This is a genomic window from Pantoea sp. (genome assembly GCF_039594315.1).
In the GTDB taxonomy this organism is placed as follows: domain Bacteria; phylum Pseudomonadota; class Gammaproteobacteria; order Enterobacterales; family Enterobacteriaceae; genus Pantoea.
Window position 1 is genome coordinate 1 of record NZ_JBCNNP010000034.1, and the last position, 44,831, is coordinate 44,831.

At 51.9% G+C, this 44,831-nt stretch carries 46 protein-coding genes and 1 pseudogene; 36 read left to right on the top strand and 11 right to left on the bottom strand.

Features of this window, described 5'->3' with window-relative positions:
* Window positions 1-453 (bottom strand): annotated as a pseudogene (locus ABDW13_RS16760) (flagellin FliC); the annotation flags it as partial.
* A 317-nt stretch (window positions 454-770) separates the two neighbouring features.
* Between ABDW13_RS16760 and fliD the strand changes: the two are divergent.
* From fliD to ABDW13_RS16775, 3 genes are read left to right on the top strand one after another with little or no spacing between them, the layout of a single operon-like run.
* Window positions 771-2,282 (top strand): flagellar filament capping protein FliD, encoded by a 1,512-nt coding sequence (gene fliD / locus ABDW13_RS16765; protein WP_343553685.1) that lies wholly within the window; start codon window positions 771-773, stop codon window positions 2,280-2,282.
* A 44-nt stretch (window positions 2,283-2,326) separates the two neighbouring features.
* Window positions 2,327-2,734, top strand: a complete 408-nt coding sequence (gene fliS, locus ABDW13_RS16770; protein ID WP_343553686.1) for a flagellar export chaperone FliS — start codon at window positions 2,327-2,329, stop codon at window positions 2,732-2,734.
* The gene (locus tag ABDW13_RS16775; protein ID WP_343553687.1) at window positions 2,727-3,020 is read left to right on the top strand and encodes a flagellar protein FliT; all 294 of its coding nucleotides are present in this window, start codon (window positions 2,727-2,729) and stop codon (window positions 3,018-3,020) included. Before fliS ends, ABDW13_RS16775 begins: the two co-directional genes overlap by 8 nt.
* Window positions 3,021-3,152: 132 nt before the next feature.
* Here the strand turns inward: ABDW13_RS16775 and flgN are convergent, their stop codons facing one another.
* The 3 genes from flgN to flgA all read right to left on the bottom strand — a co-directional run bounded on the left by flgN (window position 3,153) and on the right by flgA (window position 4,680).
* Window positions 3,153-3,596, bottom strand: coding sequence for a flagellar export chaperone FlgN (gene flgN, locus ABDW13_RS16780; protein ID WP_343553689.1), 444 nt, complete (start codon window positions 3,594-3,596; stop codon window positions 3,153-3,155).
* A gap of 20 nt (window positions 3,597-3,616) precedes the next feature.
* Window positions 3,617-3,901 carry a flagellar biosynthesis anti-sigma factor FlgM gene (flgM, locus tag ABDW13_RS16785; RefSeq protein ID WP_343553690.1) on the bottom strand — a complete coding sequence of 95 codons (285 nt, stop codon included), beginning with the start codon at window positions 3,899-3,901 and terminating at the stop codon, window positions 3,617-3,619.
* A 77-nt stretch (window positions 3,902-3,978) separates the two neighbouring features.
* On the bottom strand, window positions 3,979-4,680 hold the full coding sequence (gene flgA / locus ABDW13_RS16790; RefSeq protein WP_343553691.1) for a flagellar basal body P-ring formation chaperone FlgA: 702 nt from the start codon (window positions 4,678-4,680) through the stop codon (window positions 3,979-3,981).
* Window positions 4,681-4,938: 258 nt separating this feature from the next.
* On the opposite strand from flgA, the gene flgB reads away from it, so the two are divergent.
* The 21 genes from flgB (at window position 4,939) to ABDW13_RS16895 (ending at window position 24,638) form a co-directional block, all read left to right on the top strand.
* Window positions 4,939-5,352, top strand: a complete 414-nt coding sequence (flgB, locus tag ABDW13_RS16795; protein ID WP_343553692.1) for a flagellar basal body rod protein FlgB — start codon at window positions 4,939-4,941, stop codon at window positions 5,350-5,352.
* 6 nt (window positions 5,353-5,358) lie between these two features.
* Window positions 5,359-5,763, top strand: coding sequence for a flagellar basal body rod protein FlgC (gene flgC, locus ABDW13_RS16800; protein WP_343553693.1), 405 nt, complete (start codon window positions 5,359-5,361; stop codon window positions 5,761-5,763).
* A gap of 12 nt (window positions 5,764-5,775) precedes the next feature.
* On the top strand, window positions 5,776-6,468 hold the full coding sequence (locus tag ABDW13_RS16805; RefSeq protein ID WP_343553694.1) for a flagellar hook capping FlgD N-terminal domain-containing protein: 693 nt from the start codon (window positions 5,776-5,778) through the stop codon (window positions 6,466-6,468).
* A gap of 28 nt (window positions 6,469-6,496) precedes the next feature.
* Window positions 6,497-7,720 (top strand): flagellar hook protein FlgE, encoded by a 1,224-nt coding sequence (gene flgE / locus ABDW13_RS16810; RefSeq protein WP_343553695.1) that lies wholly within the window; start codon window positions 6,497-6,499, stop codon window positions 7,718-7,720.
* Window positions 7,721-7,730: 10 nt separating this feature from the next.
* Complete coding sequence (locus tag ABDW13_RS16815; RefSeq protein WP_343553696.1) at window positions 7,731-8,468, top strand: flagellar basal body rod protein FlgF; 738 nt, start codon at window positions 7,731-7,733, stop codon at window positions 8,466-8,468.
* A gap of 22 nt (window positions 8,469-8,490) precedes the next feature.
* A complete protein-coding gene (flgG, locus tag ABDW13_RS16820; RefSeq protein ID WP_343553697.1) occupies window positions 8,491-9,273 on the top strand; it encodes a flagellar basal-body rod protein FlgG in 783 nt (260 codons plus the stop codon).
* A gap of 126 nt (window positions 9,274-9,399) precedes the next feature.
* Entirely contained in the window at window positions 9,400-10,047 is a 648-nt protein-coding gene (locus tag ABDW13_RS16825) for a flagellar basal body L-ring protein FlgH (protein ID WP_343553698.1), read from the top strand.
* Window positions 10,048-10,054: 7 nt separating this feature from the next.
* Window positions 10,055-11,176 carry a flagellar basal body P-ring protein FlgI gene (locus tag ABDW13_RS16830; RefSeq protein WP_343553699.1) on the top strand — a complete coding sequence of 374 codons (1,122 nt, stop codon included), beginning with the start codon at window positions 10,055-10,057 and terminating at the stop codon, window positions 11,174-11,176.
* Window positions 11,176-12,102, top strand: a complete 927-nt coding sequence (flgJ, locus tag ABDW13_RS16835; protein ID WP_343553701.1) for a flagellar assembly peptidoglycan hydrolase FlgJ — start codon at window positions 11,176-11,178, stop codon at window positions 12,100-12,102. Before ABDW13_RS16830 ends, flgJ begins: the two co-directional genes overlap by 1 nt.
* A 109-nt stretch (window positions 12,103-12,211) precedes the next feature.
* Entirely contained in the window at window positions 12,212-13,849 is a 1,638-nt protein-coding gene (gene flgK, locus ABDW13_RS16840) for a flagellar hook-associated protein FlgK (RefSeq protein ID WP_343553702.1), read from the top strand.
* A gap of 11 nt (window positions 13,850-13,860) precedes the next feature.
* The gene (gene flgL, locus ABDW13_RS16845) at window positions 13,861-14,754 is read left to right on the top strand and encodes a flagellar hook-associated protein FlgL (protein ID WP_343553703.1); all 894 of its coding nucleotides are present in this window, start codon (window positions 13,861-13,863) and stop codon (window positions 14,752-14,754) included.
* A 91-nt stretch (window positions 14,755-14,845) separates the two neighbouring features.
* Window positions 14,846-16,486 carry a methyl-accepting chemotaxis protein gene (locus ABDW13_RS16850; protein WP_343553704.1) on the top strand — a complete coding sequence of 547 codons (1,641 nt, stop codon included), beginning with the start codon at window positions 14,846-14,848 and terminating at the stop codon, window positions 16,484-16,486.
* 156 nt (window positions 16,487-16,642) lie between these two features.
* Window positions 16,643-17,368, top strand: coding sequence for an RNA polymerase sigma factor FliA (locus ABDW13_RS16855; protein ID WP_343553705.1), 726 nt, complete (start codon window positions 16,643-16,645; stop codon window positions 17,366-17,368).
* Between the two features lie 355 nt (window positions 17,369-17,723).
* Window positions 17,724-18,083 carry a flagellar transcriptional regulator FlhD gene (gene flhD / locus ABDW13_RS16860; RefSeq protein ID WP_343553706.1) on the top strand — a complete coding sequence of 120 codons (360 nt, stop codon included), beginning with the start codon at window positions 17,724-17,726 and terminating at the stop codon, window positions 18,081-18,083.
* On the top strand, window positions 18,076-18,657 hold the full coding sequence (flhC, locus tag ABDW13_RS16865; protein WP_343553707.1) for a flagellar transcriptional regulator FlhC: 582 nt from the start codon (window positions 18,076-18,078) through the stop codon (window positions 18,655-18,657). Before flhD ends, flhC begins: the two co-directional genes overlap by 8 nt.
* A gap of 85 nt (window positions 18,658-18,742) precedes the next feature.
* Window positions 18,743-19,639 carry a flagellar motor stator protein MotA gene (gene motA, locus ABDW13_RS16870; protein WP_343553708.1) on the top strand — a complete coding sequence of 299 codons (897 nt, stop codon included), beginning with the start codon at window positions 18,743-18,745 and terminating at the stop codon, window positions 19,637-19,639.
* On the top strand, window positions 19,636-20,538 hold the full coding sequence (motB, locus tag ABDW13_RS16875) for a flagellar motor protein MotB (RefSeq protein ID WP_343553709.1): 903 nt from the start codon (window positions 19,636-19,638) through the stop codon (window positions 20,536-20,538). Before motA ends, motB begins: the two co-directional genes overlap by 4 nt.
* A complete protein-coding gene (gene cheA / locus ABDW13_RS16880) occupies window positions 20,525-22,465 on the top strand; it encodes a chemotaxis protein CheA (RefSeq protein WP_343553710.1) in 1,941 nt (646 codons plus the stop codon). The genes motB and cheA overlap by 14 nt, the downstream gene beginning before the upstream one ends.
* A gap of 19 nt (window positions 22,466-22,484) precedes the next feature.
* Window positions 22,485-22,991 (top strand): chemotaxis protein CheW, encoded by a 507-nt coding sequence (locus ABDW13_RS16885; protein ID WP_343553711.1) that lies wholly within the window; start codon window positions 22,485-22,487, stop codon window positions 22,989-22,991.
* A 30-nt stretch (window positions 22,992-23,021) separates the two neighbouring features.
* A complete protein-coding gene (fliB, locus tag ABDW13_RS16890) occupies window positions 23,022-24,215 on the top strand; it encodes a flagellin lysine-N-methylase (RefSeq protein ID WP_343553712.1) in 1,194 nt (397 codons plus the stop codon).
* A gap of 93 nt (window positions 24,216-24,308) precedes the next feature.
* Window positions 24,309-24,638 (top strand): DUF1493 family protein, encoded by a 330-nt coding sequence (locus ABDW13_RS16895; protein WP_343553713.1) that lies wholly within the window; start codon window positions 24,309-24,311, stop codon window positions 24,636-24,638.
* A 9-nt stretch (window positions 24,639-24,647) separates the two neighbouring features.
* Here the strand turns inward: ABDW13_RS16895 and ABDW13_RS16900 are convergent, their stop codons facing one another.
* A complete protein-coding gene (locus ABDW13_RS16900; protein ID WP_343553714.1) occupies window positions 24,648-25,427 on the bottom strand; it encodes an NAD(P)H-dependent oxidoreductase in 780 nt (259 codons plus the stop codon).
* A gap of 91 nt (window positions 25,428-25,518) precedes the next feature.
* On the opposite strand from ABDW13_RS16900, the gene ABDW13_RS16905 reads away from it, so the two are divergent.
* Window positions 25,519-26,409, top strand: coding sequence for a LysR family transcriptional regulator (locus ABDW13_RS16905; protein WP_343553715.1), 891 nt, complete (start codon window positions 25,519-25,521; stop codon window positions 26,407-26,409).
* A gap of 86 nt (window positions 26,410-26,495) precedes the next feature.
* Window positions 26,496-27,545 (top strand): DUF1176 domain-containing protein, encoded by a 1,050-nt coding sequence (locus tag ABDW13_RS16910; protein ID WP_343553716.1) that lies wholly within the window; start codon window positions 26,496-26,498, stop codon window positions 27,543-27,545.
* A gap of 31 nt (window positions 27,546-27,576) precedes the next feature.
* On the opposite strand, the gene ABDW13_RS16915 is transcribed toward ABDW13_RS16910, so the two are convergent.
* On the bottom strand, window positions 27,577-28,254 hold the full coding sequence (locus ABDW13_RS16915; protein WP_343553717.1) for a YecA family protein: 678 nt from the start codon (window positions 28,252-28,254) through the stop codon (window positions 27,577-27,579).
* A 215-nt stretch (window positions 28,255-28,469) separates the two neighbouring features.
* Here ABDW13_RS16915 and ABDW13_RS16920 point away from each other — a divergent pair, with 215 nt between their 5' ends.
* From ABDW13_RS16920 to ABDW13_RS16940, 5 genes are all read left to right on the top strand, one after another.
* Window positions 28,470-29,486 carry an isopenicillin N synthase family oxygenase gene (locus ABDW13_RS16920; RefSeq protein WP_343553718.1) on the top strand — a complete coding sequence of 339 codons (1,017 nt, stop codon included), beginning with the start codon at window positions 28,470-28,472 and terminating at the stop codon, window positions 29,484-29,486.
* A 17-nt stretch (window positions 29,487-29,503) separates the two neighbouring features.
* Window positions 29,504-30,286 carry a MetQ/NlpA family ABC transporter substrate-binding protein gene (locus tag ABDW13_RS16925; protein WP_343553719.1) on the top strand — a complete coding sequence of 261 codons (783 nt, stop codon included), beginning with the start codon at window positions 29,504-29,506 and terminating at the stop codon, window positions 30,284-30,286.
* A gap of 115 nt (window positions 30,287-30,401) precedes the next feature.
* Entirely contained in the window at window positions 30,402-31,622 is a 1,221-nt protein-coding gene (locus ABDW13_RS16930; RefSeq protein WP_343553720.1) for a serine hydrolase domain-containing protein, read from the top strand.
* A gap of 156 nt (window positions 31,623-31,778) precedes the next feature.
* A complete protein-coding gene (locus ABDW13_RS16935; protein ID WP_343553721.1) occupies window positions 31,779-32,291 on the top strand; it encodes an RcnB family protein in 513 nt (170 codons plus the stop codon).
* A gap of 35 nt (window positions 32,292-32,326) precedes the next feature.
* Window positions 32,327-33,034 (top strand): GNAT family protein, encoded by a 708-nt coding sequence (locus tag ABDW13_RS16940; protein WP_343553722.1) that lies wholly within the window; start codon window positions 32,327-32,329, stop codon window positions 33,032-33,034.
* Window positions 33,035-33,066: 32 nt separating this feature from the next.
* Here the strand turns inward: ABDW13_RS16940 and ABDW13_RS16945 are convergent, their stop codons facing one another.
* From ABDW13_RS16945 to ABDW13_RS16955, 3 genes are all read right to left on the bottom strand, one after another.
* A complete protein-coding gene (locus ABDW13_RS16945; protein WP_343553723.1) occupies window positions 33,067-33,579 on the bottom strand; it encodes a hypothetical protein in 513 nt (170 codons plus the stop codon).
* Window positions 33,580-33,769: 190 nt separating this feature from the next.
* Window positions 33,770-36,061 carry a phosphatidylglycerol--membrane-oligosaccharide glycerophosphotransferase gene (opgB, locus tag ABDW13_RS16950; protein ID WP_343553724.1) on the bottom strand — a complete coding sequence of 764 codons (2,292 nt, stop codon included), beginning with the start codon at window positions 36,059-36,061 and terminating at the stop codon, window positions 33,770-33,772.
* Between the two features lie 215 nt (window positions 36,062-36,276).
* Window positions 36,277-36,666, bottom strand: a complete 390-nt coding sequence (locus ABDW13_RS16955) for a tautomerase family protein (protein WP_343553725.1) — start codon at window positions 36,664-36,666, stop codon at window positions 36,277-36,279.
* 120 nt (window positions 36,667-36,786) lie between these two features.
* Here ABDW13_RS16955 and ABDW13_RS16960 point away from each other — a divergent pair, with 120 nt between their 5' ends.
* Complete coding sequence (locus ABDW13_RS16960; protein WP_343553728.1) at window positions 36,787-37,710, top strand: LysR family transcriptional regulator; 924 nt, start codon at window positions 36,787-36,789, stop codon at window positions 37,708-37,710.
* Here ABDW13_RS16960 and ABDW13_RS16965 read toward each other — a convergent pair.
* A complete protein-coding gene (locus tag ABDW13_RS16965) occupies window positions 37,684-38,697 on the bottom strand; it encodes a capsular polysaccharide synthesis protein (RefSeq protein WP_343553729.1) in 1,014 nt (337 codons plus the stop codon). The two genes, ABDW13_RS16960 and ABDW13_RS16965, sit on opposite strands and share 27 nt — an antisense overlap.
* 413 nt (window positions 38,698-39,110) lie before the next feature.
* Between ABDW13_RS16965 and ABDW13_RS16970 the strand changes: the two genes are divergently transcribed.
* Window positions 39,111-40,070, top strand: a complete 960-nt coding sequence (locus ABDW13_RS16970) for a WD40 repeat domain-containing protein (protein WP_343553731.1) — start codon at window positions 39,111-39,113, stop codon at window positions 40,068-40,070.
* On the opposite strand, the gene ABDW13_RS16975 is transcribed toward ABDW13_RS16970, so the two are convergent.
* The gene (locus tag ABDW13_RS16975; RefSeq protein WP_343553732.1) at window positions 40,067-40,621 is read right to left on the bottom strand and encodes a histidine phosphatase family protein; all 555 of its coding nucleotides are present in this window, start codon (window positions 40,619-40,621) and stop codon (window positions 40,067-40,069) included. The two genes, ABDW13_RS16970 and ABDW13_RS16975, sit on opposite strands and share 4 nt — an antisense overlap.
* A 585-nt stretch (window positions 40,622-41,206) precedes the next feature.
* Here ABDW13_RS16975 and ABDW13_RS16980 point away from each other — a divergent pair.
* The 3 genes from ABDW13_RS16980 (at window position 41,207) to ABDW13_RS16990 (ending at window position 44,694) form a co-directional block, all read left to right on the top strand.
* Complete coding sequence (locus ABDW13_RS16980; protein WP_343553733.1) at window positions 41,207-42,601, top strand: MFS transporter; 1,395 nt, start codon at window positions 41,207-41,209, stop codon at window positions 42,599-42,601.
* Window positions 42,602-42,675: 74 nt separating this feature from the next.
* The gene (locus ABDW13_RS16985; protein ID WP_343553734.1) at window positions 42,676-43,698 is read left to right on the top strand and encodes a LacI family DNA-binding transcriptional regulator; all 1,023 of its coding nucleotides are present in this window, start codon (window positions 42,676-42,678) and stop codon (window positions 43,696-43,698) included.
* Window positions 43,699-43,710: 12 nt separating this feature from the next.
* Window positions 43,711-44,694, top strand: coding sequence for a nucleoside hydrolase (locus ABDW13_RS16990; RefSeq protein WP_343553735.1), 984 nt, complete (start codon window positions 43,711-43,713; stop codon window positions 44,692-44,694).
* Window positions 44,695-44,831 lie beyond the last annotated feature (137 nt).

Genomic DNA, 44,831 nt, shown 5'->3' on the forward strand with positions numbered 1-44,831 from the left:
GTCGCCGATCTGAATGGTCAGCTTGTCGCGTGAACCGTCCAGCATGTTAACGCCGTTGAAGTTGGTGGTTTCAGAGATACGTTTGATCTCGTCCAGACGGGCAGTGATCTCTTTCTGGATTGACGCGCGGTCGTCAGAAGAGTTAGTGCCGTTTTTCGCCTGAACCGTCAGCTCACGGATACGCTGCAAGTTTTCAGTCACTTCACCCAGCGCGCCTTCAGTGGTTTGCGCCATGGAGATACCGTCGTTGGCGTTACGGCCAGCCTGAGTCAGGCCACGGATAGAAGAGGTGAAGCGGTTTGAGATAGCCAGACCAGCCGCATCATCTTTCGCGCTGTTGATACGCATACCTGAAGAGAGACGCTCAATAGCAGTGCCCAGAGAGGTCTGAGATTTGTTCAGGTTGTTCTGAGCCATCAGGCTCAGTGCGTTGGTATTGATAACTTGGGCCATAATCGATTTCCTTTTAGCGAATGAACGCTGCCAAGCGTGGCAGCATAAATATGCGTGAATTGTTGCGCATACCCTATTCATCGGAGCCGAAGAAAATCACTGAAATAAATTTTTGGATAAAATTAAAAACAATGAATTGTCGTCAATGATGACGCTATTTATCGCCATAGCATTAATTAATTAACCAATAAGCGCACGTCTGTGTATTCCACTCGCTTAGATATTGTTGCTCTATAAGTAAAAAATTAAACTTAACGCCCAATACACCGATGGGAGTCAGTGTAACCCTCACTTATTCACTTAAAGGAATATGCATCATGGCAACGCCTATTTCAGGACTCGGTGGTTCTGGGCTTGATATTCCTGCTCTGTTAGAGCAGATGAAAGGCGCGGAGAGCAAAAAGCTCAATCCGTATCTCCTCAAACAAAGCAATTTCAATGGCCAGGTTTCATCCTGGGGCAAGATTTCCAGCTCGCTCGATTCGCTGAAAACCAATTTGGGTAAATTGCAGGATGAGGGTTTCAACGGCGTAAGCGTCGGCGATAACAAATCCTTCAAAGCCACGGCCGGTAACGGCGCCATCCCCAACAGTTATTCGGTGATTGTTGAGCAGTTAGCCAAATCGCACAAAATCGGCACTCCTGCGCAAGCCAGTAACAGCGATCAGTTGGGCGACAATGCGGCCACTCGTACCCTGAGCATCACCATTGGTGACGGTAAAACCATGGACGTGGAGCTGAAAGATGACGAAACCTCGCTGACGCAAATTGCCAAGAAGATTAATGCGAAAAACGGTGATGTCAGCGCGTCAGTCATGCCAGCAGAAAACGGTGAATTCCAACTGGTGGTGACCTCGAAGAAAACCGGTACTGACGGTGAAATCAAAATGGAAGTCACCGGTGATAGTAAGCTGGCTGATGTGCTGGATTACGATCCAAAAAATGCCAACATCCCCGGAGATCCCAGCTTCAACGATAAACGCGCTGCGCAAATCAATGCGGCACAGAACGCCATTCTGACCATCGACGGTGCCAAGGTTGAACGCAGCTCTAACACCATCACCGATGCGATTGAAGGCATTACCTTTGAGCTGCGTGAAATTTCCGAAAAAGATGACAATGGGGATTTGAAAGCAGAAACGCTGGCCGTCACCGCGGACACTTCCAAGGTTAAGAGCCTGATTGAAGATTTTGTCAAAATGTACAACAACTTCCTCAGCGCCGCAGGCACCGCCAGCGCCTATAAGGAGCCGGTGAAAGGTTCCAGCGGTGATCTGGCGCAGCCGAATCCGGGAAATGGTGCGCTGTTTGGTGATGGTACGTTGCGCCGCCTCACCAGCCTGGTGAAATCCACCACTATGGGAAGTTTTGGTGAAGCCGGTGACGTGTTCCAAACTCTCGGCAGCCTGGGCATTACCGTTAAATTTGATGGCAATACCGGTGACGATCGCACCGGGACGCTGGGCAGCTTATCGATTGATAATAAAAAACTCGATGCGGCGCTGAAAAATAACCCGAAGGAAGTGGAAGCGCTGTTCCTTGGCAAAGAGGGTAAACCTGGCATTAAAGACGGTTTGGAAGACGTGTTTAAAAGCTATTTGGGTGATAGCGAAAAAACACCCAAAACCGAAGGTGCCATTGCAACGGCGATTAAAGGTCTGAAGGAGCAGGAAACGCGCGTGGCGAAACAGATCACGCGGATGGAACAGCGCATTGAAGACAGCCTGAAGCGCAGCGAAAAAGAGTTTTTGCGTCTCGATAAAGCGATGACCGAAATGAACAGCATGAGTCAGCAGTTGCAAGCCGCATTGCTCGGCATCATGGGATAACAACCACTTATCCGGGCAGTTTATCTGCCCGGCAGGATGTAATGATGTATACCAATAAAGGCAAAAATGCCTACTCCGCCGTTTCTCTCGACAGCCAAATTGCCGGTGCCACGCCGCATCAATTAATTACCATGCTATTTGATGGTGCCATCAACGCGATGCGCCGCGCGGAAATCTATTTCCAGCAGGGCAATATTGCCCGTCGCGGCGAGATGATCTCACGCGCCATTAATATCATTGATAATGGCCTGCGCGCGGGTCTCAATCATGACATTGGCGGACAGATCCCAGCCGATCTTGAACGTTTGTACGAATATGTATCGCGCAATTTGCTGGAAGCCAATATGAATAAATCGGGAGAAAAACTGCCGCAACTGATCAGTTTGATGGCCGATATGGCAGAAACATGGAAAGCCATTGATCCGCAAAATCGTCAGGTGAAACATGTCTGAGGAGGCTATTGAGCAACTGCTGGCATTTAACCAGCAGTTATTGATGCTGGCGCAGAGTGAAAACTGGGATGAGTTTGTCGCCGGTGTTGAACACTATACCAACGAGTTGAAACAGCTGCGTGCGCAGGATGTTAGCCAACTCAATTGCATTGATGCCTTGCAACAATTATTCGCTCAGGATGCAATTTTACGCCAGTGCATTCAAACTCGCCTTAATTCCCTCAGCGCTGAAATGACCGCTATGCGCAAATCTCGCCACTCATCTCAGGCCTACAACGCCGTTTAACTTTTTAATTCCAGCACTGATTATTATGTAGGGTCGCCATTTATGGTGACCTGATTTTTTAACTTATTCAAAGCAAAAAAACTCGCCTATAAAGGCGAGCAAGTAGAACAACGAACGAAATAAAATGACAGGTTAAATGCTGATGTTGTATTTGCGACCGGTTGGCAGCTGGCTGGATTCACCGGTTGCACCATACAACGTATTGGTATTACCTACATGATCGACCACTTTCTGCATATGTTGATTTTTTTGCATATGGCTATGCAGCAGTGTTTCAACTTTTTGATTCAGCGCTTTGGTATTTCGTACTCTTTCGGTCACTTGCTGCCAGCAAGTAAATAACTTTATTTGTCCCTGATAAGGTGCATCAATTTCGGACAATTGTTCCTGCTGGCGACGCATTTCATCGTAATACTGGATCGCCGAGAGTAGCTGACTTTTATTATCTGTCAGCACTTGCAGCGAAACTGGATTAATTTGCGCACGGTTAAGCTGATTAACCTCTTCAATCATGATCGCCTCTAGTTCATCCAGAGACGTTTTCATCTGCGCCAGTATTGGGTACAACTTATCCATAACCTTAAAACATCCCGCTATTAATGAGACTCAAACATATCCTGCACTAACGCCCGAGCAATTTTGGTCGGCTCAAGCGGCAGTTCGCCCGCTGCTAATGCGGCACGCATCTCGGCCACTCGCGCATAATCGACATCACGGCTGTCGTCGTTCTGAATCTTTTTGGTCAGCGTGCTGAGCGTGACCGAGCTCTTACTGTCAGACTGGCTTTCTTGTGCCTGGCTCTCTTTTGCCGTGGTTCGCGCGCGCAAATCCTGGCTGGTTACTGGACCAATAGGCTGAGTCGGTTGGGTGCTGTCAATCATCATATTCCTCGGCATTCATATCATTTCGCTCTCGCGTATACTTCACTCATCGGTGCTCGACGAAATAACTAAAATTTTTATCGTAAAAAGATCATCACCTGCCCATCAGCATCCACTTTACCCAGTATTGTCTGACCGTTACGTGTCTGCACTTTCAGTGTGCCATCTACCGCAGCGTTATTGAGCGCTTTGCCTTGCGAGCGAATACGGAAGCCATCGCCGACGGTGACCAGATCCACCGTTTGCCCGGCATGCAGTTGCCATTGCTGCCGCAATTGATTTTGTAGCAACGGTTTACCCGCCACGACAGCGCGCGTCAGGCGCTGACCAACAATCGCATCGGCATTAAAAACCAGACCAGTCGGTTGTCCGTCCAGATTGCCGCTAATGGCTTCGATATCGCTGCGTTGTAGCACCGCGCCACTCGGCAAATTTTGCCGCGCCACCCACCAGCGGCCTTGGGCACTGATGCGAATCGGCAAATAATGTTTGCGCTTGCCGCATAGCGCGATGGCAGTGCGTTTGCCGGTTATGCGGCTATCATTGCCTGCCAGACTCAGTTCCGGGTTATCGCAAACGGCAGCAAGCTGGGCTGGCGTTGCCAGTAACTCAGCGGTGCGAACAATTTCTTCATTTCCCGCGAATGAACGTGTCAGTAAAGCATCGAGTCTGACTTGCAGGCGTTGATCCGCTGACGTTGCCGCCGGTACGCTGGCCAGCAATGGCGCGGAATAACACGCTAGCATGAAGAGTGGGAAAGTAAAAAATGGGTGCCTCATCTTGTTGCCTTATTTAAAACCCGATAAAGTGGCGCTCGCTATTTCTCGTGGTTAAATTATAAACGCCTTTCAATCTATTTTAATGAGGTAAATGGCAACACTTTTGTCGCCATTAAAGCCAATTAAAACTCCTTGTAATTAATTCATTTTCTAAATTCGCTAAAAGCGCTTATTTCTGTCGGCTCTTCGCAGTGTGATATTTCACCACTGCTGTCTACACTAACGCAGTTAAAATAAAGCCAGACAGGAGTTAGCGCAGTGGTCAATAAACTTGATGACGCATTTCGCTTTCAACAGCAAGCGTTAGGTCTACTCTCACGCCGTCAGGATGTGTTGGCATCAAATATTGCGAATGCCGATACGCCAGGATATCAGGCGCGAGATATTGATTTTTCACAGCAGTTAAAGCAAGCCATGGATAATTCATCGATGGCGAAACAATCAGTCTCACTGTCATTAACCTCTAATAAGCACATCGAAGGAAAATCGATGCCATTTGACGATGCGCAGTTGCTATATCGCGTGCCAGACCAGCCTAGTGCGGATGGTAATACCGTCGATATGGATCGTGAGCGCATCAATTTCGCGGATAACGCCGTGAAATATCAGTCAGGGCTGACTTTCCTCGGTGCGGATATTAAGAAAATGATGACGGTGTTGAGTCAGGGGTAATACGAAATGTCGCTATTCAGCGTATTTGATATTTCAGGATCGGCCATGGCGGCTCAAGCCCAGCGCCTTAATGTCAGCGCCAGCAACATGGCGAATGCCGACAGCGCCGTTGGGCCAGATGGCCAACCGTATCGCGCACGTCAGGTGGTGTTCTCAGTTGATCCTGCGGCGGGCCATGACATTGGTGGCGTGAAGGTCAGTGAAGTGGTGGAGAGCACCGAGCCGGATCGTCTGGTGTATGAGCCTGGCAATCCACTGGCGGATGAGCAGGGCTATGTGCGCATGCCGAACGTCAATGTGGTGCACGAGATGGTCAACACCATTTCCGCTTCCCGCAGCTATCAGGCCAACGTGGAAGTGATGAACTCCGCTAAGACCCTGATGCTGAAAACCTTAACTCTGGGTCAGTAAGGATTTATCACCATGGTTGCAGCAGTTAACAACAACAGCGGATCGGACAATTACGGCAATGGCAACAGCGCCGCCGATCTCACTGACAGCTTTATGAAGCTGTTGGTGGCGCAAATGCAGAATCAGGATCCCACCAATCCGATGGACAACAACCAGCTGACAGCACAGCTGGCGCAGTTCAACACCGCGGCGGGCGTGGAGAAACTCAACAGCACCGTCACCGGCGTGCAGGCGATGATGGCGCAACTTGGCAGCATGAGCGCCTCATCGTGGGTCGGTCGCAGCGTGCTGATCGAGGGCGATCCAAAAGTCACCTTCAACAGCGGCATTGGCATTCAGCAAGAAGGCGCAGAAGGCGCAGAGAAGTTCAGCTTTGTGCTGGATGGCGATGCTGACACCGTCACCGTGACGTTCACCGATGCTGACGGTTCCGCCTACACCGCTGAACTGAAGAACGTTAAGTCTGGGGTGAAGACTTATAGCCTCGATGATCTGGAGAACTTCCAGCCTCAGCCTGGACCCGCGCCAGATACCGAATACACCCTGAGCTTCAAAGCCAAAAATGCCGAAGGTGAAAGCCCGGAAGCAATTGGTTTGATGCAGGAAGTGGTGCAAGGCGTAACCATGACGCCAAACGGTGCGGTGCTGCATCTGCTGAACCACGAGCCTATTTCGATGGGCGAAGTGGTTGTGATTCAAAAGTAACTTCTTACCTCTATTTTGGAATTTTATTATGAGTTTTTCTCAAGGTCTCAGCGGCCTCAACGCGGCAGCCAAAGCGCTGGACGTGGTGGGCAACAACATTGCTAACTCACAAACCTACGGTTTTAAAAGTGGTTCAATTGCCTTTGCCGATATCTTTGCCGGTTCTGTCGGCTTGGGTGTGCAGGTGGCGGGCGTCACTCAGAATTTCAACGATGGGGGCTTAAGCTTCACCGGTCGTAACCTGGATATCGGTATTCAGGGTAAAGGGTTCTTCCGCATGCAGAATGAAGGCGGCGGCGTTTATTACGGACGTAACGGCCAATTCGATCTGGATGCCACTGGCAACATCATTAACAAAACCAACGGATTATTCCTGACCGGCTATCAGGCCACCGGTACACCGCCAACCATCCAGCCTGGCGCGCCAGTCGGGCCGATCCAGATCCCAACCGGCGATATGCCGCCAGCGGCATCAACCGCCGGTTCATTGACCGGCAACCTGAAAGCCGATGATACCAACATCATCACCGCACCTTTCGACCACGAAGATGCTGAAACCTATAACTACACCAGCCAGGTTGAAGCGTTCGATAGTCTCGGCAATAAGCACACCGTCAAGCTCTACTTCGTGCAGACCAGCGCCGGTGATTGGACCGCTTATGCGCGCAACGAAACGTCACCTGAGCTGGATCCCACAGGCATTGAAGTGCCGCCAACGCCTTTCCCGCTAACCTTTAATGCCGACGGCACGCTCAACATGGCGAATGCCAAGATCAACGTCAAAGGCGAATCATTCAATGGCGCTACACCATTGGATCTCGATCTGGATCTCTCTGCGATCACTAAATACAGCGGTGATAGCACCATGAAACTGAAAGAGATTGATGGCCAGGCGCCGGGCAAATATCAGACCTTTATCGTCGGTGACAGCGGTGAAGTCGTCGCGACTTACAGTAACGGTAAGCGTCAAACTGTGGCTCAAATTGTGCTGGCCGATTTCGCCAATAGCGGTGGTCTGGAAGCGCAGGGCAATAACCTGTGGGGCGAAACGCCGCAATCAGGCCAGCCATTCCTCGGTACATCGGGTTCCGGCAGCTTCGGTACGGTCAACGGCAGTTCACTCGAAGCTTCTAACGTCGATATGGGCCAGGAGATGGTCAACATGATCGTCTATCAGCGCAACTATCAGTCGAACTCGCAAACCATCAAAACCCAGTCTGAGCTACTCCAGACGTTGGTTAACCTGCGTTAAGGATAGCTAAATGGATCGCGCAATATACACCGCCCTTAGCGGCGCCAGCGCTTCAATGAACCGCCAGGCGGTGACCGCGAATAACCTGGCTAACAGCTCAACTGCCGGTTTCCGCTCGCAATTGGCGGCCTTCCGCTCGGTACCGATTCAGGGCGAAACCCTGCAAACGCGTGCGCTGGTGGCGGAGTCCACTCCGTTCCATGACAACACCATGGGGCCGATTACCCACACCGGCCGCAGTCTCGATGTGGCACTGCCACAGAACGGCTGGCTGGCGGTAGCGATGCCCGACGGCAGCGAAGGGTACACCCGCAACGGCACCATCGAAGTCGACAGCGAAGGCGCCTTGAGCGTGGGTGGAAAACCGCTGATGGGCGATGGCGCGCCATTAGCTGTGCCGCCGCAATCCAACGTCACCATTGCCGCTGACGGCACCATTTCTGCGTTAGGCGCGGGTGACGATCCCACCGCCGTGGTGCCGGTTGGCCGTTTGAAGATGGTCAACGCCGATATGGCCGATTTGCTGCACGGCGATGACGGTTTGTTCCGCGCCGCCGGCGGTAATGCATTGGCACAAGACTACGCACTGCGTCTCAGCCCGGAAGCACTGGAAGGCAGCAACGTCAGCCCGGTGAAAGCCATGACCGAGATGATCGCCAACTCCCGCGGCTTCGAGATGAACATGAAGGTGATCCGCAGCGCCGACGAGAATGCCCAGAAGGCCAACCAGTTACTGAGCGTGGGCTAACCGCCCACCGAGGAGTCTTACGATGATCCGTTCTTTATGGATTGCAAAAACCGGTCTGGAAGCACAGCAGACCAATATGGATGTGATTTCCAACAACCTGGCCAACGTCAATACCAATGGCTTTAAACGGCAGCGTGCGGTGTTCCAGGATCTGTTGTACCAAACCATGCGTCAGCCCGGCGCACAGGCATCGGAACAAACCACCTTGCCCAGCGGTTTGCAGCTGGGTACCGGCGTACGTCCGGTCTCAACGCAGCGTATCCACACCCAAGGTGGCTACAACGAAACTGGTAACGAAACCGATGTGGCGATTGAAGGCAAAGGCTTTTTCCAGGTGCAGATGCCAGATGGCAGCACCGCCTATACGCGTGATGGCCATTTCGACAAAAACGAAAATGGTCAGCTGGTGAATGCGGAAGGCCATCCGATCCAGCCAGGCATCGTGATCCCGCCGGATGCGAAGAACTTGCAGATCAGCAACGACGGTATCGTCAGCGTGACCATCGCCGGTCAGGCGCAACCGCAGCAGATTGGTCAGTTGACGCTGGCCAGCTTCGTCAATGAAGCCGGTCTGGAGAGCGTCGGTGGCAACTTGTACCGCGAAACTCAATCGTCGGGTGCACCGAACGAGCTGAATCCGGGCATGGAAGATGCTGGCACGCTGAAACAGAAATACGTGGAAACCTCTAACGTCAACGTGGCGGAAGAGTTGGTCACCATGATTCAGGTGCAGCGCGCTTACGAGATCAACAGTAAAGCGGTATCGGCTTCTGACCAGATGCTGCAACGCCTCTCGCAGCTGTAATTTCCGTTCTCTGCGGGCGCAGCCAGTTGGCGGCGCTCGCAGACCGTTAACGACATCGATATGAAACCATTTTTAACTCTCTCGCCAGCGGCTACTTTGCGCGTCCTGTTGTGCACAGGCGCACTGATGATCAGCGGTTGTGCGCACATTTTGCAGAAGCCCCTGGTCGAAGGGCCTACTTCGGCAGCACCATTACCGATGGCACCGGTCGGCACCAGCGGCTCACTGTTTATGTCGGGCCAGGCGATGAACTACGGCTATCAGCCGATGTTTGAGGATCGTCGTCCGCGCAATGTTGGCGATACGCTGACCATCCTGTTGCAGGAGAACGTGAGCGCCAGCAAGAGCTCCTCCGCCAGTGCTAACCGTAATGGATCGGCTGGAATGGGGCTGATCGCGGTACCGACCAAAATGAACAGTTGGTTAGGTGACGGCAAAGCAGACTTTGATGCTGAAGGCAAAAACGACTTCTCCGGCAAAGGCGGCGCGGCGGCGCGCAATACCTTCACCGGCACCATCACCGTCACCGTCAATGAGGTGATGCCTAACGGCAACCTGCGCGTGGTGGGTGAAAAGCAGATCGCGATTAATCAGGGCACCGAGTTCATTCGTTTCTCTGGCGTGGTCAATCCGCGCACCATCAGCGGCAGCAATACCGTGCCTTCCACGCAAGTGGCTGATGCGCGCATTGAGTACGTCGGCAATGGCTACATCAACGAAGCGCAGACTATGGGCTGGTTGCAGCGTCTGTTCCTGAATCTTTCTCCTTTCTGATACTGCGATGAATAAACAATTCCTTCTCTTTATTATCAGCATCGCGCTCTACGGCATGATGCTGAGTATGCCGAAACTGGCGCACGCCGAACGTATTCGTGATTTGGCGACGGTGCAGGGCGTGCGCTCTAACGCCTTGATGGGCTACGGCTTGATCGTCGGTTTGGATGGCACCGGCGACCAAACCATGCAGGCGCCGTTCACCGGACAAAGCGTCAACAACATGCTGTCGCAGCTCGGTATTGCCGTGCCGCCTGGCACGAATATGCAGTTGAAAAACATCGCTGCGGTGATGGTAACGGCGGAATTGCCACCGTTTGCCCGCTCTGGCGACAAGCTCGATATTGTGGTGTCGTCGCTGGGTAACGCTAAAAGTCTACGTGGCGGCACGCTGTTGATGACGCCACTGAAAGCCGCAGATAACCAAATCTACGCCATGGCGCAAGGTAACATCCTGATCTCCGGAGCTGGCGCGCAAGCCGGTGGCAGCCGCGTACAGGTTAATCAACTGAACGGCGGCCGCATCAGTGGTGGCGCGACGGTTGAGCGTGAAGTACCGAATGATTTCGCCAGCCAAAACGTGGTGCGTTTGCAGCTCAACGAATCCGATTTCTCGCTAGCGCAGTTGATCAGCGATGAGATCAACCGTCGTTACAACGGTGGCGCGGCAATCCCGGAAGACGCGCGCACTGTGCGTTTGTTTGCGCCTGCCGATGGCCCCTCGCGCGTGCGTTTTCTTGCCAATATCCAGGACATTCCAGTGCGCGTAAACGTGCAGGATGCCAAGGTAATCGTCAATTCACGTTCTGGTTCGGTGGTGATGAATCGCCATGTCTCGCTGGATAGCTGCGCGGTGGCGCACGGCTCGCTAACGGTGGAAGTGACGCAAAACAACGTGGTCAGCCAGCCAGATACGCCGTTTGGCGGCGGCCAAACCGTGGTGACACCGCAAACCGATATTTCGGTACGCGATCAGGGCGGATCATTGCAGAGCGTGCGCAGCAGTACCGATCTCAACAACGTGGTACGCGCACTGAACAATCTTGGCGCAACGCCTAACGAGTTAATGTCGATTCTGCAAGCGATGAAAAACGCCGGCTGCCTGCGCGCTAAGCTGGAGATTAACTAATGGAGAAATTCGATAAGTACGATCGTCCGGCGTTCGACATGCGTTCGCTGGACACGCTCAAACGCGAGGCGGGGCGCGCCTCGCCGGATGCGCTAAAAGCGGCGGCGAAGCAGATGGAAGGCATCTTCGTGCAAATGATGATGAAGAGCATGCGCGATGCAACCATCAAAGATGATTTGATGCATAGCCAATCGTCAGAAATGTTCACCGCGATGCACGATCAGCAAGTAGCGCAAAATATTGCCGGGAGTAATCAGCTCGGCTTTGCCGATCTTATCGTACGCCAGTTGGGTGGCGAGAGTGAAGGCAGCCAGGTCGGTGCGCCGGGTCGCGGCCCGATGTCGCTGGTGGGGGAAACCGCCAATATTCGCGCCAGTGGCCCGCTGCGTTTACCAGCACCGCTGTCGTTCGGGCAAGCAACTGAAGGTGCGCATCCGTTTATCACCCGGCTGCTGCGCCCGGCACAGCAAGCGGCGCAGCAAAGCGGGGTGCATCCGCATTTGATTCTGGCGCAGGCTGCACTGGAATCAGGTTGGGGCAAACGCGAGATTCCCGCCGCCGATGGCTCGCCGAGTCACAACCTGTTTGGTATCAAAGCCACCGGTGACTGGCAGGGCAAAACCACCGAAATCACCACCACCGAATATATCGACGGCGTGAAGCGCAAGGTCAAAGCCGCGTTCCGCGTCTACGAATCCTATGAACATGCGCTGTCGGATTACGCCAAATTGTTGACGAAAAACCCGCGCTACAACCGCGTGGTGGAATCGGCCACGCCAGAGCAAGGCGCGAAAGCGTTACAAGCGGGTGGTTACGCTACCGATCCGGCTTACGCACAAAAGCTCATCACCATCATTCAAAAAGTGAAAGGCAATATTCAGCAAGGCGTTTCTGCCTATCAAAGCGATATTTCGAAATTATTTTAGAAAGTCGTTTTAGAGAATTTTGTAATCACCGATGAAATAAATAGAACAATGTGAATTTTAATTTTGGCGCCAGCGCCAAATTACCGATAACGGAACCTGTTAGACGCTTATGAATAACCTCTTTAATTTAGCGCGCAGTGGTTTGAGCACCGCCCAGTCGGCCCTGAGTGTGGTCGGCAGTAACTTAACCAACGGCATGTCGCCAAATTACAGCCGTCGCGACATTCTGATTGGCGAGTCCGGTGGTTTGGCTACCGCACAAGGCTTCTATGGCTACGGCGCCAAAGTAAATGGTGTACAACGTGCTTATGATGCCTTCGCGAATTCACAATTGCGCGGCTCGGTTTCTAACTGGGCAGCGCTGAACGGTCGGCACGAGCAGTTGACCGACATCGATAACATGCTGGGTGATGAATCCGATAACGTCTCGGTTTCGCTGAATAATCTGTTCAAAGCCATGGCAACACTGAGTGAAAACGCTTCTGATGGCCCGTCGCGATCGGCGGTATTCAGTTCGCTTGGCGTATTAACGCAGCGCTTTAATGAAAGCGGTAAGCGCCTGAGCGGTTTGGAAAAAAGCACCAATACTCATATCGAGCAAAGCGCCAAAGATATCAATAGTTACACTGAGCAATTAGCGGAGGTGAACAAACAGCTGGAGCGCATCCAGGCACAAAACGGCACGCCGCCGGCGGATCTACTGGATCAGCGTGATGCTTTGCTGGAAAACCTCAGTGAACAGATTGGCATTGATGTCACGGAAAACCGTGTTACCGGCCGAGTGGATATCACGCTGGCTGATGGTCGTCCGCTGGTCTCTGGTGAAACCGCCCACAAACTGTCAACTGCCCCTTCCGAGAGCGATCCCAATAAAATCGTGGTGTCGTATGTCGGCAGCGATGGCAAAGCCACACCAATTAATGAAAGCAGCATTACCAAAGGCCGTCTGGCGGGATTGTTCAAATTCCGCAATGAAGACCTGGACGTGGCACGAAATGAGCTGAACCAGATTGCGTTCCAGATGGCCAGCCGCATGAATGAACAGCATCAGGCTGGTTTCGATCTGGATGGCAATCCAGGCGATCCACTGTTCTCTTTACCGGCGATGAAAGCGATTACTAACAGCAACAACACCGGCAATGGGCGTCTGGATAACATTCGCGTGTTGGATTACAAAGCGGTGAATGCTGAGGATTACAACATCAGCTTTGATGGCACCAATTGGAACGTGACCGGCGCGGATGGCCGCACGGTACCTGCCACCGCTTCCGGCGGTGTACTGACCTTCGATGGCGTTGAAATTGATTTGCCCCCGGTCGGCGTCAATGCTGGCGATAAATTCAGCTTTAACCCGCTGGCGGGGATGGCAGAAGGGATTGGCCGCGCACTGAGTAACGCCAGCAAATTTGCCGCATCCGACAGCGCCACTGGCGGTAGCTCGAATAACAACAACCTGGAAGCGATGTTAAAAATCCAGGATGAGAAGCTGATTGGCGGAAATACCCTAACTAGCGCCTATACCAAACTGGTGGGCACGATTGGTGCTAATGCACGCGCAGTGCAATCCGGTTTGAAATCGGCGGAGATTGATCTCAGCACTAAATATGACACCAAGCAGTCACTGAGCGGGGTGGATATGAATGAAGAGACGGTCAACATGAATATGTTCCTGCAGTATTACCAGGCGAATGCCCAAATCCTGCAAACTGCCACCACGCTGTTTGATACTTTGCTGACGATTAAATAAAGGAATAGATAATGCGGTTAAGTACGCTTTATATGTTTAAACAAAGCGCCGAGAGCATGTCGAAGCGCGTGAATGATAATAACGATATTTACATGAAGTTATCTGCTGGAAAATCTTTGTTGCGAGCTTCAGATGATCCACAAGGTGCAACGGATGCGGTGAAATATCAGGATGCGATTGCCAAGCTTGAGTTGTACAGCAATGTTCGTGCAGGAACGCGCGGCGCAATGCAGCATGAAGACCATATTCTGAGTTCAGTAGGCAATTTGCTGACCACATCGTTAACCGAAAAAATTGTCGCGGCCAAAAGCGACACCTATTCCGATGAAGATCGCAATGCGCTGGGTAAAGAGATTGAAGGCATCCGCGCCAATTTGCTCGATTTAGCTAACTCACGTGATAGCAATGGCCGTTATATTTTCTCCGGTTTCCATACGGATACGCCTGCATTTGATGCAACGGGGAATTATCAGGGCGGAGCAGAAGCCCGTAAGCAAACGGTAGCAGACAGCACCGAAATGACCGTCAGTCACTTAGGTGATGCTGTGTTTGGCGATATCTTCGGTAAATTGGACGATGCGGTTGCAGAACTCAGCAAATCGCCTATCGATCAAATCGCACTCGAAGCGGCGCTCAGTGAGGCCAGTAAAGCCGTTAGCGCGGGTATCGAGCGTTTGGGTAAAACCCAAGCCGAATTGGGCACCAATATGCAGCAATTGGACTCGCTGGATTTAACCGCTGATAACCTGATCAACGAAAATATTGTTAAAGTGCAAAATGCCATTGGTTCAGATTACGGCACCATGACATCGCTAATCATGGATTCGAAAATGTCGGAATTTGCGCTGAATGCCTCGATGCTGGTATTCCAATCAATGCAAAAAATGAATCTATTTAATAAATAAAAAATAATTACACTATTTCCTCGTACCCTTACTCATTACTAACCAGGTCTTTCCTGTTGCCATTATTGGTTGGCAGGAAAGAAAAAATATTATGCTTAAAAAAATTAAAATATACAGTGCTATCAATATAATTATTGTTTTATTCGCCTCGATTTTATTTGCTGCCGTCATTTTCTCACTTTATGACTCACACGCAAATAATGATAATTTCAAACGTCTGGTTATCTCTGCGGATAATAATATCCGCGTACGTGATGCCGCGTATGACATCAGTACGGCCATCGCCAACACCAACGGACTGATGATGAACGGTGCCAGAGGTGGACGTCAGCCGCAAGAAGTACTGAAAGTCACACGTGATATCCTGGAAGAAGGGCACGTGAGCATGGATGAATTCATGGCCACTCCGTTCAATTCCGCAGAAGAGCGTAAAGCCGGTGCAGAAGTGAATGCGGCATTTGACGCGGTCTATACCATGGTATTGAACAAGTTAGATCACGTTAATGACATTGACAGTTATAACGGTTCACTTGAAAAAGAGATGGCGTTGAGTACCACGCTGCGCGAAAAAATCGCCCGCTACAATGACGTCACTTCGCAACAGGCACAGGACTATATTAAAGAGGCGGAATCGAACTATCAGTTCATGATTGCGGCGGGATCATTGGTTGCCATCCTGACGCTCATCATGGTGATTGCCACCCGACTTTGGTTAGGTCGAACCTTTGTGCAACGCATGAAGATGACGATGGAGATGTTGAAGCGCGTTGCCGCCGGTGATCTCAGCCATAACGTCACGGTGGGTAAAGCCAATGAGATTGGTGAAATGCTGCAAGAGCTGGAAAACATGCGCTCTTCATTGACTGACACCATCTACGGTATTCGCGACAGCGTGCAGCATATTCACTCCAACGCGCAGCAAATTGCCCACGGTAACAACGATCTCTCTTCGCGCACCGAAGAGCAGGCCGCAGCGTTACAGCAGACCGCCGCCAGTATGGAGCAAATCAAAACCACGGTGCGTCAGAATGCTGACAATGCGCATACCGCTCGCCAGTTAGCGGAAGGGGCAAGCAACAATGCACGTCATGGTGGCGAGGCGATGCAGAATCTGGAGCAAATCATGGCGCAGATCACGCTTAGCTCGCGCCAGATCGCTGATATCAACGGCGTGATTGATAGCATCGCCAATCAGACTAACATTTTAGCGCTTAACGCTGCGGTCGAAGCCGCGCGAGCCGGTGAACAAGGACGTGGCTTTGCCGTGGTTGCTGAAGAAGTACGTAATCTGGCGAAACGTAGTGCTGACGCGGCGAAAGAGATCAATCAGCTGATTAACACCTGTGTGAGCAACATGGATACCGGCTCGCGTCAGGTCAATCAAGCCAGCACTGTGATGCAAGAGATTGTCAGTTCGGTGGGCCACGTTACCCAGATCATGGGGGAAATCACCTCGGCGTCCGATGAACAAAGCGCCGGCATCAACCAGATTTCGCAAGCTGTGAATGAAATGGACTTAGTCACACAGCAAAATGCGGCGATGGTTGAAGAAGCGGCACAGGCGGCGGTTGAGCTTGAAGCACAATCTGATTCGCTGGAAAAACGCGTGGCGCAGTTTGTACTGGGTAAAGACGTTGCAGTGAAAAATACCCCAGCATTAGCCAAAGTTAGCGCTTCGCGTAATCATAACGCCTCTGCTGAAAAAGATAATGCTCAGTGGGAAACATTTTAAGCATTGAATTACTCGCAACATTGTCGCTAATTACCACGATAGGGAATTCAATAAAATAAAGTAGTGGATTAGGCATTTTTATACGGGCTTATTGCACTATATGAATTCCCGCTTTCACCGGATAATTCTCATTGAGAATATGAGGTGAATAGGATCGTGGACGGTATATACACAGCCGAAGGGCTTGAAGATAAAACAGCGTTATGGTCGAAATACCATCATCTGGTTCGTCAGGAAGCGCTGCGATTACAAAAGCGCTTACCCGCCAGCGTTGAACTGGATGATTTAATTCAGGCTGGAGCGATGGGATTTCTTGGGGCAATTGAGACGTTCGATCCAAAAAAAGGGGTTACGCTCAGTGCCTGGATTATTCAACGTGTGCGTTGGTCTTTACTGGATGAATTACGTGAGCGGGATTGGGTGCCACGGCGAGTAAGAACACATTCACGTGAAATCGCTGAAATCATAAAAAATATTGAGCAGAAAAAAGGAGGGGAAGCGACAGAAGCAGAAATCGCCGAACACATGGGCGTTTCGCTGAAGGAGTTTCAGCAGATGCTGGCAGATAATAATAGCAGCCAAATGTACTCAATGGATGAGCTGCAAGAGAACTTTGCCGATCTGTGGGAAAACACCAGTGACGAGACTGAATCACTGAATCCGCTACATGATTCAATTCAACAGGATCTGATTGGTAAAATTGCTGAGCACATTACTGTAATACCCGAGCGAGAGCAGCGAATATTACAGTTCTACTATCAGCATGATCTCAATATGAAAGAGATAGCGTTGATTTTAGGCATTACTGAAACACGGGTTAGTCAATTACACAGTTTAGCAATAAAAAGATTACGCAGCAGGATGGAATCCACTGCAAAGTAACTACAAACTAGTAACATTAACATTGTTAATAGGTCTTTAAGTTGTTTTTAAGTTAATAAAATGACAATTAAGAACGTTTAATAATGTGCTTTTTTCAATAAAAACATATGGTTGGTGTCTTGTTGTGGAATGGGGGATGTTCTGACGGATTGTTAGGATTATTCCGAATGGCTATTATTTGCTCCGTTTCCCGATACAGGCCGAGTCTTGGTTCAAATAGATTTGATGACACATATTCATTCTTGTTCACATGAGATTGAAATCATCACTAAGACGCGAGTTTGTATTGTTCCGGTAATGTTTCATTACCCTTTTAGACTTATCTATTTTATTGATGAAGGTTGAGGTGTTATCAGTGTCAAACTTTGACGAGTATCTACAGCACATTCATGACATTAACTTGTCCTATCTGCTTCTGGCTCAGCAGCTTATTCGACAGGACAAATTTGCCGCCGGATTCCGCCTGGGATTATCAGAAGGAACGATTGATAACTTGAAGGAGTTATCGTTACCACAATTAATGAAATTGGCTTCAACTAATCAACTCATTTGTCGTTTACGTGTTGATGATGAAGTGGTGATCGAGAATTTAACCAAAGACTCACGCATCGAAGCATTACAGCAAATTCACACGGGGATTATTTTGTCGACTAATCTGCTTAATTCCCTTGAAGAAGTCCCTGTTGTCGAAGAACAAGGTGGCTGGAATGTGTGATAATAAAAGTTTGTTGGAAGAAATTCATGATGTGAATATCGCCATGGGATTAATTTCCCTCGGTGCGCGCATGCAGGTTCTGGAATCAGAAACGTCGTTAAGTCGTCGTCGTTTATTACGTTTGTATAAAGAGTTACGCGGTTGTCCACCACCTAAAGGGATGCTGCCGTTTTCCGAGGATTGGTTTATGTCCTGGGAGCAAAACATTCACTCTTCGATGTTCTATAACATCTATCTCTATTTAAAGAGTGCCGAGCAAGGGCGTTCGATTGAGACGCTGATTAAGACTTACCGTTTATATCTGGAACAGTGCTGCTCTAATGCCGATGACAAACCCGTATTAGGATTGACTCGTGCATGGACATTATTGCGTTTCATTGATTGCGGCATTATTTCACGCAAAGCCTGCAGCGTTTGTCAGGGCGGCTTTGTGGTTACCACCGAGTTTATTAAAAATCCGTTTACCTGCAGTTTGTGCAGTCCGCCTTCGCGTGCTTTTAAGAAATCACAAGTGAGTGGCAATGGACGCATAAATCCATTTGCTACGCCAAATCTGATGGCGGTGACAGCCTGATCCAATGACAGGAACAGTGCACAAGATGGCAGGACGCCGATTCTGCAACTCACAGCATCGGCATTGAAATCTAAAAGGAGCGTTTGTGTTAGTTATCATTGGCTATCTTGTTGTTATTGGAACAGTTTTCGGTGGCTTTGTTATATCGGGTGGCAATCTGGCGGCGCTGTTTCAGCCGGTTGAACTACTGATTATCGGCGGCGCTGGCGTTGGGGCTTTCCTTGTCGGCAACAATGCTAAGGCGCTGAAAGCCACCGGCAAGGCGGTGCTTAAACTGTTTGCCGGCAGTCGCTATAACAAAGCGGTGTATATGGACCTGATGGCATTGCTGTTTTTGTTGCTGTCCAAGAGCCGTGTGCAGGGCTTGATGTCACTGGAAAGAGATATTGAAGAGCCGCAGGCAAGTGAAATTTTCAGCGCCTATCCTCGCTTGATGAATGACCCGATGATCCGCAATTTTGTGCTGGATTACTTCCGTCTCATGATTGGCGGCAGCATGAATTCGCATGAAATTGAAGCGCTGATGGATGAAGAGATCGAAACCTGTGAAGAGGAGATGGAAGTGCCGGCGCACAGCCTCAATACTTTAGGTGATGGCTTCCCGGCCTTTGGCATCGTGGCGGCGGTAATGGGCGTGGTGAACGCCTTAGCCGCAGCCGATCGTCCTGCTGCTGAACTCGGCATGCTGATTGCTCATGCTTTGGTGGGAACTTTCCTCGGTATCCTGATTGCTTACGGTTTTGTCCTGCCATTGGCACCGTTGTTACGACAGAAAAGTAGCGATCAGGTGAAGATGTTGCAGTGCATCAAAGTTACGCTGCTCTCTAGCCTCAATGGCTATGCGCCTCAGATTGCCGTGGAATTTGGTCGTAAAACCATTTTCGTCAGCGAGCGCCCATCGTTTGAAGAGTTGGAAAATCACGTTCGTGAAGTGAAATCCAATGCCAGCTTGAAAAACAGTGCTTCGGATGCGGCTGCATGAAAAACGCCACACCCATCATCGTTCGCAAGCGCAAAAAGAAAAAGCACGAGCATCATGGCGGTACATGGAAGATCGCTTATGCCGATTTCATGACCGCCATGATGGCGTTCTTCCTGGTGATGTGGCTGTTGTCGCAGTCCACGGATATGGAGCGCGAGCTAGTGGCTGATTATTTCCGCACGCCATTGAATCAGGCGCTATCACAGGGCAATAAAAACAGCCTCAGCGACAGCGTTATTCCTGGCGGGGGCGATGACATCATCAAGCAGCAAGGCGAAGTGTTTAAAAGCCGCATTGATGCGCAAAGACGGCAAAAAATGCTCGAAAGTTTGCAGAGGGCGAAACAGAAACTGCAGCAGATGATTGAGACCGACCCACGTCTGAACAATTTCAAATCCAACATCCTGCTGACGCTAACCAACGATGGGCTGCTGATTCAAATCACCGATTCACAGCAGCGCCCGATGTTCAAAATGGGTAGCGAAAGTCCTGAACCTTATATGTACGGCATTTTGCAGGCACTGGTGCCATTGCTTAAAGAGCTGCCCAACAAAATCAGCCTGACCGGGCATACCGATTCGCTGCCTTATTCTGGCGGTGATGGCGGTTACAGCAACTGGGAACTCTCCGCTGGGCGCGCCAATGCGGTTCGTCGCGTGTTGGTCAATGCCGGGCTGGAAGATAGCCGCTTCCTGCGCGTGATTGGTACTGGCAGCCGTATGCCGCTGGAGGAAACTAATGCCGATGATCCCCGTAATCGCCGCATTAGCATTTTAGTGCTCAGCCAGCTCAAAGAGCATCAAATCCTGCAGGAAAACAGGATGGAGCGCCAGCCAATTGCGCTGACGCCGGAGATGTCGCAACGACCAGTTCAGGGGTACACCGATGGACATGAATGATTTTTCGCAAATCTTTTTTAGCGAAGCGGAAGAGCTGCTTACTGAGATGGAGCAGCAACTGTTGCAGTTGGATGTTGCAGCGCCGGACATCGAACAACTCAACGCGATTTTTCGTGCCGCACACTCACTGAAAGGTGGCGCCGGAACCTTTGGTTTTACCGCATTGCAAGAGACCACGCATTTACTGGAGAACTTGCTGGATGAGGCCCGCAGCGGCGCGCGCGTACTGACTCAACCAATTATTCAACTCTTTCTGCAAGGGAAGGACATTATGCAAGCGCAGTTGGAAGCTTATCAGGCTTCGCAGGAACCTGATGAGGCAAGTTTCCGTTATATCTGTGAGGCATTGCGTGAAATCGCATTGCTGGAGCAAGCGCCCATTGCTCCGATTGAAATTGAAACTCCGCCTGTCGCCTCTGGCACGGATAACACTCAACTGCACATCACGCTGAGTAGTGTTGATGCGGCGGCGCAAACACTGTTGCAGGAAGAGTTACAGCACCTCGGCGAAATTCAGAGCATCGAGAATGCCAGCAGCAGCATGAAAGTCATGTTGGCAACCAGCGCATCAGCGGAAGACATCAGCGCGGTACTCTGTTTTGTACTGGATGAATCGCAGATTGCGATCGAGGCAGCGGCAAAGGCCGTTGTGGCTGAACCTGCTGTAGCAGAAGTGGTAAAAGAAGTGCCGCCTGAAACGCCAAAAGCCGCAGCACCTGTCGCCGCACCGCGTGCGGCAAATCAGGAATCAGGCAGCATTCGCGTTGCGGTCAGCAAAGTCGATCAGATTATTAACCAGGTAGGCGAACTGATTATTACCCAAGCGATGTTGTCGCAGTTGACGCAGGCGCTGGACGGCGCGGGCCACGATATGTTGCTCAACTGCGTAGCGCAGATGGAACGTAATACGCGCGAGCTGCAAGAGTCGGTGATGTCGATTCGTATGATGCCAATGGATTATGTGTTTAGCCGTTTCCCACGCTTAGTGCACGACCTCGGTTCACGTCTAAATAAAAAAATCGAGCTAACGCTTAAAGGCGGTTCAGCTGAACTGGATAAGAGCCTGATCGAACGCATCATCGATCCCCTGACGCATTTAGTGCGCAACAGCCTTGATCACGGCATCGAACCCGCTGATGTACGCGTTGCCAACGGCAAATCGGCGGTGGGTAATTTAATTCTCTCTGCCGAACATCATGGCGGCAATATCGTAATTGAAGTGATCGATGACGGTGCGGGTCTGAATCGCAAAAGAATCCTCGCCAAAGCGCGATCCCAAGGTATGAACGTTAGCGACACGCTGAGTGATGATGAAGTGTGGATGCTGATTTTCGCCGCCGGTTTCTCCACCGCTGAAAGCGTGACAGATGTGTCTGGTCGCGGCGTCGGTATGGATGTGGTGCGACGCAATATTATGGCGATGGGGGGGCACGTCGAGGTGTTGTCGAAGCAGGGCAAAGGCACCACGGTGCGCATTATTCTGCCACTGACGTTGGCGATCCTCGACGGCATGCTGGTGAAAGCCGCTGACGAAATTTATGTGCTGCCGCTCGGCGCGGTCATGGAATCGTTACTACCGCAAGAAGAGATGCTTTATCGTTTCGTCGACGATGAGCGTTTACTACAAGTGCGTGGCGAATACCTGCCGATGGTGTTGCTACGTCAACGCTTTGCGATTGAGGGGGAACCTCATTCTGATGACGGCATTGTCGTCATTGTGCAGAGCGCCGGTTGTCGTTATGCGCTGTGGGTTGATCAACTGATCGGCCAGCAACAGGTGGTGGTGAAAAATCTGGAGCAGAACTATCGCAAAGTGCCGGGTATTTCCGCGGCAACCATCCTCGGTGATGGCAGCGTAGCGCTGATCCTCGACGTGGTAGAGCTAGCAACTTTGACTAATCAGCAGGAAAAACTCATCCCTGCGTGATGAGTGAGGAATAAAAATAATGACTGTATCCAATGGACAAAACTCTGCAAATAACAACGCAATGGCACAGGAATTTCTGGTATTTCGTCTCGGCCAGGAAGAGTACGGCATTGATATTCTTAAAGTGCAGGAAATTCGTGGTTGCGATCGTGTGACACGCATTCCCAATGCCCACGATTTTATTACCGGCGTGACCAACCTGCGCGGCGTGATTGTGCCGATTGTCGATTTACGCTTGCGCTTCAATTTGCCGGAAGCCAAACAAGATGAGAACACCGTGGTGATCGTGCTCAATCTCAACGATCGTATTGTCGGCATTGTGGTTGATGGTGTCGTCGATGTGCAATCAATGGATGTTGATCAGATCAAACCGGCCCCCGAAGTCACTTCATCATTGTCGAGCCGTTATTTGCTAGGAATTGGTGTACTGGATAGTCGCATGGTGATTTTGGTTAATATCGAAAAACTCTTAAGCCGTGAAGAGCTGGAGTTAATGGATTCGATGACTGAAGCCTTAGCTGAATAACGCGATCTTCACATTACCGCAGGAATTATCATGAAATTAATCACGGTTAATGAACCGAAGTTTTCGGCTGAGTTTCAGTGCGCGGGCAGTCAATGTATTGATCATTGTTGCTATGGCTGGAATATTGTTTTTGATAAAACCTCAATGAATAAATATTTAAAAAGCCCAGTCATTGAGATTAAAAATATTGCTGCTGATTCTGTCAAAGTATTGAAGAAAAGCCATGCTCATTGGGCGCAGGTGAAATTCAACGAAAACCAAGTATGCAGCTTCATGGATGATAAGAAACTGTGCAAAGTGCATGCGTTAATGGGGCCTTCCGCCCTCAGCCCTGTTTGTGCTGACTATCCGCGTAGTAGCATGAGTTTCAAAAGTGAAATGAATAAAACGTTGACGTTATCCTGCCCGGAAGCGACGCGTGCATTATTGACTGACCCACAAGCTATGATGCTGGTTAGCCACGTAATAACCACCAACGTGGCGAAGTCAGCGCGCATTGTTAACCAGCAACAGAAGCTGATTAATTTGATGTCGATGCACCTGATGCAGGCCAGCCAGGCTGCGACACAGCAAGGATTGTATGCTATCGCTTCATTGTTACTCTTTGCGGAGAAAAACCCGCAGCAGGTCGAAGAGTTAGAAGCCTACTTCGAAAGCCTGATGATTAGCCTTCAGCAAGGTGAAATGGCCGAGCCTATTGCTAACCTGGCAAGCGATCATCAATTACAATGGACGTTGTTATTAAGATTACAACGTTATGTGGGAACGAGAAAACCCACCCGCTCTTTGGGCCTTATAAGTGGCTACGTGGCGCGTTTATTACAGGTGCAAACCCAAAATAGTTCAAACAATCATGCGGCCGAAAGTATGGAGCGCCTTGAACAGGCATGGGCATCCACAGCGCAACCGTGGTTAGATGAACGACCGCATATTATGCGTAACTATATTATGTATCGTTTATATAACGACCAATTCCCGGATACGCGCAAGCGCAGTGCGATGTCATGGCTCTATCTGATTACCGCAGAGTGGTTCTTAATTAAGTCACTTATTGCTGCGACGATTGCTATTGAAGGTGAGATCAACGAGAAAATCATCATTGATATTATTTACAGTTTGCATGCAGTCACTAAACATAATAAAGCGGCCAGCGAGTTCTTCTTTGAGCAGATTGAAAATGTGAAAATGAATGACGATCTCTCGCTTCTCTATCTTCTCCGCTAGTCTTAAAATTAACGCATTCACAATTTTTTCATCCAGCGCGCCAGATTGCATGGCAGAATGGCGCTCCGGTGAATCAGTGAGGGCACAGAGGCGATGACAGCTAAACTTGAACAACGTATCTATGAATTGGTGCGACGCTATGACGGCGTGTATCTGTTCAAGCAAAAGACGCTGACACCGCAGATCGACATTGATACCGATCTCAACTTTGAGCGCGAAGAAGCCGCCGCGTTGATGGATGAGTTTTTCAATGAATTCAATGTGGATCGCGGTGGTTTTGTCATTGAAACCTATTACCCTGATGAACCCTCGCTGGTACAGATTCTCAACCCGTTCAATAAGCGTGAAGTGCCGGTGGTGCCCGATTTCACGCTGGGTATGTTGATTGAATCGGCGCAGGCAGGGCGCTGGTTATACGAGTAAAGGCATCGTCTAGCGCTTCATATGCACGCCAAATCCCTTCTCTCCCGGTAACCATTCTTCCTTTAACGTTAACGCGGGAATCTCATAATCGCCGCCGTTTTGCTGACGAAACGCAATCGGAGCGGTTACAGCTAAGCTGTCCAATCTTGTTGCCAACACATCACACCAGCCTGCATAACGCGCTTCAGGGGTTTTTTGTACCCGATACAACACCAACGGCGGCAATACGCTAAAGCCCGGATAAAACAGCATGCCGTGTTGAATGGGAAAGAGCAGGTCGTCAATCGGGCCATTGATGCCACGCGGGCTGTAATGCGATTCCCATCCGCCGGTGGTGACCAAAAGCATCGCGCGTTTGCCGCTGAGATTGCCTTCACCGTAACGATCGCCCCAATGCTGATCGTTGTGCTCGCCCACGCCGTAAGCAAATCCGTTGGCGTATACGCGGTCAAACCAGCCCTTCATGATGGCGGGCATCGAGAACCACCACAGTGGGAACTGGAATATCACCGTATCGGCCCAGCGCAGTTTTTCCTGCTCGGCGGCGATATCCGCGGCTTGTAGCTGGTGATCGTAGGCGTAGCGCGAATCCACGGTGGCATCGTAATGCGACCCAACCAATGGTGCGTGGCTGTCGGCAGCATCAAGCGGTGCTTTCCACTGCATGGCATACAGATCCGACACTTGCACTTGATGACCGGCATGGTGCAGATGCTGCACGGCGAAATCTTTCAACGAACCGCTCAGAGAACGTGGTTCTGGATGGGCATAGACAATCAGTACATTCATCGGCTTAATCCTGTGAAATGAAAACAACTGCAGAGTAAGCCGCTGCTGACTATAGTAGAAATCAATTACTGATATCTCAGGTATAGACAGAGTGAATATCAATTCGCTGGATTTGAATCTGCTGCAAACGCTAGACGTGCTGCTCACCGAACTCAACGTCACGCGGGCGGCGCAGCGTCTCCATCTCTCGCAGCCTTCGGTGAGTGCTCAACTGGCACGCTTACGCACGCTATTTGACGATCCACTTTTGCTGCCCGGCCCGCGCGGCATGCTGCCGACCGCTCGAGCACAGGCATTACGTGAGCCGCTGCGTCTGGCCTTGGAAGCGCTGGAGCGTGCCGTTGCGCCGCCCGATGCATTCAATCCGGCCAATGCCGATAATATCTGGCGTATCGCGGCAACGGATTACACCGCATCGGCGTTGGTGTTGCCCGCACTCAATCTGATCCGTGCGGCAGCCCCGCAAAGCCGCATGGCGGTGTACGCGCTCAACCCGCCACAAATCTTGCAGCAACTTGAGAAAGGTGAGCTGGATGTGGTGTTTCATACCGGCGACAGCGCGCCGGCATCGCTGCATCAACGCAAACTTTTCAGCGAGCGTTATGTATTGGCCGGACGGCGCGATCACCCGCAGTTGCAGCAACCGCTCACGCTGGAGCAATTTTGCCAATTGGATTTCGTCATGGTATCGCCGGATGGCGGAGGTTTTCACGCTGCCACCGATCGCGCATTGGCGAAGTTGGGCCGCACACGCCGTGTGGCACTGTCGGTGCCGCATTTCCTGTTTATGCTGGAAGCGCTGGAGAACAGCGATTTGGTGGCGGTGCTGCCCGAGCGTCTGGTACGGCGTGCCACGCAACTTACGTTGCTGACGCCGCCGCTGGACATTGAGGGGTTTGATATTCTGCTGTTATGGCATGAACGCTTACACCGCGATCCGGCCCAGCAATGGCTGCGGCAGCAGATCGTGGCGGCGCTTTAATACGGCAATCACGCCGCAAAAAATTCACTTCTCCCGCGCCCGAAAAATCATCACACTAGCCACCTTCTACATTTTGGAGAGATGGCATGTTTACCCGATTGCTGCTGGCGATGTCGTTGTTAGCCAGCTTGAGTACGCCGCTGTGGGCAGATCAAGACGGCGTCTCCTTTAGCCACAAAGACTGGGAATTAGCCTGCGATAACACGCTAACCTGCCGCGCTGCCGGCTATAGTGCCGAAGAGGGCGCGGGCGGATCGGTATTGCTGGTACGTGAAGGCGGGCCGAATGCGGCGACGCACGGGCGTGTGGTGCTGGCTGATACCGGCGATGATGATTCCAAACAGGTGAATAGCCTTGCGTTGTGGATTGACGATCGCGCACTTGGCGAAGTAACGAAAGCGGATAACGATGAGTGGACGCTGACCGATGAGCAAACCCAGGCGTTGATTAACGGCGTTAAAAACAGTGCCAAGGTGGAGTTTCGCGGAGGGGAAGAGCCGTTCGATCTCTCTAACAATGGTGCCTTCGCCGTGCTGCTGAAGATGGACGATGCGCAAGGTCGCCTTAGCACGCCGGGGGCCTTGGTGCGCAAAGGCAGCAAACCAGAGAATAGCGTGCCAGCCGCAGTGGCGATGCCGGTGATTCAACAGGTGAAAGTGGCAAAGGCGGATTCGCGCCCGTTGACGGCTGATGAGTTAGCGTTGCTCAAACCCAAGCTGATTGCCTCACTGACTGATGATGACAGCTGCGACAATCTGGCGCCGTCTGATGATCAACCGGAAGAGGGCGCAGAGCCGCTGACGTTGACGCCGGTAGATGACGCGCATGTGCTGATCGCCGCCTTGTGCTGGCGCGGTGCGTACAACGAAGGTTACGGTTATTGGTTGATCGACAAAGCGTTGCAGGGCAAGCCGCAGTTGGTTACCGATTCCGGTTCGGATTACAGCGAAGGGGTGATTTCTGAAGCGCAGAAAGGGCGCGGTATCGGCGATTGCTGGAGCACGGCGGCGTGGGTGTGGGATGGCAAAGATTTTGTGCAAAGCAGCGATGCAACGACCGGCATGTGTCGCGCGATTCGCGCGGGCGGCGCTTGGCAATTGCCAACGTGGGTCACGGATGTGAAACCGGCGGGTTAAATTCAGGTCGCCAAAATGGCGACCCTTTGGATTATTTACCGCAGCACTGCTTGTATTTTTTACCGCTGCCGCACGGGCAAGGATCGTTGCGGCCGGTTTTCTCACCGGCGAAGTGCGGCAGTTGTGGTTCAGGGTCGGGCTGCGCCATGCGCTGTTCCTGCCAGTATTCGTGCAGTTCCAACGCCGCAGGGCGAATCGCATCGATGCTGGCTTCAAACTCTTCTGGTGAGAACGCTTCACGTTTTGCCAACTGCTCTTCGCTGCCGTGCAGGGTGATTGCATCCATCATCGGTTGCAGCGATTCCGGCAGTAACGACCAATCCGCATCCAGTGCCACGCCGCGCAGATAGCCATAGCACCAATCTTCCACCACGGTGAATTCCTGGCCTTCCATCTCTTGCGTACCGAACAGCGGATCAAACTGATCCGGGAACTCGGCCAAACGCTCGGCGATGTCGTTGAGATGCTGGAAGGTCAGCGTCATGAAGCGATCCATTTCGCGTTCATTTGACCATTTAGGAATGTGCTTTTTGCCGCCCCACATCGCCACCAGCCACTCGCTCGGTTCGATGTCATTCGGGCCAGAGAGCAACGCCGTCAACATGCCGTCCAGCTCGGCGGTGTCGACCACCGAATGCTCGTTGCCGTATTTCTCCAGCATGTCTTCCAGCCAGTTCAGCTCTTTTTCGGTTAACGGACCCTGATTCATCCGGCGTCTCCTGCTTTGCGATTGTGGGCGCTGCCCAAACATAATTGGCGGCGATTATAGCGGGAAGCGGCGGCGATTTGCCGCTTTTTGCATATCGATTGCTGAACCTCTCCTAAAAATCATTCGCCATAACTTATCGCACAACAGTATTGGCTGCGCTGGTCGGCAGATGGCAGCGTAAATGCAGAATTTTTCTGCACAAGGGACGCAAAAATATGGCGACGACTTTGCCGGTACTGGATTTAGCGCTGCTGGAATTACCTGACGCTGAACAGGCGCAGGCTCTGGCGGAACTGCGCACCACGGCGCGTGACGTGGGCTTCTTCTATCTGACTAATCATGGCATCAATCCGCAGCTGCTGCAGAACGTGCAAAGCATTACGCGCGCCTTCTTTGCCTTAACGGATGAGGAAAAACAGCGCGTATCGATGATTCACTCGCCACATTTTCGCGGCTACAACCGCGCGGGCGTGGAATATACCCGCGAACAGCGCGATCAACGCGAGCAATTTGATATTGGCGCAGAGCGCGAAGCACTGGCGTTGCAGCCGGGCGATCCCGCATGGAAGCGCATGCAAGGCCCCAATCTGTGGCCGGAAGCGCTGCCACAACTGCGTCCAGTGATTCATGCTTGGCAGCAAGCGATGACGGAGGTATCGCTGCGGCTACTACGTGCGTTCGCCAAATCGCTGTCGCTGCCCGCCGACGCTTTCGATGCGCTGTACGGTACTCATCCGAATGAGCACGTGAAACTGATTCGTTATCCCGGACAGGCGGCAGATGCCAGCCAGCAAGGGGTTGGTGCACATAAAGATTCCGGCTTTCTGACCTTTCTGCTGCAAGATGACCAGCCGGGATTGCAGGTCGAAGTGACGCCGAATAATTGGATTGATGCGTTGCCGAAACCCGGCACTTTTGTGGTGAACATCGGCGAACTGCTGGAAATCGCCACCAACGGCTATTTGCGCGCCACGGTACATCGTGTGCTCTCGCCGCCAGCCAACCGGGAACGCGTGTCGATCGCCTTTTTCCTCGGCGCACAACTTGATGCCGAAGTGCCGCTGTATCAATTGCCGCCGGAGCTGGCAGCAGAAGCGCGCGGGCCGACCAGCGATCCGAGTAATCCGTTGTTACGTGAAGTGGGCTGGAACTATCTCAAAGGGCGTTTGCGATCGCATCGCGACGTGGCGCAGCGTTATTACGCTGACATTCTCAGCAGTGCTAAATCATAAGAAAAAGAGGGAAAGTGATGAAAAAGAAGGTGATAGCAGCGTTAGCAGTGATCTCAGTATTCAGTACCTATGCATCAGCGGCAGCGTTACGCGTGGCGGCAGATGCCATTCCGCACAGTGAAATCCTCAACCACATAAAACAGACCGATAAGAAACTCGATCTCAAGGTGATTGAACTTAACGGCAACCTTAACGCCAATGAACTGCTGGCACGTGGCGATATTGATGCCAACTACTTCCAGCATGTGCCGTATCTGCGCGATCAGGAAAAAGCGTTGGGCGAGAAATTTTCTGTGGTCGCTACCGTGCATATTGAGCCGTTGGGGATTTACTCGCACAAAGTGAAATCGTTGAAGGATCTGCCTGACGGCGCGCAGGTGGCGGTGCCCAATAACGTCACCAATCTGAGCCGCGCACTCTATCTGCTGCAAGCCAACGGCCTGATCAAACTGAAGAGCAACAGCGTCAATACTCTAGTGACCAGCGCCGATATCAGCGACAACCCGCATCATCTGAAGATCATTGAAGTAGAAGCGCCGCAGTTGCCGTGCGCGTTGGATGATGCTCAATTGGCGATCATCAACGGTAACTACGCATTGCAGGCCGGTTTGGTGCCATCAAAGGACGCGCTGGCGCTGGAGCAAGCCAAAGATAATCCGTATGCCAACGTTCTGGTAACCACGCCAAAACTGGCGCACGATCCGCGGATTTTGGAATTAGCGAAAGATCTTGAGTCAAAGCAAACCGCCGAATTTATCAACCAGCATTACCAAGGATCGGTTATTCCGGTTAATCAATAAACCTCGCCGCCACCTGTTTTTGGCAGGTGGCGCAACCTCCCTTCTGTGTTATATTTCGCCACCTAAGCCGCCGCACTTTTTGCACAAAATAAAAAACAGTTATAAATCAAACGTTATGTCTCTCTTCACCAGGAATAAACCGCTGCGATGCCATCGTTTAGCCGGGTGCATCATTTCCCGCGCTGTGCTGCTGTGCATCAGTTTGCTTCTCAGCGCCTGCGGTACGCTGTCGCAAACCTCTGCGCCGGTTAGCGATAAAGTCTATCTCTCGCATGCGACCTTCAATGAAAACGTCGATGACATCGTGCGTCATTACATGCAGCAGAAGCAGGTTTCGGGTATCAGCATCGCGATTATTCATCAACGCGGCCAACCTAAATTCTACAGTTTTGGTGTCACCGATGCGGTGCACCGTTATCCCATCACGCCCGATACCTTATTTGCGCTCGGTTCTCTTAGCAAAGGCATTACCGCTGAAGTGATTATTGAGCTGGTGGATCGTGGGGAATTGCACTGGAACGACACGCTGGCCACGCTTTTACCTGCAAGCGTGCCGATGAGTGCCGATGCGAAACGCATCACCTTATTACAACTGGTGACGCACACGTCAGGCTTGCCGCGTCAGGATATGGATTTGCCGATGTTCATGAAATTCATGGGCTATTTACGTAGCGGCGAGAATTTCTACGGCAACCTGGATAGCGATGCGGTGCTGGATTACCTTGCGGATTTCAGCGCGCCTGCGCGACCTGCCGCGCAATACTCCAATCTCGGTTACGCCTTGCTCGGCTATATCCTTAAGCATCGTTTCCATCAGGACATCGAAACGCTGGCGCAGCGCAATATGTTCCAGCCGCTGGGGATGACCAGCAGCAGCTTTAAGCCGCAGAGCCTGCGCGGTTATCCGTGGCGCGCGCTGGGCCATGCCGGTGACCAACCGAAACTGATTCCGCGTGGGCAATTGACGCCGGATTGGTCGTTTAGCAACAATATGGTGGCGGCCGCCAGCCTGTACAGCAACGCGCGCGACCTGATTCGCTATCTGGATGCGCATCTGCACGACGGTGCCGGTTCATCACTGAATGCCGCTTTCGCGCAAGTTAATCACGGCTACGAACAGCACGGTAATCAATCGCAGAATATTGCCTGGGTAACGGATACTTATGGCAAGCAGCAGATTACCTATCAGGTTGGCTATATTGGCGGTTACTCCAGCTTTATTGGCTTTGATAAGCAGAACGGCAACGCGATTGTGGTGCTGCAAAACGCCTTTAACTGGAGTAACTACCTTGGCATCGCCCTATTGATGGATTTGGCGCAAAAAGACAACGATTAACATGGTTGCTTGCAATTTTACTGCGCCAAAAAGCCTTAAAGCTGAGGTATGCTGAGCAGCGAAATTTGACGCGCTAAGCGCGCCGGGGGAACCTTCTGCGTGCTTAACTTGTCAGTTAAATGGACAGTTAATAATTAACCAGAGTGGAAATCACCAATGCGCAGGACACACGTCACCCTTCTTTCTGCAGGAATTTTTCTGGGCGCTTTAAGCCTGACTCCAGCCGCCCTGGCTGAAGGCGAGCAAACTGATGCCGTACCAATGCCACCGCAAGTGCAGCAAACCGCACCCGACGCACAAACTCAGGCACCCGCGACGGATCCACAAGCACAAGCGCCCGCTGCCGATGCGCCAGCCAGCAATGAACCGGCTGAATCCAGCGGCGATGTTGCACCGATTCGTCCACCGCAAAGTGGTGCGGCTTCCGCACCGAACAATTACGATCTCACCACCATCATCATCGACTACAAAGAGTACAAAGTGGGCGATGTGGTACCGGATGAATACCGTAAAAAGCAGTACAGCATTGTTGAGTGGAAACCGCGTCACCTGCCAGCACCGCAGCCTGGTACGCATTGGGCGTATATCAATGCTAACTACATCCTGATCACCGACGATACCGGTAAGATCGTGATGGGCAAATCGGGCGAAATCTTCTTCCGCGGATAATCTTCACCTCGCAGGCGCGCTATAGGAACTGAATCATGTCGCAGTACGTTAATGAATATGGACAACCGGTTGGCGCGCCATTGCCAGAGTGGCAACCTCGTGCGTGGCCGAGCTATGAAACCTTCAATGGCGCCTATTGCCGCCTTGAGCCGCTCAGCGCCGAACGTCATGGTCGCGAGTTGTATGCCGCCTATGCGCAAGCCAGCGATGGTCGCGACTGGACCTATATGTTCGCCGAGCCTTTTGCCGATGAAGCGGCGTATCTGGCTTACGCAAGCAAGATGGAAAATGGCCGCGATCCGATGCATTTCGCGGTCATCGATCTCAACAGTGGTCGCGCGGTTGGCACGCTGGCGTTAATGCGCATCGACGCGACCAACGGTGCACTGGAAATCGGGCACGTGGCGTTTTCACCGCTGCTGAAACAAACCCGCATGGCCACCGAAGCGCACTATCTGCTGATGCGTTATGCCTTTGAGCAGTTAGGTTATCGTCGCTATGAGTGGAAGTGCGATAGCTGTAATCATCCTTCACGCAAGGCAGCACAACGTTTAGGCTTTCAGTTTGAAGGCACTTTCCGCCAGGCCGTCGTCTATAAAGGACGTAGCCGTGATACCTGCTGGTTTTCAATTATCGACGGTGAATGGCCGCAGGTGAAACAGGGCTTTGAACGTTGGCTGGCAGCGGAAAACTTTAGTGTGGAAGGGGCGCAGCGCGAAAAACTGGAAGCGCTGCGTTCGTAGCGGTATATAGCCGGGTTATGTTTTTAGCTCGGCTAGCTTATAAACATAAATCGAGCCGTTGCGGTGATCATGGTGCAGACCATCACCATCAAGATGCCTTTGAGCCAATGACTATCATTCTTTAAAGCTGCGAGCGTTTGATCGATATTCCCAAAGCGGATATCAATCTTGTCGAACTTCTCATCCATTTGATCGAAACGCTTATCAATTTTTTCGAATCGTTGATCAATTTTCTCGAATCGTTGATCAATTTTCTCAAAGCGTTGGTCGACTTTATCGAAACGAATATCGATTGCACTAAATTGGTTTTTTACCTCTTTCTCAAAATGATTATTACGCTCCTCCATCGCGTCCATGCGGTTATTGGTGGCATGTTGCATGCGCACCACACCTTCCATCGCCTGCGATAAATCGGCTTTGGTGAGTGAATTCTCCTGCTGCATTTCTGCAAAGATCTCCACCATCACTTCAGCTTGTTTATCGGCTACGCCAGCATTTTGCAGTGCCAGATAGGCTTTATGCGTATTGATCATCGTTAAAATCATCCTTGTCTCTCCTGGTTGTCTCCTTAATTCACGAGGAGATTACCCAGGGCGTGAATTGTTCTCTAATGGTCTGTTTAAACTTTGCGCGATGCCTCGAAAAAAATCAATCCGTACAATGAGTAACGCGTTCTGCCAATAAAAAAGGCCTGCTCGCAGGCAGGCCTTAGGCTTGAGGAAAAAAGTCTTAGTTTTACGGCTGTGGAATTATTTTTATATCCACCATGCCGATGCCCAATTTACGCGGATCCTGGCCTGCAATATTGTCGATATTCGATTCTTGTGGCTCTGGCGGCGTGATAATTAAATTGCGGCTGCCGGTGGGGTTGGTGAAATGCAGCGTGGTGGTAGAGAAGTCGTCACCCAGATTGAGTCGTTGCTCCTCATCACCGACGCGCACAGGGATTGCACGATGCGCATTCGGCCCGTAAGCGCGTGCGGTGATCACCACATCAAAGCGTTCTGGTAACGGATCGACGTATTCAATATTCACTTCCGGTGCCAGGTTGGCGTTCGACCAACGGCCCCAACTTTCCCAGCGTGAAATTCCTTTAAAGCTTTTGATGCTGCCTGGTGCACCGGGCACGTTTAACCGGAAGCTATCAGCCTGATAGCGGATGTCATTGTCTTCAATACGAATTTGCTGCTCATTAAGCTTAAATGTCGCGGCGCTGATGTCGGCTTTCGGGAATGTCGCTTTGCCTTTCCATAGCGGCTTATCGATGCGGATTACCCTGGGTTGTGCGCCCATTTGCCCCATCGAAAGGCACAAATCATTCGACAACGCCAACTCGGGTTGCCATAAACGACCCATTTTGAAACAACGATCTACCCAAACAAATTTGTCTGCGGCAGCGAAATCGGCCAGTTGGTAGCGCAACGGCGCAGAGTACTCACCTTCAGGCAACGGCTCAACATGCTTATCGGAAACGCGGAATAGAATCGGCAACTTGAAGGTCGCACCCGAGAAAGTGAAGGTGTTTTTCTGCTGATCGACGGTGAAGTTATCCATCTTGCTGGGGAAATTCCACAGCTGAATGATATCGGCTTTCCATGACGTCACACGCTTCGCCATATCGTCAAATTCGGTTGATAGCGACGTCGATGAAAGGCCGCTGCGGCCCAGACCAATGGCGTTATCACCGCCGAGAATATCCAATACGGTTGCGCCGTTATCCAGCGTGCTGCGTTTGCTATCCAGCACTTCGGCCTGCGGCTGATCGCCACGAATCACCATAAACAGGTCATGGCGCGGTTGCTTGATCAGATATTGATGCGCAGTGTTGTTCATCGCCAGATGATCGGATGTCACCACAATGATGGTGTTTTTGAACCACGGCGAGGCTTTAATCCGCTCAATCAGGCGCGCCACATGCTCCTGCGAACAGGCCACGGCACTGAACGATTGATTCGGTTTGCCATCGTAGCTGTAGCTTTTACGCTGGCAGCTACGCGAGATAAATCCATCCGGATGATGGGTATCCACCGTCAATGTGAACAATGCAAAACGCTTCTGCTCACGCGACAGCTCCTCGTATTTCTCAAACACCTCGTCCATCACCGTGTCGTCGTAATAGCCCCAGTTATTGCGATAGTTGGGATCGGCAACGCGGCTTTTCAGTTCCTGCGAACCGTACATGTTGGCGGCATCGAAACCATGCGACAGCAGGAACGTGTCTTTTCCAGCGAAGCGCAAATCTGCGCCCTGGATAAACCAGTTTTCATAGCCGGAATTTTTCAGGATATCGCCAAGGCAGATGTTTTGAGGATAGAAGCTGGAGAGCGAAGCCGAAGCATTGCCATCGAACGGTGCAAACAGCGGAATGCCACATTGCGAAGCCACCATGCCAGCGATGGTGTAATCCGTGCCGGGCAACTGCTCAGTTTGGCTGAAATCGATGCTGTTATCTTTTTCGCGGCTTAACTCTGGCGCCAGGCCGGGGAAGGCTTGTTGATCAAAATAGGTCCGTTCCAGACTTTCGCCGTAGATATAGACCAGATTGAGTTTCGGTTCTGCGATCACCTTGTTGGGCGTTTTGTAGTAGGTCTCGAAATCAGAATCGGCAAGCTGTGAATGCGAGGCGATAAGATCCTTCACCTGGCGAAACGCAGGCGTGGTTTGTACCGAACCGGCGGCACAGGCAATGGCGAGTAAACTCCAGCCGAGATGATGCTGCGTCTTGCGACGGCGCAGCAGCCACGAAAGCAGGCAAAACAGTGAGAATAGGCCAATGATCAAGCCGATGGCGGGCACCACATATTTGCTCACGCCTGCGCCAGTTAAGCTGTTGGTGAGGGTGTACAACACCGCATCGTTGATGCCATCGCCGGTAAAATAGTTGCTGGCGACCAGCGTAACATTGAGCACGATAAACAGCGTGAGCAGCAGCAGGATCAGGCTAAACCAAAATGTATTTCGCCCGGCTTTATAGGAGTAGACCGCAATCGCAGCCAAAAAGAGTACAACCGAAACTAATTCGGACAACGTCAGATCCTCATCTTGAATGAAAACGCACTCCTTGCGTCACCGACCCTCTTTGGGGGTTTTCGCGTCAATCTATCTTGGGTGTCACATTGCTGCAACACATCCAACCAGATTTGTGCGATGCATTCCGATCTGTTTAAGGCGGGTTTAAGCTGGCTGTGGTTTGGCCTGGCAGCAACGTCATCGCTACTGCCAGTGAGGGCAGAGAAGGGAAATTAAAGCTTGCCGGTCAGGTATTGCGCTTCACCGTCAGCAAAGCTCCAGTCGCCTTTACTATTGGTGATAAAACTGATCATCAAGTCGTTACCCTGTACGCCACAGTTTTCCTGAAGCTCGCGCGCTAACTCTGCCATAAACAGGCATTTCTGTTCTTCACTTCTCGGGCTGGTGTAAACGCGCACCATCACCAAATTATCGCTGCGCTCGAAACCTAAACCGGTGTCCTGAAAGACCATCTGATAGCGTTTATTTTCATGAACAATCTGATAACGATCGCGTGCAGGCACGTTAAAGGCGGTTAATACCGCGCGATGAGCTGCATCTAAAAGTGTGCGCAGCTCTGATTCAGAGCGGCCCTGAATAACATCGAATGTCAGTAACGGCATAAATAAACCCTCGTTTTTGCTCACATGAAAAGAGTAGGATGTGGCTCTATGCTGCCGCTTGCTGCAGGAAAGAAAAAGCGCGCTGCCTGAATTGATTATTTATTATTTTGAACAATCATCATGAAAGACATGAAAACCGATGCCCTTTGGGTCCATTTGCACTGGCTAACCGTGCTGGCTGAACTCGGCAGTTTTACTCGCGCCGCTGAACGTTTGGACGTCAGTAAAGCGGCAATGAGCCAGAAGATTAAAGAGCTGGAAAAGATGGCGGGTGTGGCGTTGGTGCAGCGCACCACGCGCAGCGTGCGACTAACCTCGGCTGGAGAAAAGCTGGTGGATGAGCTGCGCGATCCGTTTGCGCGCATCGAGCAGAGTTTTTTTAGCATCCGTGATGAAGCAGGCCCGGTGCGCGGCATGGTGCGGGTAACCGCGCCGGTGGCGTTTGCGCGTCAGCAATTGGTGCCGATTATTGGCGATTTCCTGCGTGAATATCCGCAGGTGCGTTTGCAATTGAATGTCACCGATCGCCTGGTATCACTGGGCAGTGAAGGGTTCGATCTGGCGATCCGCCACAGCGACAGTTTGCCGGAAACGCACGTTGCGCTGCCGCTGTGTGAAACTCGCGCGTTGCTGGTGGCGTCGCCGGCTTATCTGGCGCAAAACGGCACGCCCGATTCACCGCAGGCGTTGCCGCAGCACAATTGTCTGTATTATCCGCGTGGGTTGGAGTCGCCGCAGTGGCGTTTTCGTTTGGTGGACGGCAGCAGTGAAACCGAGCAGGTGAAGATTCAGGGCAACTTTGCCACCAATAACAGCGAGTCGATTCGCGATGCGGCATTGCAGGGTTTAGGCATTGCGATGTTGCCGGATTTCAGCGCCAGCGCGGCGTTGGCCAACGGCACGCTGCAACAGGTTTTACCGCAGTGGCAAGCGGTTGACGCCTTCGCCGATCGTTTGTGGGTGGTTCGCCCGTATGCCGCTCAAGTGCCACGGGCGGTGACCACATTTATCCATTGGCTACGCGCGCGCTTTGTTGATGGGTGACGCCAGCGTGATCGGCGGATGCGGTTGCATCATTTGGCCCAATAAGCTGCCGCGATTGTAGTTGCCCAACCGCAAGTTGAAGTCGAGATGCAACTGCTCATTGCCGCTGAGTTTGATCACCGGCGGTGGGTTGTGCGGACGCTGATGGAACAACACCGCGTGGGCAAAAGCCTCACTTTTCCAGCCGCTCAGGCGTTGATAATAATAGGCATTGGCCTCGCATTTACGCAGATAAAGATTGACCCGGCGATGTTCGCGCATGGCAACCTGCTGCGCCAGTGAACCCAGTTGTTGCTCTGGCTGAGCAATCTTCTGCGTCAGCAATGAAAAATCATCGCGTTTGCTCAGCTCACTGAAATAGTTCTGTTCGCCGAGATGTTTGATCGGCGCGTAATGTTTCTGCCATTCACGAATAAACGAGTTATTCGGTGCTGCGGCAAGGAACCAGTTTTCAATCACCGGTGCCAGATAATTGACGGTGGAATTTTCGCGATAATAACCAATCACATCCATGCGGCGTTCCTGATGTGCGCGATGCACCCAGGAAAGATCTTCAAATACCAAGGTGCTGCAATCAATCGCAATGCCGCCATAACGTAACAACAATTCCAAACGAATCACTTCGCTCTTTTGTTGCTCACTTAATTGTGAAGAGGTAAAGATAAAGTCAGGTAATACTTCTTTTACCGTTAAGCGGTTTAATAAGTGAATTTGATGATCAGGATTATCCCGACGCAATTTTTTAATATTAAGCGCCATCGATTTGGGTAAATATTCATTATCCCAATACATCCAGACTATTTTTGGAATCTCTGGCAGATCTTTCTCGCCAGAAAGCAACACGATATTGTCCTCTTCGCTGGGATCGTATTCCGGCGCGCAGAGCGCATTATGCTGTTTCTTTTGCAGCAGCGTCTGGCTGGTAAAGGCGAGCCTTTTCCAATTGTGCCAGAGGCTTAACGCTGGCTGGAGACGTTTTTTATTCATGATGCACCTAATTATTGTGATTATGGTGGCAAGGCTTCCCTGATGCTGGCGCTGAGCGCTCTGATGTCCTGGATGTTTGCTGTGTGAAAAGTGTTCTCCTATGCTTAATAAAACATTCTGTGCGGCCAGGCTATCTCTTTTTTTCGCTTTCAGATAATCCGGAAAATGAAGAAGCCGTTAAGATTTAAATTAACCCTAAATAAAAGGTTAGATTGCTGTGGGTTCTATTTTTATTACTTAAGACTATTCCTAATAAAATAACGACTGAGTGGCGTTCATCGCGGCCTGGATTAAAAAGTGCGGGATCGATCACTGGTTAACCTGGCTACATTTTTCCCTGGTCTCAGGCGGGATATCTCAGGTTTATGGTGGGTTAGCTACGCTTAAAGCTGGTGATGAAAAAAGGAGACACTATGCAGCGACACAACCGTGGTTTACTGGCGGTCGATAAGCAGGGCAATCGCGTGCTGTTTCTCAATCCCGACTCTTTTGCCGTTGAGCAGGAGCTCAACGCCTTTCCGCCGCGTCCGCATGAGTTGCTGATGCTGCCACATCTGGAAAAGGCCTATGTACCGATTTATGGCGACGGTATTCATGGCGACAATCCGCATCCCGGCCACAAAGTGGCGATCATCGATTTGCGTTTGCGTCAGATCAGCGGCTTTATCGATTTGTCTCCCCTCAAAGCGCCGCACAGTGGTCAATTGGGACGCGATGGCAAAGTCTATCTCTGCTGTGAGAACAGCGCAGTGGTGGCGGTGATCGATCCCATCAGCGATAAACTGGAGAAAACCATTCAGTTGCCCTCACACAATGCGCATCGGCTGACGCTTTCACCCAGCGGGCGCAAACTGTTCACGGAAAACGAAGAGGACGCCAGCATCACGGTGGTGGATTTGTGCGAGGCAGAAGGGCGCATTATCGATAACATTCTGATGCCCGGCCCAATTTCCGGCATTGCTGCCTCGCCCAAGCATCCTTATCTGGTGGCCAGCGCCGCCGATGCGCCGTTGTTGTACGTGGTGGATCGGCAAAGCCATCGCATACGCCAGCGTCTGAAGTTGCCGGGCCATCAACAGCCGTGTCAGGTGGTGCGCTTTAGCGCCAACGGCGAACGCTTGGTGGCGATTGGTGATCAGGAACCGGTGGTAACGCTGTTTGATGATTTGCTCAATCCGCTTGGCGATATTCAGGTTGGCAACAAGCCGATGGATGGATGTTTCAGCGAAGATAATCGCAGTTTACTGATTGCCAACGAAGGTGACGGATCGCTGAGCCTGATTGATTTACAGCAGATGAAGGTGATTGCCACGCCGCAAGCTGGAACCGGTTGCGAAGTGTTGAGCTATTTCCAACTCAAACCTTCTATTTAAATAAAGGGACGATGATAAATCGCACTGCTCCAGTGGCGGCTGCTGGCGTGTTTCTCCGCCTGCCAGCCGCGCTTGCGCAACTCACGCGCAATCAGTTTGTTCATGATGCCATGCCCGACTAACAACACCGTGCCTTGCTGCGATAACGCCACCAGTTTGTCCGCCGCCAACCTGGCACGGGCACGCGCATGTTGCACCGATTCGACATGTCCGGCGTAGCCGCACAGCCACAGCAAACGCAGCAACGCCAGCCACACGTTGAGCGGTAAATGTAAGCGTTCAAACGGCAGCGACGGAATCGCCACTTCACTAAATACCGCATCGACGGCGTGCGGCTGCAATCCCAGCCTTGCCAATGAGGAGCGCGCGCGCGGCAGCGGGCTGGTGGCAATCACGCTGGCCTGGCGCGCAATCGTCTGGCTGCGCGGCGGCGGCGAATCGCAAATATCAGCCAGATCGTAACCTTCACACCAGTCGGCCAGCGCACGTGCGCTGAAACGTCCACCGACGGGATGATCGGGTTTACCGTGTCGCATAAGGATAATAGTCATAAGGCTCCTGAGTCTTCTGGCTCCAGTGTAATGCAGGCAAGCGGTGAATCACCTAAACCGATTGGATTTAAGAGTAGTGCGTAATTGTCATTAAACCTTCACTGAAGTATGCGAAAAAAAGCGCGTTGAAGAATCATTCATCAACGCCAAATGGTAAGCAATAATCGTCAATCAGACACGTTTTGGACGTTTTTTTGCTTGCATGCATTAGATGTAATGTCATGAATTAACGCTAATTTCGTCTTATACCCCTGAGTTATAGTGAAGGCTAACTAATAAATATCACTATTTTTTCTTGATTTATCTACGCGCGTAGATAGACTATGTCCATAGTGATAACTCGCGGTGCCACTGATGAAGTTGGCCTTGAGATGACCCAGTTACATTTGCCTCACTAATGCGATCGATGAACCATACATCGGCGAGAACAGGCGAAGATGCGAATTCCAACACCAGGGAATTCATTACTGATTTTTCATCCAGGTTTGCTTACTGAACGTCGCCACCGGGGAGTTCTGCTTGTTGCAAGGGAACCGACCCACGGAAGGGCGTTTACTGTTTTTACCTCTTATCAGGGAAATGGTTATGACGGTCCATCACTCCGTTGCGCAACAAGATTCACCCAACCCTTCTTCAGCTGCCGACGCGCGGCTGGCTACCACTTCCGGCCGCAAAGACTTCTGGCGCGCCACCTTCTCCTGCTGGCTCGGTACTGCGATGGAATACGCGGATTTTGCGCTGTATGGCCTCGCTGCCGGCATCATTTTTGGTGACGTGTTCTTCCCCGAAGCTACGCCAGCTATCGCTTTACTCTCTAGCTTTGCCACCTGGTCGGTGGGTTTTATTGCCCGTCCGATTGGCGCGCTGTTGTTTGGCTGGATCGGCGACCGTAAAGGCCGCAAAACCGTAATGATCTCCACCATCATTCTGATGGGCGCTTCCACCACGTTAATCGGTCTGATTCCTTCCTACGCCAGCATCGGCGTGTGGGCACCTGCGTGTTTAGTGCTGCTGCGCTTTACCCAAGGTTTGGGCGCGGGCGCGGAGTTATCCGGCGGCACGGTAATGCTGGGCGAATACGCGCCGGTTGAACGTCGTGGCCTGGTTTCATCGGTGATTGCGCTTGGCTCTAACAGCGGTACGCTAATTGCGTCGCTGGTGTGGCTGGCGGTGATTCAGATGGACAAAGAGGATTTGCTGGCGTGGGGCTGGCGCATTCCGTTCCTCAGCAGCGTGCTGATTGCAGTGGTTGCGCTGTGGATTCGCCGTAATCTGCGCGAAACGCCGGTGTTCGAGCGTCAACAAGCTGAGTTGCAGGCTGAACGTAACGCTACGCTGGCGCAGGCCAAAGAGGAAGTGGACACCCGCAGCTTCTGGCGTCGTACTCGCGCGTTCTGGACCATGGTTGGCTTGCGCATCGGCGAAAACGGCCCATCTTATCTGGCGCAGGGCTTTATCGTCGGTTACGTGGCGAAAGTGCTGATGCTGGATAAATCGGTGCCAACCACCGCGGTATTTATCGCTTCACTGCTCGGCTTCCTGATCATTCCGTTTGCCGGTTGGCTTTCCGACCGCTTTGGCCGCCGCATTACCTATCGCTGCTTCTGTTTATTGCTGATGTTCTACGCCTGGCCCGCCTTTAGCCTGATGGACAGCCGCGATCCCGCCATTGTGATGACGGTGATTGTGGTCGGCATGGCGCTGGCTTCGCTGGGTATTTTCGGCGTGCAGGCGGCGTGGGGCGTGGAGATGTTTGGCGTCAAACGTCGTTACACCAAGATGGCGGTGGCGAAAGAGTTGGGATCGATTCTTTCTGGCGGCACCGCGCCATTAGTCGCGGCAGCGCTGCTATCGTTTACCGGGCATTGGTGGCCGATTGCGGTTTACTTCTCGGCGATGGCAACCATCGGTTTCCTCACCACGTTTGTCGCGCCAGAAACGCGCGGACGCGATCTCAATCTGCCGGAAGATGCTATTTAATCGGCAGGATCGCGTAACAGAGAATCACCATTGGCCGGCGCTTCCGGCCAATGGCATTTATGCGGAGGCAAGGAATGGCGAAATCTCCAACCGGTAATGTAACGCGCAACGATGTGGCGAAAGCGGCGGGAACCTCGGTGGCGGTGGTCAGCTATGTGATCAATAACGGCCCGCGCCCGGTGGCTGAAGCGACTCGTTTGCGCGTGCTGGAAGCGATTAAGCAAACCGGCTATCGGCCGAATGCGGTGGCGCGCGCGCTGGCGTCGGGCAGCACCAAAACCTTTGGTTTAGTGGTGCCGAATATCGCCAACCCGTTTGTTGCCTCGATGGCGCACATGCTGTTGCAGGAATCGATGAACCACGGCCACGTGATGCTGCTGGGTGATGCCGGTGACGATCGTAAACGCGAGCTGGAAATCATTCAGGGGCTGCTTAATCGCCAGGTAGATGGCCTGTTTTACAACAGCGTGGATCGCCATCCCTACATTGATGTGATTCAGGCCAGCGGCACGCCGTTGGTGATGCTCGATCGCATTGAACCGCGCGCGGGCGTCAGCATGCTGCGGGTGAACGAACGCGAAGCGGCGTGCCAGGTGACTGCGCATTTGATCAGCCACGGTTATCAGCAGGTTGGCATGATCAGCGGGCCGCTGGAGATGCTCAATGCGCAGGATCGTATTCAAGGCTGGCGCGATGCGCTGGCGGAGAAAGGCTTGCTGGCCGATGAGGCGTTGATCTTCCCGGCCAACTATACGCGGCAGGGCGGCTATGAAGCGGCGCAGCGCATGATCGCCAGTAATCGCGTGCCGCGTGCGTTGTTTGTTAGTAATGAAGGCCAGGCGATTGGCTGCATCCGCGCGCTGTCTGAACATGGACTGCGCGTACCGCAGGATGTCGCGCTGGTCTGTTTCAACGGTACCGAGCAATCGGCGTTTCATGTTCCGACGCTCACCACCGTACGTCAGCCGCTGCGCGATATGGCGCGCAGCGCGATTGCCATGCTCAAAAACTGGGATGGCGATGCGAAATTGGCGGAATTCCCTCACCATCTTGAGATTGGTGAATCCTGTGGCTGCCTGCTTTCTCAACCAGAATAAAACTATAACATTATGAAAAGATTGATTATTGATTGTGACCCAGGAAACGGCATCGCCGGTGCTAACACCGACGATGGCTTGGCAATTGCGTTAGCGCTGGCTTCGCCGTCGCTGTCGCTGGAATTGATCACCACGGTAACCGGCAACACCCCCAGCGCAGTCGGTGCGCAGGTGGCGAAAGATCTGTTGCAGCGCCTGGGTTTGAATATTCCGGTGGTGCAGGGCGCGTTACAGGCGCTGCGCGAAGATCCAGCGCCGTGGCGTGCGCGCCTTGATCATGTGGCCGATGAGAAGCTCGGTGAACTGTGGCGCGGCGTGCGACAGCCGCAGCGTCTTCCGGCGGATGGTAACGATGCGGCGGGCGTGATGGGCCAGCTAATTTGCGATAATCCCGGCGAATTTACGCTGGTGGCGATCGGCCCGTTAACCAATGTGGCGCAGGCGCTGCAACGTTATCCGCAAATGGCGGAATCGGTGGCTGAGATTGTGATCATGGGCGGCGTGTTTGCGCTGGATGATTACATTAAAGACACCAATTTTGGCCTCGATCCCGAAGCGGCGCATCAGGTGCTGCACAGCGGTGCGACCATCACGTTGGTGCCAATGGATGCCACTACGCAGACGTTGATGACGCATCAGGATCTCACGCGACTGACCGCCAGCGATCATCCGCTGCCGCAGTTTATCCGTGAGACGTTGCGTCCGTGGATCGATTACTCGATTCGTACCCGCAATCTGCCGGGCTGCTGGATTCATGATGCGTTGGTCGTTGCGTGGTTGCTCAATCAGCGCGTGGCTGACGGCGTGGATTATCATGTGGATATTGAATTGCGTCCGGGTGCAACACGCGGCAAGAGTTGGCGTTATCGCACGCCGCTGCGATTGGATATCGGCGTGCCAGAGCAAACCGGCGCGTTGGTGCATGTGATGCAAACGGTTGATAACGCGCTGTTGTTAGAGATTATCGAGAAGGCGTTTAATCACCTAACGCATTGAGCCGTTATGCGGTCACCATAAAGGTACGACCGGGCACATAGGTAACAGATCAGACCGGGCACATAGGTAACACATTTGTGCTCAGTCTATTCGGATAATACGTCTTTCTTCCCGGTCATAATATGCCAGTATCAGCC

Bases quoted from the DNA above. Each gene is read 5' to 3' on its own strand.
- cheA (WP_343553710.1), top strand. From the start codon at position 20,525: ATGGACATGAATGATTTTTCGCAAATCTTTTTTAGCGAAGCGGAAGAG.
- ABDW13_RS16930 (WP_343553720.1), top strand. From the start codon at position 30,402: ATGTCTCTCTTCACCAGGAATAAACCGCTGCGATGCCATCGTTTAGCC.
- ABDW13_RS16955 (WP_343553725.1), bottom strand. From the start codon at position 36,666: ATGCCGTTACTGACATTCGATGTTATTCAGGGCCGCTCTGAATCAGAG.
- fliB (WP_343553712.1), top strand. From the start codon at position 23,022: ATGAAATTAATCACGGTTAATGAACCGAAGTTTTCGGCTGAGTTTCAG.
- ABDW13_RS16825 (WP_343553698.1), top strand. From the start codon at position 9,400: ATGATCAGCGGTTGTGCGCACATTTTGCAGAAGCCCCTGGTCGAAGGG.
- flhC (WP_343553707.1), top strand. From the start codon at position 18,076: ATGTGTGATAATAAAAGTTTGTTGGAAGAAATTCATGATGTGAATATC.
- ABDW13_RS16910 (WP_343553716.1), top strand. From the start codon at position 26,496: ATGTTTACCCGATTGCTGCTGGCGATGTCGTTGTTAGCCAGCTTGAGT.
- ABDW13_RS16815 (WP_343553696.1), top strand. From the start codon at position 7,731: ATGGATCGCGCAATATACACCGCCCTTAGCGGCGCCAGCGCTTCAATG.
- fliS (WP_343553686.1), top strand. From the start codon at position 2,327: ATGTATACCAATAAAGGCAAAAATGCCTACTCCGCCGTTTCTCTCGAC.
- ABDW13_RS16885 (WP_343553711.1), top strand. From the start codon at position 22,485: ATGACTGTATCCAATGGACAAAACTCTGCAAATAACAACGCAATGGCA.
- flgE (WP_343553695.1), top strand. From the start codon at position 6,497: ATGAGTTTTTCTCAAGGTCTCAGCGGCCTCAACGCGGCAGCCAAAGCG.
- ABDW13_RS16970 (WP_343553731.1), top strand. From the start codon at position 39,111: ATGCAGCGACACAACCGTGGTTTACTGGCGGTCGATAAGCAGGGCAAT.
- ABDW13_RS16960 (WP_343553728.1), top strand. From the start codon at position 36,787: ATGAAAGACATGAAAACCGATGCCCTTTGGGTCCATTTGCACTGGCTA.
- flgK (WP_343553702.1), top strand. From the start codon at position 12,212: ATGAATAACCTCTTTAATTTAGCGCGCAGTGGTTTGAGCACCGCCCAG.
- ABDW13_RS16895 (WP_343553713.1), top strand. From the start codon at position 24,309: ATGACAGCTAAACTTGAACAACGTATCTATGAATTGGTGCGACGCTAT.
- flgL (WP_343553703.1), top strand. From the start codon at position 13,861: ATGCGGTTAAGTACGCTTTATATGTTTAAACAAAGCGCCGAGAGCATG.
- ABDW13_RS16975 (WP_343553732.1), bottom strand. From the start codon at position 40,621: ATGACTATTATCCTTATGCGACACGGTAAACCCGATCATCCCGTCGGT.
- flgC (WP_343553693.1), top strand. From the start codon at position 5,359: ATGTCGCTATTCAGCGTATTTGATATTTCAGGATCGGCCATGGCGGCT.
- flgN (WP_343553689.1), bottom strand. From the start codon at position 3,596: ATGGATAAGTTGTACCCAATACTGGCGCAGATGAAAACGTCTCTGGAT.
- flgG (WP_343553697.1), top strand. From the start codon at position 8,491: ATGATCCGTTCTTTATGGATTGCAAAAACCGGTCTGGAAGCACAGCAG.
- ABDW13_RS16915 (WP_343553717.1), bottom strand. From the start codon at position 28,254: ATGAATCAGGGTCCGTTAACCGAAAAAGAGCTGAACTGGCTGGAAGAC.
- ABDW13_RS16935 (WP_343553721.1), top strand. From the start codon at position 31,779: ATGCGCAGGACACACGTCACCCTTCTTTCTGCAGGAATTTTTCTGGGC.
- flgJ (WP_343553701.1), top strand. From the start codon at position 11,176: ATGGAGAAATTCGATAAGTACGATCGTCCGGCGTTCGACATGCGTTCG.
- flgA (WP_343553691.1), bottom strand. From the start codon at position 4,680: ATGAGGCACCCATTTTTTACTTTCCCACTCTTCATGCTAGCGTGTTAT.
- ABDW13_RS16830 (WP_343553699.1), top strand. From the start codon at position 10,055: ATGAATAAACAATTCCTTCTCTTTATTATCAGCATCGCGCTCTACGGC.
- ABDW13_RS16990 (WP_343553735.1), top strand. From the start codon at position 43,711: ATGAAAAGATTGATTATTGATTGTGACCCAGGAAACGGCATCGCCGGT.
- ABDW13_RS16925 (WP_343553719.1), top strand. From the start codon at position 29,504: ATGAAAAAGAAGGTGATAGCAGCGTTAGCAGTGATCTCAGTATTCAGT.
- fliD (WP_343553685.1), top strand. From the start codon at position 771: ATGGCAACGCCTATTTCAGGACTCGGTGGTTCTGGGCTTGATATTCCT.
- ABDW13_RS16775 (WP_343553687.1), top strand. From the start codon at position 2,727: ATGTCTGAGGAGGCTATTGAGCAACTGCTGGCATTTAACCAGCAGTTA.
- ABDW13_RS16900 (WP_343553714.1), bottom strand. From the start codon at position 25,427: ATGAATGTACTGATTGTCTATGCCCATCCAGAACCACGTTCTCTGAGC.
- flgM (WP_343553690.1), bottom strand. From the start codon at position 3,901: ATGATTGACAGCACCCAACCGACTCAGCCTATTGGTCCAGTAACCAGC.
- motB (WP_343553709.1), top strand. From the start codon at position 19,636: ATGAAAAACGCCACACCCATCATCGTTCGCAAGCGCAAAAAGAAAAAG.
- ABDW13_RS16985 (WP_343553734.1), top strand. From the start codon at position 42,676: ATGGCGAAATCTCCAACCGGTAATGTAACGCGCAACGATGTGGCGAAA.
- ABDW13_RS16980 (WP_343553733.1), top strand. From the start codon at position 41,207: ATGACGGTCCATCACTCCGTTGCGCAACAAGATTCACCCAACCCTTCT.
- ABDW13_RS16920 (WP_343553718.1), top strand. From the start codon at position 28,470: ATGGCGACGACTTTGCCGGTACTGGATTTAGCGCTGCTGGAATTACCT.
- ABDW13_RS16940 (WP_343553722.1), top strand. From the start codon at position 32,327: ATGTCGCAGTACGTTAATGAATATGGACAACCGGTTGGCGCGCCATTG.
- ABDW13_RS16850 (WP_343553704.1), top strand. From the start codon at position 14,846: ATGCTTAAAAAAATTAAAATATACAGTGCTATCAATATAATTATTGTT.
- ABDW13_RS16805 (WP_343553694.1), top strand. From the start codon at position 5,776: ATGGTTGCAGCAGTTAACAACAACAGCGGATCGGACAATTACGGCAAT.
- ABDW13_RS16945 (WP_343553723.1), bottom strand. From the start codon at position 33,579: ATGATTTTAACGATGATCAATACGCATAAAGCCTATCTGGCACTGCAA.
- ABDW13_RS16965 (WP_343553729.1), bottom strand. From the start codon at position 38,697: ATGAATAAAAAACGTCTCCAGCCAGCGTTAAGCCTCTGGCACAATTGG.